The sequence below is a fragment of the Achromobacter sp. UMC71 genome, from assembly GCF_014170305.1.
Classification (GTDB): domain Bacteria; phylum Pseudomonadota; class Gammaproteobacteria; order Burkholderiales; family Burkholderiaceae_B; genus Achromobacter.
Map to the genome: position 1 here is coordinate 1 of NZ_LZZT01000005.1, position 55,737 is coordinate 55,737.

The window sequence follows — 55,737 nt, forward strand, 5'->3', positions numbered from 1 at the left end:
GTCCCGCCCCGCCCCTCGTATCGTGAAGCCGCGGCCAGCGCCCACGGCGCCCGCGCCCCCCTTCGACAACGCAAAGGTGACCCTAGATGCCGTTCCCCTTCCCACGTCCGCACATGCTGCGCGCCGCCGTCGCCCTGGCCCTGCTGGGCGGCGCCCACGCCGCCTGGGCCGCCCCCGTCGCCGCCGTGCACGAAGCGGCCCAGGGCCAGAAGCAAGGCATGCTGGACACCATGCGCGACCTGGTCGGCATCGAATCGGGCAGCAAGGACGTCGAAGGCGTGGAACGCATCGCCGCCCTCATTGCCGACCGCCTCAAGACCCTGGGCGGCAAGGTCGACATCATCAAGCCGGCCGACATCTTCCGCCTGGACGACACGCCCGAACAGGTCGGCCCCATGGTCCACGCCGAATTCAAGGGCAGCGGCCAGAAGAAGATCATGTTGATCGCCCACATGGACACCGTCTACCGCAACGGCATGCTCCGCGACCAGCCCTTCCGCATCGACGGCGACCGCGCCTACGGCCTGGGCATCGCCGACGACAAGCATGGCGTGGCCACCATCCTGCATACCCTGGCCCTGCTGCAGAAGATCGGCTTCAAGGACTACGGCACCCTCACCGTACTGATCAACGGCGACGAGGAAATCAGCTCCCCCGGCGCCCGCGACACCATCACCCGCCTGGGCGCCGACCAGGACGCCGTCTTCTCCTTCGAAGGCGGCGGCGCCGAACCCCGCCTGACTCTGGCCACCAGCGGCATCGGCGCGGCCTACCTCAACGTGCAAGGCAAGACCTCGCACGCCGGCGCCCGTCCCGAAGGCGGCGTCAACGCCCTCTACGAACTGGCCCACCAGGTCCTGCAACTGAAAGACCTGTCCAAGCCCGAGGACGGCCTGAAACTGAACTGGACCGTCGCCCAGGCCGGCACCAACCGCAACGTCATCCCCGGCCAGGCCACCGCCCAGGCCGACGCCCGCGCCCTGAAGGTCTCCGACTTCGACGCCTTGTCCCGCACCCTGCAGGAGCGCGTGCAAAAGAAACTGCTGCCCGACTCCAAAGTCACCGTCAAGTTCGAAGTCCGCCGCCCGCCCCTGGAAGCCACCCCCGCCTCGCGCGCCCTCGCCGCCCACGGCGTCGCCATCTACAAAGAACTCGACCTGTCCATGAAAGTCGTCGACCGCGCCAGCGGCGGCGGCACCGACGCCGCCTTCGCCGCCCTCAAGGCCCGCGGCCCCGTCATCGAAGGCATGGGTCTGAGTGGCTTCGGCGCCCACTCCAACGACGCCGAGTACATCCAGATCAACTCCATCGTCCCCCGCCTCTACCTGGCCGCCCGCATGATCATGGACATCTCGCAAGACAAGGCCCCGCTGAAGTAGATCGTCCGCCCCCCACTGGTGCTTGCTTGCCTCAATCTGCAAGCAAGCACCAGCCCGCCGCAAGACAAAAGCCGCACGCGTCACAAACACTGCGCTCCGCCATAATCAGCAGCCCAAGCAATCAACTCGCCCCAACCGGCGGCGGTTAATCCGCCAACGCGAGCGGCGTCGGGGCGGTGGGGCCGGGCCGGGGCGTGAAAAGAACCCATCTCCCCCCAACACCCAAGAACCCAGCCTAAAAGAAGGAGTATCCTTGCAACCTACCTAAAAGACCCAACAAGCAACAAAAGAAATGACAGCAAAACTCCCCACCTGGCCCTATTCCCGTCATATCGCCCATCGCGGCGGCGGCCGCCTGGCGCCGGAGAACACCCTGGCCGCCATGCGCGTCGGCCATGACCACGGCTTCACCATCTTCGAATACGACGTCAAGCTCAGCAGCGACAACATCCTGGTCCTGATGCACGACGACGACGTCGACCGCACCTCCAATGGCCACGGCCCGGCCGCCGCCAAGACCTTCAGCGAACTCGCCCAACTCGACTTCGGCAGCTGGCACTCCGCCGCCTACGCAGGCGAACCCCTGCCCACCTTCGCCGCCGTCGCTCGCTACACCGTCGCCAACGGCATCGCCAGCAACGTCGAGATCAAGCCCTGCCCCGGCCGCGAAGCCGAGACCGGTGCCGCCGTCGCCCTGGCCGCCCGCGAACTCTGGAAAAACGCCACCGTGCCGCCGCTGCTGTCTTCGTTCGCCGAAGAAGCCCTGCAGGCCGCACGGGAAACCGCGCCCGAACTGCCGCGCGCCCTGCTCGTCGAAAAAGTGCCGGCCGACTGGCTCGACCGCCTGGTCAAGTACGACTGCGTCGCCCTGAACATCAACCAGAAAGACGCCACGCCCGAGCTGATCGATGCCGTGCATGCCGCCGGCTACCGCATCGCCGCCTGGACCGTCAACGACCCCGCCCGCGCCAAGCTGCTGCTGGACTGGGGCATCGACGGCATCTTCACCGACGAACTGGCCGCCATACCGCCGGCCGCTTCCGCTTAAGGCGCACGCCCCGTGTTCAGCTACCGTCACGCCTTCCACGCCGGCAACCACGCCGACGTGCTCAAGCACGCCATCCTGATCCACACCCTGGACTACTTCAACCGCAAGGACGCGCCCTACTGGGTCGTCGACACCCACGCCGGCGCCGGGCTCTACAGCCTGGACAGCGACTGGGCCGCCAAGACGTCCGAATTCGCCGACGGCATCGGCCGTCTGTGGGAACGCGACGACCTGCCGCCCCTCCTGGCCGACTACGTGGCCCGCATCCGCGCGTTCAACACCAACGGCCGCCTCAAGCGCTACCCCGGCTCGCCGTGGCTGACCCTGGACGCGCTGCGCCCGTCCGATCGCCTGCGCCTGTTCGAAATGCACCCCACCGAAATCGACGCGCTGGTGGTCAACCTGGAGCATCAGGGCCGCACCGCCCAGCGCCAGACCACCATCTACGGCGACGACGGCTTCGAAGGCGTCAAGGCCTTGTTGCCGCCGCCCACGCGCCGCGGCATGGTCCTGATCGACCCCTCGTACGAAGACAAGAACGACTACCGCCGCACGCTCGTCACCGTCAAGGAATGCATCAAGCGCTTCGCCACCGGCACCTTCGCCGTCTGGTACCCGCTGGTGCAGCGGCGCGAAGCCAGCGAAATGGCGCGCCACTTCGAGAACCTGAAGGTCAAGAGCTGGCTGCACGCCACCTTGACGGTCAAGAAGGCCACCATCGACGGCTACGGCCTGCACGGCAGCGGCATGTTCCTGGTCAACCCGCCCTGGACGCTGCACGATGCCCTGAAGCAGGCCATGCCCTACCTGGCCCGCGAACTGGGCCAGGACGACCGCGCCAGCTTCACGCTGCAATACCGCGAAAATCCGTTCCCCGTGCCCAAGAAGCAATCGGACGACTGACGCCTGCCTGCCCGCGCCGGTCCAACGGCCGGCTCCAGTGAATGAAAAAAGGGCTGCCTTGCGGGCAGCCCTTCTCGCTTTGAGCCGACGGCGATTACGCCGCGGCGTCTTCCGTTTCGACCTGGCGCAGCGCGTCCCGGGCGCGGACCAGCTTGGCCGCGGCGTCGCGCAGCGCCGTGCGCAGGCCTTCCTCGATCACCGGATGGTAGAACGGCATTTCCAGCATGCGCGCCACCGTCAGCTCCTGCTGCACGGCCCAGGCCAGCAGGTGGCCGATATGCTCGGCGCTCGGCCCCACCATTTCGGCGCCCAGAAAGCGGCCCGTCGCGATGTCCGCATATACGTGCAGCATGCCGCGGTTCTTCAGCATGACGCGCGAACGGCCCTGATCGCCGAAGTCCACCTCGCCCGTCACGAACGTGCCCGGCGTCAGGCGGCCGTGGCCCTGGCCCGCCAACGCGATCTGCGGATCCGAAAACACCACCGCCAACGGCGCGCGGCGCAAGCCTTGGCGCACCTCGGGGTAGCGGGCCGCGTTCTCGCCCGCGATGCGGCCTTCGTCGGCGGCCTCGTGCAACAGCGGCGCGTCGGCGTTGGCATCGCCGGCGATGAAGATGGCCGAATCGCCCGCCTGCATCGTTTCACGGTCAAACAGCGGCACGCCCTGCGCATTCAATTGCAGCGAGGTGTTCTCCAGCCCCAGGCCATCCACATTCGGACGGCGGCCGGTGGCCACCAGCGCGTAGTCGAAACGCTCGGTGCGCTCGCTGTTGTCCAGCGCCACGTAGCGCACTTCCACCTCGTCGCCCACACGCTGGGTTTCCAGCACCCGCGCGTCCGGATCCAGATAGAACTCGCGCTGGAAGATCTTGCGGGCGCTCAGGCGCACCTGCGGATCGCTGATGCCGCCCAGACTGCCGCTGACACCGAACACGCGCACGTCCACACCCAGCCGCGCCAGCGCCTGGCCCAGTTCCAGGCCGATCACGCCCGGGCCGAACACGGCCACGCGACGCGGCAGGTCGTTCCAGGCGAACACGTCGTCATTCAGCACCAGGCGATCACCCAGGCCACGGAACGGCGGCGGCACCGCCGGCCGGGAACCCGTTGCGATCACCACGCGCGAGGCGTGGATCTCGGTATGGTCGTCCACCCGCAGCACCGTGTCGGACACGAAGCGGGCGTAGCCACGGATCTTGTCCTCGGCCGGAATGTTCTCCACCCCGTCGAGCACAAAGCCCACAAAACGGTCACGTTCGCGCTTGACGCGATCCATCACTTCCACGCCATCCACGGTGATCTCGCCCTGCACGTGCACGCCGAAGGGCTCGGTATGCGCGGCGTTGTGGGCCGCTTCCGCGGCGGCGATCAGCAGCTTGGACGGCATGCAGCCGACGCGGGCGCAGGTGGTGCCGTAGGGGCCGCCTTCGATCAGCAGCGCGCGCTTGCCCGCGGCCTTCGCGGCGCGGTAGGCGGCCAGGCCGGCGGTGCCGGCGCCCAGAACGGCGATATCGGTGTGCAGAGTCTTCATCAATCAGGTCCCCCGGTTGTCACGTGGAGCAAAGGTTCAAAGGCGGATTCCGCCTTGTTGCGCACCCTCGGGACGAACGCCGTCCCGCCGCCTCGCAAAGAGGCCGCCAGAAGATGCGGAATAAGGGAAACCGGCACGCCGGAGCGCAAGGGCGGCCCGGCGGCGGGAAGCGGTGTCGGACCGCTACCCTGCCACCTATCAGGCGAAGTGCGCCTTCAGATCTTCCAGGCCACCGATCAACGCACCGTTGATGAACACCTGGGGAGCCGTGCCCTTGCCGGACACGGCGCCGATCACACGGCCGCGGACCTTGTTTTCCAGCGGGATTTCGATCGGGGCATAGCCCTTGCTATCCAGCAGCGCCTTGGCTTCCACGCAGAACGGGCAGCCCGGCTTGGAGAATACGACCACCTGGTCGGGCTTCTTGGCCGACGGGGCGAAGTGAGCCAGCATGGTATCGGCGTCCGACACTTCAAACGGGTCGCCTTCCTTTTCGGGCTCGATGAACATCTTCTGGACCACGCCGTCCTTGACCAGCATGGAATAGCGCCAGCTGCGCTTGCCGAAGCCCAGGTCGCTCTTGTCGACCAGCATGCCCATGCCTTCGGTGAATTCGCCGTTGCCGTCGGGCAGCAGCGTGATGTTGGCCGATTCCTGGTCCTTAGCCCATTCGTTCATGACGAAGGTGTCGTTCACGGACACGCAGACGATGCTGTCGACGCCGGCTTCGAAGAAGGCCGGGGCCAGTTCGTTGTAGCGCGGCAGATGAGTGGACGAGCAGGTCGGCGTGAACGCGCCAGGAAGCGAAAAAACCACGACCGTCTTGTTCTTGAACAGGTCGTCGGACGTGAGCTTTTTCCAGGTGTTGCCCTCGCGGACGGGGAACGTTACGTTGGGAACACGTTGGCCTTCACGGTTTTGCAGCATTCAATCTCTCCTTGGGTAGCGGGGTTTGTTTAACCACCATGGAAAGAATGATAAACGGCAGCTATCAATTATTCAAATTTAATAAATTTACTTGATTGATAGTTTTTGGCAATTACGAAATAACTGCCGCCAGATGTTATCTATCATACGCCTGGCGGCCATGTGGGCTCAGACCCGTTGCGGCTCGTAGCCGGCGTCGCGGATGGCGGCCTCGACCTTGTCGGCCTGATCGGTGCCGCTGATGGTGACGCGGTGGGTCGGCAGGTCCACGGCTACGGTGGCGCCCGGTGCCGCCGCATTGACCGCGCCGGTGATGGTCTTGACGCAGTGGCCGCAGGTCATGTCGAGGACTTGGAATTCGATGCTCATGCTGTTCTCCGTTGGAATCGGGGGTTGCCGCAACGCTTGTCGGTTGCGAGCTTGAACCCAGCTTAAACCTTCCCATTATAGGAAGGTCAAGCGTAGAATAATCCTTGACCTTCCCATTATGGGAAGGATGACACTGGGGCTTCCCTCCCAAAACGAGACTGCCATGAGCGTTGCCACCCCTGCCCCCTCCATCGAGCTGGAACTTGCCATCGGCGGCATGACTTGCGCGTCTTGCGTCAAGCGCGTGGAAAAGGCCCTGGCCCGCGTGCCGGGCGTGGCCCAGGCCCAGGTCAACCTGGCCACCGAGCGCGCCCTGGTCGCCTACGACCCGCAGGCCGCCCAACCGGACGCGCTGGTCGCAGCCGTGGTCAAGATGGGCTATGAGGCCCGTCCCATCGTGGCCCAGGACGACCACGCCGAACGCCAGTCCGAAGCCCGCGACGCCGAAGCGCGGCGCCTGCAGTATGCCTTTATCGCCGCGCTGGTGCTGACGCTGCCCGTCTTCGCGCTGGAAATGGGCTCGCACCTGATTCCCGCCATGCACCACTGGGTACTGGGCACCATCGGCCAGCAGAACAGTTGGCTACTGCAGTTCGTGCTGACCACGGCCGTGCTGGCCTGGCCGGGCCGCCATTTCTTCAGCAAGGGCCTGGTCGCCTTGTGGCGCCGCGCGCCGGAGATGAACTCGTTGGTGGCATTGGGTGCCGGCGCGGCCTGGGGCTATTCGGCGGTGGCGACCTTTGCGCCGCAGTGGCTGCCCGAGGCCGCGCGCAACGTCTATTTCGAAGCGGCGGCCGTCATCGTGACGCTGATCCTGCTGGGCCGCACGCTGGAAGCCCGCGCCAAGGGCAAGACCGGCGCCGCCATCAAGCGCCTGATCGGCCTGCAACCGCGTACCGCCCGCGTGATGCGCGACGGCCAGCCGCAGGACGTCGAGATCGAACAAGTCCGCCCGGGCGACATGGTGCTGGTGCGTCCCGGTGAAAAGATTCCCCTGGACGGAGAGATCATCGAAGGCAGCTCGTATGTCGACGAATCAATGCTGACGGGCGAGCCGGTGCCGGTCGAAAAGCAGCCCGGCATGCAAGCCACGGGCGGCACCCTGAACACGTCGGGCAGCTTCACGCTGCGCGTCACCCACACCGGCGCGGACACCATGCTGGCTCGCATCATCCGCATGGTCGAAGCCGCCCAGGGCGCGCGGCTGCCGATCCAGGCGCTGGTGGACCAGGTCACCGCATGGTTCGTGCCGGCCGTGATGGCGATGGCCCTGCTGACCTTCCTGACCTGGTTCTTCCTGGGACCGACGCCGGCCCTGTCGCACGCGCTGGTCAACGCCGTGGCCGTGCTGATCATCGCCTGCCCTTGCGCGATGGGCCTGGCCACGCCCACGTCCATCATGGTGGGCACGGGCCGGGCCGCCGAAATGGGCGTGCTGTTCCGCCAGGGCGACGCGCTGCAGACGCTGCGCGACGTCAATGTCGTCGCGTTCGACAAGACCGGCACGCTGACCCTGGGCAAGCCCACCTTGACCGAGCTTGAAGCCGCCGCCGGGTTCCGCGGCGAAGACGTGCTGCAATGGGTCGCGTCGGTGCAGGCCCGCTCCGAACACCCCATCGCGCTGGCCATCGTCGCCGCCGCCGCCGAGCGCAAGCTGGCGCTGCTGCCGGCGGAAGGCTTTGCGGCCATCACCGGCGCGGGCGTCGAGGCCTCGGTAGCCGGCAAGCGCGTGCTGGCTGGCGCCGACCGGCTGATGCGCGAGCGCGGCGTGAACGTCAGCGCCTTTGGCCAACGCGCCGAAAGCTGGGGCAACGAGGGCAAGACGCCCATCTATGTCGCCATCGACGGCCAGGCCGCCGCCATGATCGCCGTGACCGACCCCATCAAGCCGTCAGCCGTGGACGCCATTGCCGCGCTGCACGCGCAAGGCCTGAAGACCGCCATGATCACCGGCGACAACCGCCACACGGCCCAGGCCGTGGCGCGTCAGCTGGGCATCGATGAAGTGCGCGCCGAGGTCTTGCCCGACGGCAAGGTCGAGGCGATCACCGCGCTGCGCGCCGGCGGCCGCAAGGTGGCCTTCGTGGGCGACGGCATCAACGACGCCCCCGCGCTTGCGGCGGCCGATACCGGCATCGCCATCGGCACGGGCACCGACGTCGCCATCGAAGCCGCCTCGGTGGTGCTGATGGCCGACGATCTGCACGGCGTGCCCAACGCGATTGCGCTCAGCCGCGCCACGCTGGCCAACATCCGCCAGAACCTGTTCTGGGCCTTTGCCTACAACGCGGCGCTGATCCCGTTGGCGGCCGGGGCCCTGTACCCGTCGTTCGGCCTGTCGCTGTCGCCGATTTTCGCGGCCGGCGCCATGGCGCTGTCCAGCGTGTTCGTGCTGGGCAACGCGCTGCGACTGAAGACCTTCCGGCCGCGCGCCGCGCATTGAGCCCGCGCGCCCAACCATCCAGGAGACCCTGACATGAACATTGGACAAGCCGCGCAAGCCTCGGGCATCTCGGCCAAGATGATCCGCTACTACGAGAGCATCGGCCTGATCGGCCCGGCGCTGCGCAAGGACTCGGGCTACCGCGTCTACAGCGAGAACGACCTGCACACGCTGCGCTTCGTGCGCCGCGCGCGCGACCTGGGGTTCTCAGTAGAACAGATGAACGGGCTGCTGGCGCTATGGAAAGACCGCAGCCGCGCCAGCGCCGACGTCAAGCGCATCGCGCTGGAACACGTCGAGGAGTTGGAGCGCAAGGCCTGCGCCCTGCGCGACATGGCCGCCACGCTCAAGCACCTGGCCCAGCATTGCCACGGGGATGACCGGCCCGACTGTCCGATCCTGGAAAACCTGGGCGGCCCGCAGCAGGACGCGCGGGCGATACTGGCGGCGACGCACCAGGCCTGACCGCGGGACGCCGCAAAAGCGGACAAGGCGGCCTCGGGATCAATCCCGGGGCCGCCTTGTTGCATCAGTCCTGATTCTGCCCAGCAGCCTCGGCCTCGGCCGCAACCCGCGCATGGTAGGCGTCGGTGGCGGCCTGCTTGGCCACCTTCTTCTCGGCCGCGGCGGCGGCCTTTGCAGCTTCGGCCGCCATTGTCTCGGCGGCTTGCTGGATGGCGCGCAGACGCGCGTTTTCCTGCACTTGCAGGACCCCGGCGGCGTCCAGCGACTCGAACACGGCGATGGATTCCACGTGCCCGGTGTGCGGGAACATGTTGATGACGCCAGCGCTCTTGAGCAGGTAACCGCCCTCGTGCACCAGGATCGACGCGTCGCGCGCCAGCGTGGCCGGGTTACAGGACACGTAGACGATGCGGCGCGGCCGCTCTTCGGGCGTCAACTGCGCCAGCGCCTGCGACACGGCATGGGCGCCTTCGCGCGGCGGATCGATCAGCATGCGGTCGAAAAAGCCCAGGCTGCGCAGCCAGTGCGCGTCGACCTCGAACAGGTTCAGGGTCGAGAAACGGGTGCGATCACCCAGTCCGTGGCGGGCAGCCGCCTCGAACGCGCGGTCGGTCAGCGCCTTGCTGCCTTCCACGCCCACGGCTTCGCGAGCCTGCGTGGCCAGCGGCAGCGTGAAGTTGCCCAGGCCACAGAACAGGTCGGCGACGCGGTCGGTCGGCTGCACTTCCAGCAGCTTGAGCGCGCGCGACACCATCGCGCGGTTGATGGCGTGGTTGACCTGCGTGAAATCGGTGGGCCGATACGGCATGCGCAGGCCGAATTCAGGCATCGTGTAGGTCAGCGCGTCGCGGTGTTCGGGCACCAGCGGATGCACCGTCTCGGGCCCCTTGGGCTGCAGCCACCATTGCACGGCGTGCTTGTCGGCAAAGGCCCGCAGCACGGCGATATCGTTGTCGTTCAGCGGCACCAGGTGGCGCAGCACCAGCGCGGTGACGCCGTCGCCCAGCGACACTTCGATCTGCGGCAGGCGGTCGGGCGCGGACATCGACGCGACCATGGCGCGCAGCGGCATCAGCAGGTCGCTGACGTGGCGCGGCAGCACATGGCATTCGCGCATGTCGGCCACGTAGCTACTCTTGCGCTCGTGAAAGCCCACCAGCACGCCGCCTTTTTTCGGCACCACGCGCACCGACAGGCGCGCGCGATAGCGGTAGCCCCAGGTCGGGCCTTGCAGCGGCGGCAGGATGCGCGACGGACGCAGCTTGCCAACGTGCCAGAAGGTGTCTTCGAGCGAGCGTTGCTTGATCGCCACCTGGGTGCTGGGCTCCAGGTGCTGCATGGCACAGCCGCCACAGACGCCGAAGTGGGGGCAACGCGGCACGACCCGCTGCGACGAAGGCCGCAGCACTTCGTCGACGCGCGCGATCTCATAGGACGGCTTGCGGCGCACGGTGACGGTCGTGACCCGCTCGCCCGGCAAGGCGCCTTCCACGAATATGACTTTGCCATCGCGGCGGGCAATGCCCCGGGCTTCCAGATCCAGGGATTCGATACTCAAAACGTCAGACATCTCACGCAGTCCAGATTTACACGCAACCCGGCATTGTAAAAGGATTCAGGCCGTCTGCCGAAGCGGAGTCCGGGCAGCCTGCCCACGCAACGCCGCAGCCGCGGCCAGCGCCGCCGCTGCCCCGGCCAGCGGCAGGTAGGCCAGCCCCCCGGCGGCGATCACCAGGCTGCCCAGCGCCCCGCCCAGGGCGGTGCCCAGATTGAACGAGGCGATGTTCAACCCCGCCGCGGCGGCCGTGGATGCGGGCACGTAGCGCTGCGCCAGTTTCAGCAGCCTCAGGGTCAGCAGCGTGACGATGGCGAAAAAGCACAACCCCAGCGCGCCGGCCAGCAGCGCCACGGCGGCCGGGGAATGCCCCAGCGCGTATAGCGCGACCAGGTTCAGCGCCAGCGCGGCCAGCGCCCACTGTGCGCTGCGATCGGGCGCGGCGGCATCGGCCAGCCAGCCGCCCAGCAGGTTGCCGCCGATCGTGCACACGCCGAACAACAGCATGGCCAGGCTGAGCCAGCGGATATCCGCCCCCGCCCCTTGCAGCAGAAAGGGCGAGATGAACGTGAAAAACGAAAAGGTCGCCACGCTGACCAGCGCGCCGACACCGGCCGTCATCAGCAGTTGCGGATGGGCCAGCGCCCGCAAGGCCGCACGCGCCCCGGCGCCGTGTCCAGCGGCGGGATGCGCCGGCATCAATGCCAGCAGCCCGCCCGCGCCCAGCAGGCCCAATGCCCCCATCGCCAGGAACACCGCGCGCCACGACCAGACGCTGCCTAGATAAGTGCCCAGGGGCACGCCGACGGCCAGCGCCAGCGTCAAGCCCAGCCACACCACCGACAGCGCCCTGCCCGCCCGCGCCGGCCCGGCCAGACGGGTGGCGGCGTCCGAGGCCACCGCCATGAACACGCCGTGCGCCAGGCCGACCGCGAAGCGCATCGCCAGCAGGCCGGCCAGCGTGGACGACAGGCTGATGACGACGCTGCCCGCCGTCAGCGCGGCCATGGCCAGGCTCAACGTGCGGCGGTCTTGCCAGCGGGCGGCCAGCGCGGTCAGGAAAGGCGCGCCCAGGGCCGCGCCGAAGGCATAGGCGGCGATGGCCGTGCCCACGGCCTCGACGCGGGCATGCAGATCGTCCGCCATGGCCGACACCAGGCCGGCGACGACGAATTCGGACAGGCCGAACGCGAAGGTGCAAAGAGAGAAAACATAGACGGCGACAGGCATGGCGGATCCAGGGTGCAAACCCGGTGATGAACAATGCCTGCCAGCTTAGGGAGCGTGGCAATATCCGTAAAATATCTTATTTATCATCGAATAAGACCTCACATGTCTTATTCATGACCTGGCGCCGGAATGCGGCCCACGGCCTGCCCGTGGCACGGCATGGCATCGCGGATCGCCTCGATGAAGCGATCCCGCACCGGCGAGGCGCGGGCATGGTTCCAACCCATCAACAGATCCACGTGCAGCAGGTTCGCCGGCGCATCGGCCGCGAGGGGCCGGAACACGATGTCGTCCCGCCCGGGCTGCGCCAACGAGGCCGGCAGCAATGCGATGCCGAAACCCGCGGCGACCAGGGCCACCAGCGTCTGCAACTGGCGGCCCTGCTGCACCACCCGCGGCGCAAATCCCGCCGTCTGGCAAAGCTGCACCAGCTGATCGTGAAAGCCTTGCCCCAGCGCCCGGGGCGATGCCACGAAGGCCTCGCCGGCCAGGGCGGTCAGCGCGACCTCGGACTGCGCGGCCATAGGATGCCCGGCCGGCAAGGCCACCGCGATGGGTTCCCGCAGAATCGTCTGCAAGCTGAGGTCCAGCGTGGTGGTGCCCGGGGTGCGCAGGAAACCGACATCGGCCGCGCCGCGCTCCAGCGCCGCGACCTGCTCGCGCGTGGAAGCCTCGCGCAAGGTGAACGCCACCGCCGGCGCGGCCGCGCGAAAGTCTCGCAAGGCCCGCAGCAATGCCTGGTACGGCGTAACGTTGATGAAGGTCAGTGTCAGATGACCTTCCATGCCCTGGGACACTCGACGCGTATGCGCCACGCCCTCTTCCAGCGACACCAGTGTGCGCCGCGCCGTGTCCAGGAAGGCGGCGCCGGCGGGCGTCAACGCCACGCTGCGGTTGTTGCGTTCAAACAGGGGCGCCCCCACTTCGGCTTCCAGCCGGCGGATCGCCTGGCTCAACGGCGGCTGGGCCATGTGCAGCCGTTCGGCCGCGCGGTTGAAGTGCAGTTCTTCGGCCACCGCGATGAATTGGCGCAGCAAGCGGGTTTCGATCATTGAGATGGCCGGCGTCTTATTGGGAGTCTGACAGTATATTTTTTATCCGCCCGCCATAAAAAAAGGGGACTTGCCGGAGACAGCCCAGCAGGCAGTCTCCATCAAGCCCCCCAAAGCCGGCGCCGGTCAGGGCGCCGCCACGGATAGCGTAGAAATCAGAACGAGCGCGAGACCGAGAACACCGCGCCCAGGCGGCCCGACGGATGGCCGTACTTGGTGGGCAGCCAGTTGTCCTTACTGGCGCCGACCGCGGCCAGGCCCAGCACCCAGCCCTTCAGGTCCTTGGTGACGCCCACCTTGTAGTCGACGTAGCCGCTAATGGAATCACCGTCCATGTTCACCTGGTTCTTCAGCTTCTGATAGCCGACGTGGCCCACCAGGCCCCAGCCGTCGCCCAGGTCGAAATTGGCGGTGCCGTCCAGGTACCAGGTGCCCTTGCTGTCGGGCGTGCTGAAAAAGTCGCTGGGCGTGTACGAGTACTTGAGGGTGTAGTTGCCGTAGGTGCCGGCCAGATACAGGTCGGTGTTGTTGTAGTTGCCGCCCTTGGGCGAACTGGAGCCCGGATAGTAGTAATGCAGCACGCCGGCATCCAGCGTGAAGCCGCCGCCCACGTCGCCCTTCCAACCGCCGTAAAAGTCCATTTCCAGGTTGCCGTCGGTGAAGACGAAGTTGGAAACGTTCGAGTTCCAGTTGCCCAGGTAGAAGCCGGAGCTGTGGGTCAGGTCGATGCCCAGTTGCGCGGCGGGCCGGAAGTCGGTTTGCGAGTAACCGCGGAAACGGTAGTCGCTGGCGATCGTGGCATTGCCGCTAAGGGAGAAACCGCCGCCCAGGTCAGTGGGTTCGGCCTGCGTCGTCGCAGCGAAACAAGCGGCAAGCACAGCGGGCAAGGCTAGCAACGTCTTCTTCATGGTGCGGTGTCCTGATCGGATTTAACGAGGAGGAGGACGGCCGGAGGCGCATCCGTCGGACCGGTCTTGCAACGGCGAGTAACCGGCTCCCTTTCCATCAAGCAAGGTCCGTGCCAGGTTTCAATCGCGTGTCGGAGGGCTGGCGGCCCGCTGAATGCGCACGCCGGCCGCACCATGGCGGTGCGTGGCGCCGTGGACGCAGGCGGCGGCGCATCAAAATGGGGATTGCGCACCAGTACGGGTCAGCCACGCCCTGGCGCGCAAACGAAAAACCCCAGCCTGCGCAAGCGGGCTGGGGTTGGAGCCACCGCGCGGCATCCGCGCGGGGTTGAAGGGGCGTGGCTGACCGCGCTTAATTGGCGGCAGGCGGCGCCGGCGGGGGCACCGCACCCGGAGCAGCGGGTGCACCCGGGCCCTTGCCATGGCGGCCTTCCATCTTGGCGTGACGCTCCTGCATCTTCGCCTGGCGTTCCTTGACCAGTTGGGTCACCTGGGCGCGCTGGGCATCGTTCAGGCTGTCCCACACGGCCAGCCATTGGCCGCGCACCTGCTTGGCTTGCGAACCGAACTGGTCGCGGGACTTATCGGATTGGTCGACCAGCGCATGCGGGTCCAGCTTGCCGGCGTCCAGTTGCGCCTTCAGCAGATCGTGGCGTTGACCGCCGGAAGCGCGCATGGCGTCGCGCAGGCCGCGTTGGCCTTCCTGCGCGGTCTTGAGCAGGGCTTGTTGCTTGTCGTCCAGCTTTAGCTGATCGACCTGCGCCTTGGACACGGGACCCAGGCCAGGGATCCACAGGCCGTCGCGCATGCCTTTGTGGAAACCGCCGCCATGCTGGCCGTCGTGCATCGCGGCGGGGCCGCCGTCGGCGGTGGGAGCCGCCATGGCAGTGCCGGCCAGCAAACCGCCGGAAGCGGCGACCATGGCCAGGGCAGCCAAGTTGGAGCGGATAGCGAATCGGGACATGTAGGTCTCCTGAAAGTGAAGAAAGCGAGGCCATTGTGCGATTCGCCCGGTTTCATCCGGGTTTCGCCTGCGCAAGCTATGTTTCAGTCGATTGCGGCTGTCCAGACGTGCAAACGGAGCCCGAGGGCTCCGCACTTTGCATTCCATGCCACGCGTGGTTCAGCTGGCGTCCCACGCAGTCAGGTATTCCTTCCAATGGGGCGCATCGCTGGCCGACAGCGTGTCGCGCACCAGCGCGATTTCGGCGTCGTAGGCGGTACGGTCGAGCTCGCCGCGCAGAAAACGAAAGCGGCAATACACCAGCCAGGTGTTGACCACGTCGGTCTCGCAATAGGCGCGGACCTCGTCGGCGCGGCCCGTGCTCCAGGCTTCCCAGACCTTGCTGCCGTCCATGCCCAGCTTGCCGGGAAAGCCGCAGAGCTTGGCCAATTCGTCCAGCGGCGCATTGGCGCGGCCGTTGTACTTGGCCAGCACGTCCATCAGGTCCAGGTGGCGATTGTGATAGCGCGAGATGTAGTTGTTGAACTTGAAATCGCGGTCTTCTTCGCCCATGTCCCAATAGCGTGGCGCGGGCACGCCCTGGATCAGGCTGCGGTAGTGCAGCACCGGCAGGTCAAAGCCCGAACCGTTCCAGCTGACCAGCTTGGGCGTGTAGCGTTCGATGGTCTTGAAAAAGCCCGCCAGCAAGGCGGCTTCGGGATCGTCCGGCTGGCCCAGCGTCTTGACGCGAAAGCCCTGGTCGTCGCGAAACACGCAGCCCACCACCGCGACCTTGTGCAGGTGCAGCGGCAGGAAGTCGTGGCCGACGGCTTCGCGGCGGGCCGTCAGCGCGCGTTCGACGACTTCGTGGTCGGGCACGTCGGCGCCCCAGCCATTGAGCTTGCGCAGGCCATCCGCGTCGGGGATGGTCTCGAGGTCGAAAACCAGGGTGGGCGTCATTTGGCGGGCAGGTACTGCATCGGATCCACGGGCGTGCCTTGGCGGCGGATCTCGAAATGCAGACGCGGCGACGTGGTGTCGCTTTGGCCGATTTCGGCGATCTTGGCACCGCGCTTGACGTCCTGGCCGGTCTTCACAAGCAGCGTGCGGTTGTGCGCATACGCCGTGATGAAACCGTTCTGGTGGTTCACGATGATCAGGTTGCCCAGGCCACGCACGCCATTGCCGCTATACATGACCTTGCCGTCTGCCGCGGCGTTGACCGGGTCGCCCAACGCGCCGGCGATGTCGATGCCCTTGCTGTTGTTGTTGAAGCCTTGCATGATCTGGCCGCCGGCCGGCCACGCCCAGTTGATGACGCCGGCATCAGCCGCGCGCGTGGCGGGCTTGGTGTCTACCGGCGGGGGCGTGGTGGTCGGCGGCGGCAACGATGCCACGGCCGTGCCCGATGTGTCGGCCGGCTGGTCCAGCGGGCGCGGCTGCGCCTTGGCGCTGGCGATGGGCGCGGGTTGCGTCACGCCGCCCGAACCGCCGGACATCTTCAGTACCTGTCCCACCGAAATCTGGTTGGGGTCGCTGAGGTTGTTCCAGCGCTTGACGTTCTCGACATCCACGTTGTTGGCGCGGGCGATCTTGTAGAGCGTGTCACCCGGCTTGACGACATAGCTGCCGCCGGGTTGCGCCGAAGCCGATGGCTGTCCGCCGGTCATGTCGACCACCGGGGCGCGAGTGCCTTTTGATGCGCAGCCGGCCAGGATGGCCAGGCTGAGGACGCCGGCCACGAAAACCGGGCGGCGCAGGCGCGTCATGGACACGCCCATGGTCAGATCGGTCAGTTGCAACTGCCCGTTGAGCATACGTTTCTCCTGTTTGCTCAAGATTGTATTCCGGCCCGTAGCGGCACAAAGCGCACGGCCTCTAATTCAGTACGTTTCCAGCTGGCCGCGCCGGTGCGCTCGATGAGCACCAGGCGCTGATTCGAGCCCCCTTCGGGAGCGATCAGACGGCCACCCGGGGCGAGCTGCGAAAGCAGCGCTTGCGGGATGGCCAGGCCGGCGGCAGCCACAACGATAGCATCGAACGGCGCCACGCCGGGCAGGCCCAGCATGCCATCGCCGTAGATCAGGCGAATGCGCGTGGTCAGCCGCAAGGCGCGCAGATGCTCGCGCGCCAGCTCGTACAGTCCGCGGATGCGTTCGATCGAATGCACCTCGCGCACGAACTGCGCCAGCACCGCGGCCTGGTAGCCGCAACCGGCGCCGACTTCCAGCACGCGGGTGGGCGTGCGGTCTTCGCAGACGGCGGCGATCATGCGCGCCACCACCCAAGGTTGCGAAATGGTTTGCGAATGGCCGATGGGCAGCGCCGCGTCTTCGTAGGCGCGGCTGGCCAGCGCCTCGTCGACGAACAGGTGGCGGGGCACCGCGGCCATGGCATTGAGCACGCGCTCGTCGGTCGCGCCCTGGCTGCGCAGGCGTTGCACCATGGCCTGGCGCAGGCGGTCGGAGTTCAGGCCCAGGTTGCCGCCGGCGGCGGGCGCGGGCGTCTTGGCCTGGCTCTGCAAGGTAGCGGCAGAAATGCGGGTATTGCTGTTGGCCGGCGTGACGCCGGGGCTCAGCCGGCCAGAGTCGTAGCGGGCCGGGCTGGGCCGCCCGGGCACCGCCTGCGAGACGTCCGGCTGGCTTATGCGTCGACGCATAGCGGCTCCGCCCAAGTCCGGATCTCGTCGAGCTGGCTGTGCTGGGTCAGGTCCAGCCGCAGCGGTGTGACCGACACCATGCCCTGCGCGACCGCATGGAAATCGGTGCCGGGCGCGGCGTCGGCCGCCTGCCCCACCGGCCCGATCCAGTAGACCGGATCGCCGTAAGGAGTGGTGGTGCGCACCACCGGCTGCGACGGATGGCGCTTGCCCAGCCGCGTGACCTGGAAGCCATGCATGTCGTCGAAGCGGCGGCTGGGAATGTTGACGTTGAGAAGCACCGGCGCGGCCAGCGGCTGGGCCAGGTGGCGCTCGACCACCAGGCGCGCGGCGCGGGCGGCCGATTCGAGGTGCTCCCAGCCCTTTTCGGCCAGCGAGAAGGCGATGGACGGGATGCCGAACAGATAGCCTTCGCTGGCCGCGGCCACGGTGCCCGAATAGAGCGTGTCGTCGCCCATGTTGGCGCCGTTGTTGATGCCGGACACAACCAGGTCGGGACGCGTGTCCATCAGCCCGGTCAGGGCGACGTGGACGCAGTCGGAGGGGGTGCCGTTGACGGCGATGAAGCCGTTGGACGCGGTGCGCACTGACAGCGGGCGGTTCAACGTCAGGGAGTTGGACGCGCCGCTGTGGTTGGTCTCGGGCGCGACGACGGTCAGCTCGCCCAGGCCCTGCAGCGCCGCGACGAGCGCCTCGAGGCCGGGGGCCGAATAACCATCATCGTTCGAAACCAGAATTCGCATTGTGCATCCGAAAGAAAGAAAAACGCGGGTGAACCGGCTGGATTGTACCGTCCGCCGGGGTCTCCCGGATGGCCGCGCGCCAATCTGTCCCGGATTGGCCACTCGATAACCCGTAGCCGGTCCGACTTGCCGCCGAGGTAGAATCCGCAGCCATCAAGATCCACAACAACACAACGACAACGGACCTCCTACCCCTATGGCGATCACCGAACCCTCCCTGGCGTTCACCGCGGCGCTCACCCTGCTGGCCTACCTGATCGGCTCCGTGCCGTTCGCCGTGGTAGTCAGCAAGCTCATGGGGCTGCAGGACCCCCGCAGCTACGGGTCGAAGAACCCCGGCGCCACCAATGTGCTGCGCACCGGCAACAAGACGGCCGCCGCGCTGACCTTGCTGGGCGACGCCGCCAAGGGATGGTTCGCGGTGTGGCTGGCCGAGCAACTGGCGCCCGGCATCGCCTCGTGGTCGCTGGCGGCGGTGGTGGTGGCGGCCTTCCTGGGCCATCTGTACCCGATTTTCCTAGGCTTCAAGGGCGGCAAGGGCGTGGCCACCGCGCTGGGCGTGCTGGTGGCGATCCAGCCCTGGCTGGCGGTCGCCACCGCCGCCACATGGCTCATCATCGCAGTGTTTTTCCGCTATTCGTCCCTGGCTTCGCTGGTGGCCGCCTTTTTTGCCCCGGTCTATTACGTGTTCGGCTCGGGCATGGCCTGGTATGCCCAGCCCGCCCTGGGCGTGGCGCTGGCGGTCATTGGCGTGATGCTGTTCTACCGCCATCGCGCCAACATCACGCGCCTGGTGCAAGGCACGGAAAGCCGCATCGGCGGCGGCAAGAAGAAGTAATTCCCTGCCGGCAGTCATTCCCGGCCGGCCGGCGGCCGGGCGCCCCTCGCCCGGCCGGAGCCTCAGGCGATATCGGCCAGGTCCCAGCGCGGCCGGATGGTGAAGCCGTGCGCATCCGGATCCAGCGTCACCAGCCCCGCCTTGACCCGCTCGGCCGCCGCGAAGGCGATCATGGCGCCGTTGTCGGTGCACAACGCCAGCGGCGGAAAATAGGCCTGCGCCTTCAGGGGCTTGAGGGCCGCGGCCAGCTTGGCCCGCAGCAACTGATTGGCGCCTACGCCACCCGCGACCACCAGCCGGCGCAGGCCGGTCTGCTTGAGCGCGCGGATGGACTTGGCGGCCAATACTTCCACGATCGCGGCCTGGGTGGCCGCCGCCAGGTCGGCGCGGGTCTGCGCGTCCAGGCCCCCGGCCTGCTGTTCGGCCGCCTTGACGCGGGTCAGCACGGCGGTTTTCAGGCCGCTGAAGCTGAAATCCAGGTCGCCGCTGTGCAGCATGGGCCGCGGCAGGTCAAAACGCGTCGCGTCGCCGCTGTCGGCCAGCCGCGCCAGCGCGGGGCCGCCCGGGTAGCCCAGGCCCATCAGCTTGGCGGACTTGTCGAAGGCCTCGCCGGCGGCATCGTCCAGGGTTTCGCCCAGCAATTCGTAACGCCCCACTCCGTCGACCCGCATCAGCTGCGTATGGCCGCCGGACACCAGCAGCGCCACGAAGGGGAAATCGGGCCGCGGGTCCGCCAGCATCGGCGACAGCAGGTGGCCTTCCAGGTGATGAATGGGGATGGCGGGCAGATGCCGCGACCAGGCGAACGACTGCGCGACGCTGGCGCCCACCAGCAATGCGCCGGCCAGGCCAGGGCCTGCCGTATAGGCGACCGCATCGATGTCGGACATCGCCAGACCGGCCTCTTCGAGCACCTGGCGGGTCAGCGGCACCACGCGGCGGATGTGGTCGCGCGAAGCGAGTTCAGGTACCACGCCCCCGTATTCCTGGTGCATGGCGATCTGGGTGTGCAGGGCATGCGCGAGCAGGCCGCGTTCCGTACAGACGGCTGCGACGCCCGTTTCATCGCAGGAGCTTTCAAAGCCGAGAATAATCATGGCGGCAGAGTTTACAACTGATGCGAAAATACGCCCGTTTACAAAATCGTCGAGGGCAACAAGGCCCTCGCCCGACAACCTGAGCCTGCAAGCACCCTGGGGATAAGAATGCTGGAGAAGCTATTCAACCTGCGTGAACACGGCACGACCGCGAGAACCGAAATCGTGGCCGGCCTGACGACATTCCTGACCATGTCGTACATCATCTTCGTGAACCCGGACATCCTGTCGTCCACCGGCATGGACCGCAACGCCGTGTTCGTGGCCACCTGCCTGGCCGCCGCGCTGGGCTCGCTGGTGATGGCGCTGATCGCCAACTGGCCGATCGGCATGGCGCCCGGCATGGGCCTGAACGCGTTTTTCGCGTTCACCGTGGTCAAGACCATGGGCTACACCTGGGAGCAGGCGCTGGGCGCCGTGTTCATTTCGGGCGTGATCTTCCTGATTCTGACCATCTCCGGCATCCGGGTCTGGCTGGTCAAGGGCATCCCGCATTCGCTGCGCAGCGCCATCGCCGCGGGGATCGGCCTGTTCCTGGCCATTATCGCGCTGTCCAGCGCCGGCATCGTGGTTGCCCATCCCGCCACCAAGGTTACGCTGGGCGACCTGACCGCGCCGGGCCCGCTGTTCGCCATCCTGGGCTTTTTCATCATCGCCTCGCTGGACGCACTGCGCGTGCGCGGCGCGATCCTGATCGGCATCCTGGTGGTCACCGTGCTGTCCATGGCGCTGGGCTACAACGAATTCAAGGGCGTCTTCGCCGCGCCGCCCAGCCTGTCGCCGACGCTGTTCAAGATGGACATCCTGGGCGCGCTGCACACCGGCTTCGTGCACGTCATCCTGGTATTCGTGCTGGTCGAGGTGTTCGACGCCACCGGCACCCTGGTTGGCGTGGCCAAGCGCGCCGGCCTGATGCCTGAAGGCCGCCCCAACCGCCTGGGCCGCGCGCTGTTCGCCGACAGCACGGCCATCGTGGCCGGCTCGATGCTGGGCACCAGCAGCACCACCGCCTATGTGGAAAGCGCCTCGGGCGTGCAGGCCGGCGGCCGCACCGGCCTGACCGCCCTGGTCGTGGCCCTGCTGTTCCTGGCCGCGCTGTTCATTTCGCCGCTGGCCGGCGCCGTGCCGGCCTACGCCACCGCGCCCGCCCTGCTCTACGTGGCCGGCCTGATGATGCGCGAACTGATCGACATCGACTGGAACGACGTCTGCGAAGCCACCCCGGCCGCGCTGACGGCCCTGGTCATGCCGTTCACCTACTCCATCGCCAACGGCATCGCCTTCGGCTTCATCAGCTACGTGGTGCTCAAGACCGCCACGGGCCGCGTGCGCGACGTGCATCCGGCCACCTGGCTGGTGGCGATCCTGTTCGTGATCCGCTACGCGTTCTTCCCGGAATAAGCCGATGCGGCGGGCCCCCGCCCGCTTGCGACCCGCCGCCGCAGGCCGCCACCGGCCGCGGCGGTTTTTCTTTGGCAACGCCAGGTCACCATGCCTGCCACAGCACGCCGGCCAGGTACATGCCCAGCCCAAATACGGCATGCGTGGCCGCGCTGCGCAGGCAACTCTTCAGCGGCGTCGGCGTGCGCGATGCCGCAAATCCCGCCCCCATCGCCGGCTGCATCACGAACAGCGGCACCACGACGGTGGCGACACCGACGGCCAGCGCCGGCAGCAGGCGGGGCTCGTGCAGCCACCCCGTCCCCCACATCGCAACCAGCAAAGCCGCGAACGCGATCCCGACAGCGTAGTGAATCGCCCAGCCCAATGCCGCCTCGCCGCGTATCGGTGCCGACCGCCCGATGCCCGCGTGCGCGAACCGGCCCCGGGCCAGATGGCCGGCCCAGCGCCCCACCAAGGCATAGTCCAGCGTCGGCACACCCAGGCCCTTCAATATCCACGACCACCCGTCCATCACGACCGTCGCGCCGACCCCCACCCACACCACCCCTGCCGCCTCGTTCATGCCCAGTCCTTTGCGATTGATGAATACTGCGATGGCAGGCATGATAGAAGTTGAAGTCAACTTCAAGTCAACAGGGGTTTCATGGACATTTCCGAAGTGGCCCGGCGCACCGGCATGGCAGCGTCCACGCTGCGATACTACGAAAAGCAGGGCCTGATCGCGGCAACCAGTCCGGCCGGCCAGCGGCGCCGCTTCGCACCGGACGTGCTGGATCAACTGGCGCTGATTGCGCTGGGCCAGGCCGGCGGCCTGTCGCTGGATGACATCCGCGCCATGCTGCGCGCCGATGGCGCGGTACAGGTCGACCGGCAGGTGCTGCTGGCCAAGGCCGACGACATCGACGCCACCATCAAACGCCTGCGTGCCATGAGCCAGGGGCTGCGCCATGCCGCGCAATGCCCGGCCGCCAACCATGCGCAATGCCCGACCTTCCAGCGCTTGCTGAAGGCGGCCGCGGCGGGTCGGTTAAAGCGCAGCACGGCCGGGCTTGGCGAGCCGCGCCGCAACGCCGCGGGCCGCTGAGGCGTCAACGCCGCATCACACCGCCCCGCCGCTGGCACCGACCGCCTACGCCGCCGCCGTCCACACCGCCAGCTCGTAGCCGTCAGGATCGATGAAATGGAACCGCCGCCCACCGGGAAAACCGAACGCTGCGCGGCTGATGCGCCCGCCCGCGGCTTGCACGCGTTGCTGCGCGCCCGCCAGGTCGTCGGCGTACAGAATCACCAGCGGGCCACCCGGCCGCACCGGTTCGCCAGTGGTCAAGCCGCCGGCCAGCCGACCGTCGGTGAATTCGGTGTACGTGGGACCGTAGTCGGTAAAGGTCCAGCCGAACGCGGCGCCGTAGAACGCCTTGCTGCGGGCGATATCGGCCACATTGAATTCGATGTTGTCGATCTGGTGGTTCTTGCCTCTGGCGCCCATGGGGATCTCCCGCGAAATGGAAAATGAACCCGGATGATCGCTGAAACCAGACCGCGCGTCTTGAACAAAACGGCCAAGGCTGCGCAGGCGCTCATCCCCGCCACAGGCGCGCGCCGGTCCGCCTTACACCGCCGCCTGGGCCCGCAGTTGCGATGGCGTCATGCCGCAAAGCACTTTCACTTCGCGGCTCAGATGCGCCTGGTCGGCATAGTGGGCCTGGATCGCCAGGCCAGCCAGGCCCGCCTGAGGCGCGTGCCGCAACAGGCCCACGAAACGTTGCAACCGCAGGATGCGCTCAAGCATCTTGGCCCATAACCGAAGTGATCAAGGCAGAGACGGCGCAGGCTGCGCGCGCTCAGGCCCAGGGCCTCGCCCGTACCCAGGCCGGCAAGGTCGGACGCCGCCAGGCTGCTGAACAGGAGCGCGGCGCGCCGCGATGACGCCGCCGGCGCCAGCGCGTCGTACTCGCGCACAGCCTGCCGCGCCAAGGCGTCTTGCAGCACGCGCATCTGGCCGTCCGGCGTGGCGCAATGGCGCAGGCGCTGGGCGACCTGGCCCGCCCGGCGGTCGCCCCACAGGTCGTCCAGGCCCACCCTGCGCCCGACCAGCTCGGACAGGGGCACACCCAACCAGCTGCGCGCCGCGCCCGGCTGGAACCGAAGGCCCAGCACGCGGGCGCCAGACGCCAGTTGCGGGCGCGCGGCCACGACATCGGGGCCCACCACGCACAGACGCCCATCCACCCACAGAATGTCCACGCAGCCGTCGGGCAGGACGGCCACGTCGCCGCTCTGTCCGGGCGCCAGTTCGCTTGACCAGGCGCACAGGAAATGGGCGCGCAGCGGTGCAAGCGGCGCGGTTTCGCGATAGGCCCCGGTCATGCCGGCGATAGCCGGCAACTCGTCGGGACGGGAAGCAGCGGTGTGCGAACGGGCGATCATGGGGCGAGCGGAAGAATCGACATGACCACTATACCGGTACGGCTGGCCTGCCTCGCCAGCCCGATGGCCAATGGCCGCCATTGACCGGCGCTATCAACCCGGCGGCCCTCATGGTTGCTGGCGGACATGGTTGAATTCGCCGATACACTCCCCATGTATATAGGACTATGGAGTCAATCTTGCGCCGCTACCCGATGGTTTCTTCCTGTTCCGCCTTCTGCGCCGAGCGTCGCGCATGAGCGCCCTGGCCCGCATTCCCTTTTCGGTGCTGGACCTGGCCCCGATCGTGCAAGGCCGCGATGCCGCCGACGCGTTCCGCAACAGCGTCGCGGTGGCGCAGCACGTCGAACGCCTTGGCTACAAGCGCTTCTGGCTGGCCGAGCACCACAATATCAACGGCGTGGCCAGCAGCGCCACGGCGGTGCTGATCGGCCATATCGCCTCGCACACCACCACGCTGCGCGTGGGCTCGGGCGGCGTGATGCTGCCCAACCACGCGCCGCTGATCATCGCCGAACAATTCGGCACGCTCGAAACCCTGTACCCCGGCCGCATGGACCTGGGCCTGGGCCGCGCGCCCGGCAGCGACGGCGCCACGCAGCACGCGCTGCGCCGCGGTCCGCGCAGCGGTCTGGAGTTTCCGGCGCTGGTCGAGGAGTTGCGCGGCTTTCTCGCGCCCTCACGCCCCGGACAGCCCGTGCGCGCCATTCCCGGCGAAGGCCTGGACATCCCGATCTGGCTGCTGGGCTCCAGCGATTTCAGCGCCCGCCTGGCGGCCGAGCTTGGCCTGCCCTTCTCGTTCGCGGGCCACTTCTCGCCTGAAGGCATGGCCGCGATGCGGCTGTACCGGCACCTGTTCAAGCCGTCGGAAACGCTGGCCCGCCCCTACGCCATGATCGGCGTGCCGGTGGTGGCCGCCGAAACCGACGAGGCCGCCCGCCGCCAAGCCACCACGCAGCAGCTCAAGTTCCTGTCGCTGGTGCGCGGCAACCGCCTGCAATTGCAGCCGCCCGTGGACAGCATGGACGGACTGTGGAACGAATGGGAACGCGAGGCCGTCAATCAAAGACTGGGCGCGGCCATCGTGGGCGGCCCCGAAACCGTCAAGCGCAGGCTGGAAGCCCTGGTCGCCGAAACCGAAGCCGATGAAGTCATGATCGTCTCCGACTTCTACGACATCGCCGATCGCCTGCGTTCATTCGAGATCGTCGCATCGCTGAAGTGACGCCAACCATTGCGACGCGGCACGTCCCCGCTCTACTATGGACTGCGGGCACCGGCGATCCCGCGTCGCCAAATCAGGTCCGGGGCAGGCCCCCCTGGACCTCTGACATCGACTTTTTTGCGCCGCGCCAGCGGCAAGGACCCCAAAATGAGTATTGTTGAACTCACCAAAGACAGCTTCCAGGAAGCCATTACGCCCGACGGCACCCTGATCGTCGACTTCTGGGCGCCGTGGTGCGGCCCCTGCCGTGGGTTTGCCCCCGTGTTCGAGCAGGCCGCCACCGAGCATCCCGACGTCACGTTCGCCAAGGTGAACACCGACGTCGAACAGGAACTGGCCGGCGCGCTGGGCATCCGTTCGATCCCCACGTTGATGGTGTTCCGCGAAAAGGTCCTGCTGTTCTCGCAGCCCGGCGCCTTGTCCGGTGGCCAGCTCAACGAGCTGCTCGCCAAGATCAAGGAAGTGGACATGGAAAAGGTCCACCAGGAAATCGCCGCGGCCCAGGATAGCCAGGACGCGTAAATCACAAGGGCCCCACGGGGCCCTTGTTGCATTGCGCGGCGCGGCATTCAGCCCAGCCGTGTTCAGCCCAACACCTCCCAGGCCGCGCGGCCGCGCGTGATGTTGGCGGCCGTGCGCTCCAGTTCGGCCACGGCCGCGCGCGGCACCGTGAAGCGCAACGTCACCCCGTCGTGGGTAAAGTCTTCCTGCTGGATCGATGCACCGGCTTGCGCCAGCCGCGACTTCAGGAGCGGCAGTTCCGCAAAGCCGCAATGGCACGCGATGGTGGCCAGGTCCACCACTTCGGTACGCGGCCCGTTGCGCAGGCAGTTGGCGGCGCAACCGCCATAGGCGCGCACCAGACCGCCCGCCCCCAGCTTGACGCCGCCGAACCAACGCACCACCAGCACCGCCACGCGGTCCATGTCCTGCCCCTCGATGGCTTGCAGGATCGGCCGGCCCGCGGTGCCACCGGGCTCGCCATCATCATTGAAGCGGTATTCCTGCCCGATGCGGTAGGCCCAGCAGTTGTGGGTAGCCTCGGGATCGTTGTGGGCCGCGAAAAAGCGCAGGGCCTCGTCGACGCTGGCGACGGGTGCGGCGTGCGCGGCAAAGCGGCTTTTCTTGATGTCTTCCTGGTGGGAGCAGGCAGCGGTCAGCGTGTACGTCATAGCCCGGCATTGTAAGTGCTGGCGCGGGCTGGCCTGGACCCACTGACCCGCGCCAGGCCGGTATCAGCCGTGGCAGTCGGCCACTTCCTGGTCCAGGTAGACGTCAAACGCCACATCGCGCGCCCACTTGGCGGGCAGCGCCTTCCAGGCACCCGCGCGCGACCACTCACGCATGCGTTCGCCCAGCCAGGCCTGGGTGGCCGTGTCCTTGGCCGGCAACAGCCAGACGCGTTCGTGGCGGGCGCCATCCGCGGCCACGGTGGCCGAGAACTTCTTCCATTCGGGAAAGCGCATCAGCGGCTCCCACACGGCGTCATCGATCAGGCCGATGTCGCAACTGCCTTCGCGCACGGCCACCAGGGCATCGGACGGCACGCGGTAGGTGCGCACGACGGCGCCCCAGCTTTGCGCCAGCGCCTGTGCGCCCACCGCCGCCTCGGCCATGCAGACGCTGCGCCCGCGCGCATCCGCCGGCCGGCGCATCGCGGTATCGCTGCGGATGACGGCCTTGGGGCGGGCGGCGTAGCCCGTGGACAGCGCGGCGACGTCCGCGGGCAAGGGTTGCGCCGCCGGCAGGCTGCGGTCAGCCAGCACCACGTCGACCTCGCCTGCGGCCAGCAAGCGCGCCGCATCGGCGGCCGCCACTTGGCGCAAGCTGAACGGCAGGCCCAGTTCTTGCGCCAGCTTTTCCGCCATGGCGGCGTCCAGGCCTTCCGGTGTGCGGATCTTGGCGCCGGCCACGGGCGCGGGCGCCAGGTACGGCACCCCCACCACCAGCTCGCCGCGCTGGCGCGCCGCCGCCAGGCCGTCCGCCGGCACGGGGCCGGCGGCGGCGGTCAGACCGGCGGCCATGGTGGCCACCAAGGCGGTAGCGAGCATGGTCCGTGGAGCACGGCGCGTCATCGCAAGCCTCACACGTATTGGTAACGCAGCAGGCGGTGCTTCAACCGCTCGAGCACGAACTGGTCGATCACGGCCGCCAGCACGGCGATGACCAGGATGTTCGTCATCACCCCGGTCATGTCGGCGATCTCGCCCGAATACGCCAGCGAGCGGCCCAGGCCCTTGCCGAAACCGATCAGCATTTCCGCCGAGATCAGCGCGCGCCAGGCATTGCCGAACGCCAGTTGGGCGCCGGTGATCAGTTCCGGCATCACGGCCGGCAGGTAGACCCGCTTGACCAGGCCCCAGGGCGTGGCGCCCATGACGCGGGCGGCCGACACGTGCACGCGCTGCACCGACTCGGTGGCGTTCATCACACTGAGCGCCGCCGGGAAAAAGGCCGACAGCGCCACCACCACGATGATGGGCGTGTTGCCAAAGCCCATCACGATCAGGAACAGCGGCACCCAGGCGATCGACGGAATCGATTGCAGGATGACGATGGCGCTGCGCAGCACTTCGCGAAAGAAGAACAGCACTGCCGCCACCAGGCCAAAGCCGATGCCGGCGGCCAGCGCCAGGCCGTAGCCCGCGCCCAGCCGGCCCAGGGTGCCCATCAGGCTCTGGTGGAACGACGTCTTGCCCAGGTCTTCGATCAGGCGCTGCACCACCGCCGGCACACCGGGCATCAGGAAATCGGGCAAGGCGAACGCGGCCAGCTGCCACAGCGCCAGGATGAAGACAACGCCCAGCACGCCCGCCAGGTGTTTGCGGGCGCCGGTGACTCGGGTGGAAGCGCTCAAAGCTTGCGAGCCTCTTGCCAGGACAGGTCGACGATGCTGGACACGTCGTACGGCTTGCCGTCACGCGTCTTGAGCGAACCCTGGGCTTGCAGGATGTCGGCGATCTCCTGCATGCGGCGCGTGTCCTTGTCGGTCAGCTTGGGCGTGAACACCTGCGTGCTGATGGCTTCGGCAATGACCGTCTCGCGCGGCAGTTCGCCGCGATGCAGCGTCTTGAGCGTAGGCTCGGCGATGAAGTACGAGGCGATCAGCTTGGAGGCCTGCGCGGGTTCCTTCTGCAACAGCGTGATGGCCTGGTTCTGCGCGTCCAGCGCCTTCCAGACATCGCCCTTGCGCTTGGCCAGCGTTTCGCCGGAGGTGATCACCACCATGCACGGGAACGGCCAGGCCTGGCCCACTTCGTAGATCTGCTTGACCGGCGCCACCAACTGCGCGATGCGGTCATAGGGCTCGAACAGGAACGCGGCGTCGACGCGCTTGCCGACCAGCGACTGCACCGCCACGGCCGGACTGACGCCCATCACGTTGACGTCGTCGGCGCTGAGGTTGCCCTGCTTGAGCACCACACCCTTGAGCACCACGTCGGCGGTGCTGCCTTCGGCTTGCGAAGCCAGCGTCTTGCCCTTCAGGCCGGCGATGTCCTTGATGCCCGAGTCATCGCGCACGATCAGCGAGTGGTAACCCTGCTGCGCGCCGCCCACCACCTTCAGGTCCGCGCCCTTGGAGGCCCAGGCCACCGCATTGGTGAAGCCCAGCACGCCAATGTCCAGCTGGCCGCCGACGATGGCCTTGATCAGGTCGGTGCCCGACTTGAATTCGATCAGCTCCGAGTCCAGGCCGGCCTTCTTGTAGTAGCCGCCCTCTTGCGCCACGATCGCCTGCGCATCGTCCATCACGCGCAGATAGCCTACGCGGAATTTCTCGGCGGCCATGGCGGGTGCCGAAGCCAAGAGCGCCGCGGCCAGCGGCAGTACAAGCCATTGCTTGAATTTCATGGGAAAAGCTCCAAGGAATCAGGGATGGCCAGCGCCTCCGGGCGCCGTCCGCAAATCGGAAAATCGAATCGGGTCAGGCGGCCAGGGCCAGGTCGGTGTGGGCCACCGATCCGTCGACCGCAATGCCAAGCAGCCGCAGGATTTCGCGCTTCTCGGCGGCCAGGTCGGACAAGTCGTGCGTCTTGGTGCGATGCGCCAGGTTGAACTCGCGCAGCACCCGCGCCGGACGCGGGCTGAACACCACGATGCGGTCGGCCAGGAACAAGGCTTCGTCCACGTCGTGGGTCACCAGCAGCACGGTGGGTTTTTCCTGGGCGATCAGCTGTCGCAGCACATCCTGCAGCGACAGGCGCGTCAGCGCGTCGAGCGCGCCGAAGGGTTCGTCCATCAGCATGGTCTGGGGCTGCGCGATGAAGGCGCGCGCCAACGCCGCGCGCTGGCGCATGCCGCCGGAAACCTGGTGGGGATAGTAGTGTTCGAAACCCGCCAGGCTGACGCGCGCCAGCCATTCGCGTGCCGCTTGCCGGGCGCGCTTCTTGGGGGTGTTCTGGAATTCCAGCGCCAGGGCCACGTTGTCTTCCAGCGTCAGCCACGGGTACAGCGCGTGTTCCTGGAATACCAACGTGCGACTGGGATGCGGGCCGGCCACCGGCTTGCCATCGGCCAGCACCTGCCCTTGCGTCGGCTGTTCCAGACCGGCGGCCAGATGCAGCAAGGTCGACTTGCCGCAGCCCGACGGGCCGACCAGTGCGACCAGCTCGCCGGTCTTGAATTCGCTGGAAAAGCCATCCACGACCGGCAGGTCGCCGAAATGCTTGTGGACGTGATCGAAGGTCAGGTTCATGGAACGAATCGTGGGCGCGCGTGGGGAACGGGCCTAATCTAACAATTCGTTATATGAATTCAAACGATCAATATTGAATGTCTTTAATGCTTTTGATTATATAGGACGCGCCATTGCCGCTTACGCGGCCGCCTCGGCCCGTGAGGCATGGCGTTGCAGGCCGTAGGCGATCACAAAGCCCAGCAACACCGCCACGGCTGCTGCCAGGAAGATGGCCGGATAGCCGAAGCCCCCCGAGATGTAGCCGGCCACCGGCCCGGTGGCGCCCAGGGCCAGGTCCAGAAAGGCCGAATAGGCGCCCAGCGCCGCCCCGCGGCTGCCGGCCGGCACGCGCGCCACCGCCTCGACCCCGATGGCGGGAAACACCAAGGCGAAGCCGCAACCGGTGAGGGCCGCGCCCAGCAGCGCGGCCGTGGGATTCGGCGCCAGCCACAGCAACGCCAGGCCAGCCGCTTCGACCAGGAACGACACCTGGGCCACCCGGAAGCCGCCGAATCGCGTGATGGTGCCGGCGAACAGCAGGCGCACGCCGATGAACGCGCAGCCGAACGCGCTGAGCGCATGGGCCGCGCCCTCCCACGAAAAGCTGGCGTAATACAACGCCACGAAGGCGGCCAGCGTGCCGAAGCCCACCGAACCCAGCCCCAGCGCCATGCCGTGCGGGAACACCCGCAGCACCACACTCTTGAACGCCATGCGGTGGCCGCCCACGATCGCCACCGCGGCGCGCGCCAGCGCCAGCCCCAGGCCCGCCAGGCCCAGCAGCAACACAGTGCCGCCCAAGGCGCCCATGCTCCATTCGGTTTCCAGGTAGACGCCCAACGGCGCGCCCAGCGCCAGTCCGCCGTAGGTGCAGATGCCGTTCCAGGAAATGACCCGCGCCGTGTGCAGCGGCCCCACCCGCGCGATCGCCCAAGTGGCCGACCCCGTACCCACCCAGCTTTCGCCGAACCCCAGCGCCAGACGGCTGACGATGATGGCGGTCAGACTGAGCCAGGCACTGCGTTCAAAGGCATAGGCCAGCAGCAGGAACACGCCGCTGGCGGCGCAGGCCGCCATGCCGATCACCACGGTCTGCTTCGGGCCCACCGTGTCGGCCATGCGGCCCGCGTGCGAACGGCTTAGCAGCGTGGCCACGTACTGCACGCTGATCGCCAGCCCCGCCAGCACCGAGCCGTAACCCAGCTGGTTATGGACGTAGCCCGGCAGAACGGCCAGCGGCAGGCCGATGGCCAGATAGCAGATGAAGGTGAAAAAGGCGATCGCGACGATGCGCGCGGTCAATGCGACCGTCCCGATCGGCGCGCCGTCGGGCGTGGTGTGGGGTGTGGGAGACATGGCTACCGGGGTGGAACCTGGTGTCACCGAGACACCAGGGTTTACCCGGATGATAGCCCAGCAGGATTTCGGCTAGCTGAAATCAGGCCTCGATACCGCGCGAGGACAGGTAGTCTTCGTAGCCGCCACGGTAGTCGACGATCTCGCCCGAGGGCAGGATTTCGATCACGCGAGTGGCCAGGCCCGAGACGAATTCGCGGTCGTGCGACACGAAAACCAGGGTGCCTTCGTACTTTTCCAGCGCGAACTGCAGCGACTCGATCGATTCCATGTCCAGGTGGTTGGTGGGCTCGTCGAGCAGCATGACGTTGTGCCGGCCCAGCATCAGGCGGCCGAAGGTCATGCGGTTCTTTTCGCCGCCGGACAGCACCTTGGGCGCCTTGGGCAGGTCGTCGGCCGAGAATAGCAGGCGGCCCAGCACCGAGCGGATCGACTGGTCGTCATCGCCCGGCTGGCGATGGTCGCCCATCCAGTCCAGCAGGTTGATGTCGGTTTGCAGGAACTGATCGGATACGTCCTGGGCCATGTAGCCCAGGTCGGCATTATCGGACCACTTCACGCTGCCCGAATCCGGCGCCAGTTCGGTGGCCAGCAGGCGCAGCAAGGTGGTCTTGCCCACGCCGTTGGCGCCGATGATGGCGATCTTTTCGCCTGCATCGACCATGGCCGAGAAGTTGCGGATCACCGGCGCGTCGTAGGCCTTGGTCAGGTTTTCGACCGTGACGGCCAGGCGGTGCATGACCTTGTTCTGCTCGAAGCGGATGTACGGGTTCTGGCGCGACGACGGCTTGACCACGACTTGTTCGGCCTTGATGCGGTCGATCTGCTTCAGGCGCGAGGTGGCCTGGCGCGACTTGGACTTGTTGGCCGCGAAGCGGCGCACGAAGTCCTGCAGTTCGGCCACGCGTTCCTTGGCCTTGGCATTGTTGGACACCAGGCGCTCGCGGGCCTGGGTCGAGGCCAGCATGTAGTCGTCGTAGTTGCCCGGATAAATGCGGATTTCACCGTAGTCCAGGTCAGCCATGTGGGTGCAGACCTGGTTCAGGAAGTGACGATCGTGGCTGATGATGATCATCGTGCTCTGGTAGCTGTTGAGCACGTTTTCCAGCCAGCGGATCGTGTTGATATCCAGGTTGTTGGTCGGTTCGTCCAGCAGCAGCACGTCCGGATTCGAGAACAGCGCCTGCGCCAGCAGCACCCGCAGCTTCCAGCCCGGCGCCACTTCGCGCATCGGCAGGTTGTGCTGATCGACGGCGATTTCCAGGCCCAGCAGCAGTTCGCCGGCGCGGGCTTCGGCGGTGTAGCCGTCGTATTCGGCGAACTTGGCCTCGAGGTCGGCCGCGCGCATGTAGTCGTCTTCCGTGGCTTCCGGATTCGCGTAGATGGCGTCACGCTCGGACATCGCGGCCCACATCTCGGTGTGGCCCATCATGACCACGTCCAGCACGCGCAGGTCTTCGAACGCGAACTGGTCCTGGCGCAGCTTGCCCAGGCGCACGCCGGGTTCCAGCGAGACGTTGCCGGCCGAGGACTCCAGGTCGCCGCCGATGATCTTCATGAACGTCGACTTGCCGGACCCGTTGGCCCCGATCAGCCCGTAGCGGTTGCCTTCCCCGAACTTGACGCTGACGTTCTCGAAAAGGGGCTTGGGACCGAACTGGATGGTGAGATTGGCGGTGGATATCACGGTGTTTTTGGCTGCGGATGGGAATGAGTTGCGCCCGGACGGCGCACGGGCACGCGTCTGGCGAAACCCGATAGTGTACCAAGCCTGGACGGCAAACCGCCCGGCGCGGGCCGGGCGGCAGGAAATCCGTGACGGATCGTTGGCTTAGTGGTGGTGTTCGTCCAGTACCAGATGGGCCAGGCCCGCCTCGGTGGCGATGCCGACCTTCTGGCCGATCGGCAAGGTTGCCTTGGTCGCTACGTGGCCATAAGGCAGGCCGGTCACGACCGGCACCTTGACCGTCTTGCGCAGCCAGGCCACCACTTCGTGCAGGTCGTAACCCTTGTCGTGCGGCGCCAGCTTGTAGTCCGAGAAACGGCCCAGCACGATGGCCTTCTGCTTGGCCAGGATGCCCGCCTGCCACAGCTGGATCAGCATGCGTTCGACGCGGTACGGGTGCTCGGCCACGTCTTCCAGGAACAGGATGCCGCCGCGGATCTTGGGCATGTAGGGCGTGCCCAGCAGCGAGGTCAGCATGGCCAGGTTGCCGCCCCACAGGATGCCACGGCAATCGACCGGGTCGGCGTCCTGGGTTTCGAAGCTGAGGATTTCGAGCTCGCCGCGCATCACTTCGCCGAACAGCGCTTCAGTCAGATCGTCGACCTTTTTTCCGCCGAAGTCATAGATGGCGGTGGCGCCGGTGTAGCTGACCGCGCCGGTCTGCGCCAGCAACGCCAGGTTGAAGGCGGTGAAGTCGCTCATGCCGACAAAGCGCTTGCCGCTGTCGGCCATGGCCTTCCAGTCGACCGCGTGCAGCAGCCGGCCCATGCCGTAGCCGCCGCGCGTCACCATGACGATCGGCAGCTTCTGCTTGGCCGCGCGCGTCAGGCTGGCCAGGCGCTGGGCATCGGTGCCGGCGAAACGCTGGTGTTCGGCGTACGCCGTGCGGTCCAGCGCGGTCTTGAAGCCCTGCCCGGCCAGGCGTTCGCGCGCCAGCTCGACGGTCTGGGGATCGCGCACCGCGGACGACGGCGAGATCAGGTAGATGCCGCGGGCGTCCGGGAAGCTGTGGACGTGGCCGGGCTGGTGATCATGGCTGTGGTCGTGGCCGCAGGCCTCGCCGCACGCGTGATCATGGTTGTGATCGTGGCCGGCGTGGACGTCGGCCCTGGGCTTGGCTGCCTTGGAGGCCTTGCTGGCCGGAGCCGACGCGGCCTGACTCTTTTTCGCGCCGCGCGCCTTGGCGCCTGGGGTGTTGCTCATGCGATGGATTCCTTGGCGCGGCGTTCGCGGAAGAACCGGCGCAGCAGCTCGCCGCAAGGTTCGGCCAGCACGCCGCCGGTGACTGAAGTGTGATGATTGAGTTTGGGCACCGAGCCCACGTCCAGCACGCTGCCGCAGGCGCCGGTCTTGGGGTCGTAGGCCCCGAACACCACCCGGGCCAGCCGGGCGTGCAGCATGGCGCCGATGCACATGACGCAGGGCTCCAGCGTGACGTAGACGGTGATGCCAGGCAGGCGGTAGTTTGCCAGCGCTTTGGCGGCGCTGCGCAACGCGACGATTTCGGCGTGGGCGGTGGGATCGTGGTCGATGATGGTGCGGTTGTAGCCGCGCCCCAGGATGTCGCCCTGGGCCGAGACCACCAGCGCGCCCACCGGCACTTCGCCGATGTCGTAGGCGCCCTGCGCCTGTTCGAGCGCCAGCGCCATGTAGCGGGCGTCCTGCGCAGTCCAGGGCGGCTCGGCCGCCATGGCAACCGGATCAACCACGGTACACCCGCGACTTGAGCGCAATACGGCCAGCCAGGCTGGTGACCGCCTCTTCCAGCCATTGGTAGAGTTCGGCGTTTTCGTCGTAGCGAGCCTGGTTCAGGTTCGAGACCCGCCCTTCTTCGATGAAGCCCCAGGCGCGGCTGCGCTTGTCGCGGTGCTTCGGGTCCCACACGCCAAAGGCGAAACCGCCGGCGCGCCGGATCAGCGAGAAGCACGGAATGTCGGTGTAGCCGTCGCCGACGAACACCATCTGGTCGAACGGCACCCGCAGCCGGTCTTCGGGCACCTTTCGGTTGACCTCGAACGGCTTGTTGCGGAAATCGCGGCCGATGATGCCTTTTTGGATATGGAACAGGTAGCGCGTCTTGTCGGTGAAGCTGACGATGCGGCGCGGAAACGTAATGCCGCCGTCTTCGCCGTAGACGAATTCCGAGGCCCAGATTTCGGTGAATTCGTGGGCGATGGGCGTAGCGCGGACCACGTCGCCGATGCCGCTGGAGATCAGGTAGAACTCAAGCTGCACTTGCGGCTGCTCGGCCCGCACGGCCGCGCGCAGGCGCTGGAACAGCGTGGTGACCCCGTCGTGCAATTCCAGCCGCGCGCCCCACTCCTGCAGCCGCTGCTGCGTGATCAGGCCATGCTTGCCCTCGCGGGACAGCTGGATCATCTGGTACAGGTAGGCGGGTACGGGGTCCCAGTCCTGCTTGGATAGCAGCGGATCGACCTCGTCTTTCCAGAACGACGCCGTGTCCACGCCGATGCTGTCCAGGAAACCGGACGTGCTGTCCGAGGCCAGCGTGTCGTCGAAATCGAAAATCAGGGCGATAACGTCGGACATGAATATACGTAAGTAAGGGCGACAGCCGCCATTTTGCCTGAATGTGGCGGCTGTCGCCCTTGAAGGGACGCGGTCAGGCCGTCAAAGGCGATCTGGCCGCCTTTTATCGGCGCATTTACGGGCGCATCGCCGGCGGCGGCGGGGCCATGCCCGGGGCGGGCGCCATGCCCGGGGCCGGGGGCGGCGGCGGCACGGTGCCGGCCGGCACCTGGATCACGGTTTCACGCAGCACGCCTCCGCCCTGCACGCTACCGCGCACCTGGGTGGGCGAGCTCATTTGCGTAATGCAGTCCTGGCGCGAATCGGCAGGCAAACGGTTGCAGCGGTCAAGCATGTTCTGCTGGTGCTGCTCGGTGGTGCCGTCGCTGAGCTGCTTGCGGTTGGCTTCCTGGCGCGCCGCGCCCGCTTCACGCAGGCAAGCGGTGCGTTCCTGGCCGGTGCTGCCGTTCTTGCAAGCCGCCACATCCTGTTCGTATTGCGCCTGGATGCCGGCGCGGCCGATCGGGTCGGCCGCGTGGACCGCTCCGGCAGCCAGCATCAGGCCAGCCGCGCAGAGGGAGGCCGCGAGGCGTTTGGTATGCATGGGACGTACATTCATGGTCAGCTCCTTAAAGAGATTGAACCCGAACGGTGCGGCCCCGAAAGACCTGACACCGTTTGCTTGATACAACTACCCCACGATGCCTCAAAGGGGACATGTCAGGCAAGCCATAAACGTAAGCCTAAGTATCAGATGGTGCGACGCAAAATCAGCGCGCGTCCAGATCGGCATCCGCCTTTGTCAGGCGATTACGGTACGTAGCCGCGCGCATCAGCAGCATCGCCGTCACCGGCGAGGACACCACCAGCAGCAACGTAATGATCACTTCGTGAAACACCGGCCGCGCCGCCAGCGACGAAAACACCAGGATGGACGCGGCCAGCACGCTGCCGCAACCCAGGGTATTGCCTAGCGTCGGCGCATGGATGCGGGCATAGAACGAGCGGAACCGCAGCAGGCCGGCCGAGCCGGTCAGCGCCAGCAGGCCGCCCAGTACCAGCAGGATGCTGGCGGGGATGCCGGCCCACAGGGGGATGGGGGTTTCGATCATGGCTCGATCACCTCGCCGCGCAGCAGGAAGCGGGCCATGGCGGTGGAGCCGACAAAGCCGAACAACGCGATCAGCAGCGCAATGTCGAAATACACGGACGTACCCGAGCGGATGCCGAACACCAGCATGGTCAGCATGCCGTTGATGTACAGCGTGTCCAGCGCCAGCACGCGGTCTTGCGCGGTGGGTCCGCGCAGCAGGCGGATAGCGGCGAACACCATGCCCAGCGCGAAGCACACCAGGGCAAAGGACGCCGCCCAATACAGTATGGCGTTCATTCGAAGATCTCCATCAAGGGGCGCTCGTAGCGGTCTTGCACCAGGCGGATCCAGTCGTCCTCGTTCTGCAGGTCCAGCACGTGCAGCTTGAGACGATGGTCGTCGGTCAGGTCGACCCAGACGGTGCCCGGCGTGTAGGTGACGATGCAGGCCAGCATGGCCAGGCCGTGGGGTTCGCGCATGGTCAGCGGAATCATGATGAAACCGGGCGAAAAATCATTGCGCCGCGGGTTCAGGATGAGTTTGGCCACCGCGATGTTGGACTTGATAATGTCCAGCGTGACGTGCAGGAACAGCGGAATCACCTTCCAGAGGCGCCGTGGCTTGGCGCGCAAGGGGCGCAGGCGCGAGGCGGCCCAGGTGAACCACAGCGCCAGGGCGATGCCCAGGGCGATCTGTCCGGCCGACAGGCTTTCGTTCAGCACCAGCCACAGGACGAACAGGAAGACGGGCAGGAAAAGGAAGTAAAGGCGGCGCATCAGCTTCCTCCCGGGGTGGCGCGTACCGTCTGCGCGGACATGACGGCTTCGATGTAGCGGGTGGGTTGGTCCAGCGAGCGGGCGGCGTCGTCCAGGTAGGCCGACACCGGGCCCGCGCCGGCCGCCAGACCCACGCAGAGCAGCAGCAAGATGGCAACCGGCCCCGCTTCGATCACGCGCAGGCGCGGCGTGCTGCGGTCGTCGCTGGCCCAGAACACGCGGATGCCGGTACGGCCCAGGCCGATCAGCCCGGCCAGGCCGGACACCAGCACGGCCGCCACCAGGATCCAGGCGTCCATGGGCGGCGCCGATTCGTTGGCCGCCGACACCGCGGCCGACAACAGCGAGAACTTGGCCACGAAGCCCGACAGCGGTGGCAGGCCGGTCACGAGCAAGGCGCAACAGATGAAGGCCAGCCCCAGGAACGCCATGGCAGCCGGAATGGCCACGCCCACGACGTCGTCGGACCGGTTGACCGAGGTGGGGTCATCCAGGTCGAAGGCGTCGAGCGTGACCGCCAGCACGTTGGCGCCGAAGCTGCGCGTGCGTTCGATCAGTTCGGCCAAGAGGAAGAACGCGCCCGTGGTCAGCACCGAGCTGATCAGGTAGAACAGCGCCGGCCCCGTCAGTGTCACGCCGGGCATGCCCAGCGCGGTCAGCAGCGTGCCGGCCGAGACGATGACGCAGTACCCCACCATTTTCTCCAACTGCTGGGTGGCGAGCAGGCCCAGGCCGCCGAACAGCAGCGTGGCCAGGCCGGCGGCGAACATCCAGTCCAGGCTGAAGGCGGCCGGTGCACCGGTAGGCAGCAGCAGCGAGCCGATGCGCAGCAGCGCATAGATGCCGACCTTGGTCATGATCGAGAACATGGCGGCGATCGGCGCGCTGGCCGAGCCATAGCCCTTGACCAGCCAGAAGTTCAGCGGCCACGCCCCGGCCTTGACCAGGAAGGCCACGCCCAGGATGGCGGCGCCGGCCTCGAACAGCATGCGGTCCGAGCCGGTCAGGTTGCCCGCGCGCAGTGCCAGGTCGGCCATGTTGAGCGTGCCGGTCACGCCGTAGATCAGCGCAATGCTGATCAGCAACAGGAACGACGCGACCAGATTGACCGCGATGTACTGCAGGCCGGCGCTGACGCGCGCCACGCCCGAGCCATGCAGCAGCAGGCCGTAGGACGCCGCCAGCAGGACCTCGAAGAACACGAACAGATTGAACAGGTCGCCGGTCAGGAAGGCGCCGTTCAAGCCCATCAGGAGGAACTGGAACAGCGAATGGAAATGCACGCCCGCGCGGTCCCAGCGGGCCAGCGAATACGTGAGCGTCGCCAGGCCCAGCACCGCGGTCAGCGTCAGCATGACGGCGGCCAGGCGGTCGACCACCAGCACGATGCCGAACGGCGCGGGCCAGTCGCCCACCAGGTAGACGCCCACGCCGTCGGGCCAGACGCCCGGCACCGCGCCGCCGGCCACGGCCAGCAGCGCGATGGCCCAGACCAGTTGGGCCAGCGTCGAGACCGTGGCGATGGCGCCGCGCGTGTAGCGGCTGGTATCGGCCAGCAGCAGCATCACGGCGCCGGCCAGCAGCGGCGTGATGATGGGCAATACAGGAAGATGTTGAAGCCAGAAACTCAAGATTGGGACTCCCGTCCATCGACGTGGTCGGTGCCCGTCAAGCCGCGCGAGGCCAGCAGCACCACCAGGAACAGCGCGGTGGTGGCAAAGCCGATCACGATCGCCGTCAGCACCAGCGCTTGCGGCAGCGGATCGGCGTACCAGGAAGGATCATGGGCCATGGCCGGGTCGATCACCGGCGGGCGGCCGGAGGTCAGCCGGCCCATGCCGAAAATGAACAGGTTGACCGCGTAGGAGACCAGCGACAGGCCCATGATGAACTGGAACGTCCGTGGCCGCAGCAGCAGCCAGACGCCCGAGCCCGCCAAGACGCCGATCGCGACGGCGTAAATCAATTCCATCAGGCTTCCCCCGTTTGAGCAGCGGCTGCCTGGCTTTCGGCGGCCGCCTTGCGTTGCGCGCGCAGCGATTGGTGAGCCAGCGCCACCAGCACCAGCACCGTGGACCCGACCACCAGCATGTAGACGCCCAGGTCGAACAGCAGCACGCTGGACAGGTGCACGTGACCCACCAGCGGCAAGGCGATGTCCCAGGACAGCGCGGCCAGGAACGGCTTGTAGGCCAGCCAGGCCGTAACCGCCGCGGCGCCGGCAAACAGCAGGCCGATGCCGATCCAGTTCTGCGGATTCAGGCGGCTGCGCGATTCCACCCAGTACACCCCGCCCACCATGTATTGCAGGATGACGGCGGTGGCAAAGATCAGCCCGCCGACGAAACCGCCGCCCGGCTGGTTGTGGCCGCGCAGCAGGAAGTACACCGAAATCAGCGCGGCCGTGGGCAACAGCAGGCGTACCAGCACCGTCGGCACCATTGTGGAACCCGTGGGCACGACGGACTTGATGTCGGGCGCGGCGGGCACGGGGCCGTCCTGGTCGATCTGCTGGCGCGGCAGGTCGGCGCTTTCCGCGGCGGGCCGGAAACGGCGCAGCAGCGCATAGACCGTCAGCGCCACGATGCCCAGTACCGTGATTTCACCGAAGGTATCAAAGCCGCGGAAATCCACCAGGATCACGTTGACCACATTGGTGCCCCCGCCGTCCGGCAGCGCCCGGTCGACGAAATAAGAGGAAATGGTGTCGCCTTGCGGGCGCACCAGCACCGCGTAGGCCAGCGCGGCCATGCCGGTGCCGGCGGCGGTGGCCATCAGCAAGTCGCGCAAGCGACGGCCGCGTGCCCGCAGCGTGGCGCCCAGGCCTTCGTCTTCGTCCTGCTCAATACGGCGCGGCAGCCAGCGCAGGCCCAGCAGCAACAGCACCAGGGTGACGACTTCCACCGACAGCTGCGTCAGCGCCAGGTCGGGCGCGGAGAACCAGACGAAGGTCAGGCAGGTGATCAGGCCCGCGCCCCCGGCCAGGGCCAGCGACGCCAGCCGGTGGTACTTGGCCTGGTATGCGGCGGCCACCGCGCAGACGCCCCCCACCAGCCACAGCAGCGCGAACGCCGGATCCACCGCCGCCATGCGGCCGGTACCGTCCAGCCAGCCCCCGGCCCTGAGCGGCAGCCAGGCCACGAATAGCGTGCCCAGCACGATCAGCAGCATCTGCACCTGCAGGCGCGACGAGGCCAGCCAGCGCAGCAGCCAGGCGGCCGCGACGCTGGAGCCGTCCAGCAGCGTTTCGAACGACCGGCGGCCGTCCAGGCGGTAAATGAACGGCACGCGGCCCGGATTGGCGCGCTGGTGGGCGCGCAGCGCCAGGTACAGCAGCACGCCCGAGGTCATGGCGACGAAGCTCATGACCAGCGGCAGGTTCACGCCGTGCCAGACCGACAGGCTGTATTCGGGCATGTCCTTGCCCAGGATGCTTTGCGCGGCGGTGGCCAGGAACGGGCCCAGGGTCACGCTCGGCAGGATGCCGACGAGCAGGCAGATCAGCACCAGCAGCGCGCTGGGGAACAGCATCCAGCGCGGCGGCTCGTGCGGGGCGCGCGGCAGGTCGGTGGCCGGCGGGCCGAAGAACACCTGCAGGATGAAGCGCAGCGAATACGCCACGCTGAAGGCCCCCGCCACGGTGGCCGCCAGCGGCAGCCCCATGCGCGTGATCCAGTCGCCGCTGACGAAGGTGGTCTCGGCGAAGAACATTTCCTTGGAGATGAAGCCGTTGAGCAGCGGCACCCCGGCCATGGACGCCGCCGCCACCATGGCCAGCGTGGCCGTGATCGGCATGGCCTTGTACAGGCCGGACAGCCGGCTCAGGTCGCGGGTGCCGGTTTCGTGGTCGACGATGCCCGCCGCCATGAAGAGCGAGGCCTTGAAGGTGGCGTGGTTGACCATGTGGAACACGGCCGCCACCAGCGCCAGCGAACTGTTCAGGCCCAGGAGCAGCGTGATCAGGCCCAGGTGGCTGATGGTGGAATACGCCAGCACCCCTTTCATGTCCTGCTGGAAGATGGCGGCATAGCCGCCCAGCACCAGCGTGATCAGGCCCGCGCCGCCGATGATCCAGAACCATTCATCCGTGCCGGCCAGCACCGGCCAGAAGCGCGCCAGCAGGAATACGCCCGCCTTGACCATGGTGGCCGAGTGCAGATAGGCCGACACCGGCGTGGGCGCGGCCATGGCATTGGGCAGCCAGAAGTGGAATGGGAACTGCGCGCTTTTGGTCAGCGCGCCCAGCGCCACCAGCACCAGCACGGCCGGGTACCAGGGGTCGGCGCGCACCAGGTCGCCGGCGGCCAGGACGCGGTCCATGTCGTAGCTGCCGACAATGTGGCCCAGGATCAGCACGCCGGCCAGCAGACAGAGCCCGCCGGCGCCGGTCACCGTCAACGCCATGCGCGCGCCGCGGCGGGCATCCAGCCGGTGGTGCCAGTAGGCAATCAGCATGAACGAAGCCAGGCTGGTCATTTCCCAGAACATGACCAGCTGGATCAGGTTGCCCGACAGCACCACGCCGAGCATGGCGGCCATGAAGGCCTGGAAAAACGAGAAGAAGCGCGGCACCGGGTCTTCCGGCGACATGTAATAGCGGGCGTACAGCACCACCAGCGCCCCCATGCCCGAGACGATCAGCGCGAACAACCACGCGTAGCCGTCCATGCGCAACGAGAACTGGAGCCCCAGCGCGGGCGCCCAGGGCATGTCCACGCGGATTACGCCGCCATTGGCAACTTGGGGATAGAGGCTGCCGACAAGAACTGCGCAGGTCAGGGCGATGATGCCCGCCAACCAGGCCTCGGCATTGCGGGCGTTGGAAGGCAGCAGCGCGGCGCACAGGCTGCCGGCAAACGGCAGAGCGAGGATCAGTATCAGCGACATGGCGTTCCGAGAATGTCCGGGCCCCCTCCCGCCAGCGTGGTGAGCGAGAGACGAAACAGACCGGGGATTGAAAAACGGACGGAACCCTGGCCCGGTGCGTCGCTGCACTACACGTTGCCCCGCGGGGACTTCAACCAACGCCCATTGAACGGCGCGGACAGAAACAAACGCAATAGTTTTCTTGCAAGACCGGCCAAGAATCTCATCCGAAAAATATCAGATTCTTGTAAGTTATGCAGAGATTTATGCGCGTACCGAGCTAAAGACAGCACGATCGCTGCGCAATGATTGCGCATCCGTATCCTCGCCGAGTGCGTTCAAGTTCTTGTCAGCATACGTTTTTTCCGGCTTCGACCCTTATTTTCAACATACGCCGGGCCGGCAAAAATACCCCCACGGCAGCAGGGGGAATCCCGATTGACCGGCTACCCGGAAGTGTGTGGAATGGCGCCCACGAAGCGCTGGCCAAGCCAGCATCCGAGCAAGGCGCGCTTCACCGACGCTGGCCATCGAAGCCGGCCGGGTCGGAATTCAAAAAATATGGAGAAGACTCTTGACCGTGCTGTCCCAAGCCAAGGCCGTCCTGGCCGCCGCCATCGCAGGCGTCTGCTTTAGTTCCGCCGTCCAGGCCGCCGACGCCTACCCCAACCGGCCCATCCGCCTGATCGTTCCGTTCGCGGCCGGTGGCACCACCGACATCGTCGCGCGCGTGGTGGCCGAAGGCCTGGGCCGCGAGCTCGGCCAGGCCGTGGTGGTGGAAAACCGCGGCGGTGGCGGCGGCTCGATCGGCGCCGACGCCCTGGTGCGCTCCGCCCCTGATGGCTACACGCTGGGCGTGGCCACCGTCAGCACCATGGCCACCAACCCGGCCACCAACCCCAAGAACCCCTACAACCCGCTCAAGGACTTCGCGCCCATCACCAATATGGTGAACGTGCCCAACGTGCTGACGGTGAACCCGTCGGTGCCGGCCAAGTCGCTGGCCGAGTTCGTCACCCTGCTCAAGGCCAACCCGGGCAAATACAGCTACGCCTCGTCGGGCGCCGGCGGCATCGGCCACCTGGACGGCGAACTGTTCAAGTCGCTGACCAAGACCGACATGGTCCACGTCCCCTACCGCGGTTCGGGTCCGGCCCTGAACGACGTGATCGCCGGCCAGGTCAACGCGCAGTTCGACAACCTGCCCTCGTCCATGCCCCACATCCAGGCCGGCAAGCTGCGCGCCCTGGCCGTGGCCGCGCCCAGCCGCCTGCCCACCCTGCCCGACGTGCCCACGTTCAAGGAAGGCGGCCTGCCGGAAATGGACAACATGGCCTGGTACGGCCTCGTCGCGCCCGCCGGCACGCCCCAAGCCGTGATCGACCGCATCCACGACGCCACCGTCAAGGCGCTGAAGGACCCCAAGATCATCCAGCGCCTGGCCGATGGCGGTTCGCTGGTGGACGGCAACACGCCGGCCGAGTACGCGGCGCAGATCAAGCGTGAATTGGAGCTGCGCCAGCGCATTGCCAAGGAACGCAACATCCAGTCCACGAATTAGTACCCCCACGCCGCGCGCGCGTTGCGCGCTTGCTGCCCCCCGAGGGGGCTGTCCGGCCTTCGGGCGGCCGGGCGGCCGGACGGCTATTCTTGCGACGCGCCGTTGCAGGCTCCGATTCCGCACGGCTTCATTTGCTGGCCGGATGGGGCTGGCCGGCCTTCGGGCGGCCGGACGGCTATTCTTGCCTCGCTCCTCTGGGGCGGGGCAGGTCTTGCCCCCTCTGCTACCATTCGCCCCGTGCGAACCGAATTCTCTCTTCTCTCATCCGCTGCCTGCGCCCTCTGCGCCCTGCGCTCGACCTTGTTGAGCTCGCAGGAAGTCGCCGCGCGTTCCGCCTACGCGCGCTCCAAGCCCGGCTGATCGCCCGGCCTCTCCCCTCCCGCTCTCTCCGCCACCGGCCTGTCGCCGGCCCTGGGTACGCCTGACCGTTTGACGGCCCGCGCGCCGAGGCCGAACGCCATCCGGCATGACTGCCCTGCCGTACGGCCGGGCGTCTGGCCACGTTTCCGCTCCGCCTGCCGGCCTTGTCCGGCGGCGGCGTCACGCCTTGATCGCCGATTAGCGCCATGCAACTCACCAAGAAATTCGTCAAAGCCAAGAACCCCTGCGCCGGGGGCTACAAATGGTTCCTGAGGGACCACAACGGACAGGGGGACTATCAGGCCGTCCTGGATGCCCTGGTGGCCGACGGGCGCGTCGGCGACGCCTGCTGGCTGCTGGACCAGTTCGGCCCGACCGACGCCGTGCTCAAGCTGGACACGCTGGATGCCAACGCCATCGTCTTTGCCGGCACGCTGGAAGTGCGCATGGGCATCACCGTGGATAGCGTGGTGCGCGCCGGACGCAGCATCATCACCGGAGGCGGCATCCGCGCCGGGGAATCGATCGTGGCGGGCGAGAACATTGTGGCCGGCGGCAACCTCGCCAGCGCCGGCGATCTGCGCGCGGGGGGTGACGTGTCGGCCGAATGGGGCATCGAGGTCGCGACAGCGCTGGACTGCCGCGGCAACCTGCGCGCCAAGTGGGACATCTGCGCCGGGCAAGACCTGGCCGTGACCGGCCATCTGCGGGCCGGTCAGGACATCCAGGTTCAAGGCGCCATCAAATGCGGTCAGGGCATCAAGGCCGGCGGCAAGGTGCAGGCCGGCAAGGACATCGACGCCGCCAGCGGCATCCAGGCGGGCGCCACGATCCGCTGCGGCGGCCATCTGGCCACGGGCTGGGGCTTGATCGCGGGTGAGGATATCTGCGCGGAAGGATCGATCCGGGCCGGCGAAGGCGTGCGCGCCGAGGGCCGCATCGAAGCCGGGGCCGGCCATGGCGTGTATGCCGGACTGAACGTGCGGCTGGATGCGTGGCCGGTGTGCGCGCGCGTCGAGGCCCGCGAACGACCAGCCCAACTGGTCAGCGGCCACTGGGCCGGCCAGGAACAGGCGGCGCACGCGTAGCGCGCCCTCTCTCGAACTGCCATCCGGCCCTGCCGGGTCCGGCCTGAAGCAGCCACGCCAGGCAGGACCCGGCGCAACGTTGTCCAACGACATCGCGCCATACACTGCTTCAGCCCGTAGACCGGGAGGCCGCCGGCGTACGCAACACCAGCATCAACCCGAGCAGGATCGCCGCCATGCCGGCCAGGCTCAGCGCGGACAGGCGGTTGCCCAGCACCACGTAGTCCAGCGCCGCCGTACCGGCCGGCACCAGATAGAACAGGCTGGTGACGTTGACGAGGTTGCCCGCCTGGATCATGCGGTAGAACAGCAGCGTGGCGCCCACCGAAATCACCAGTCCCATCCACAGCAGGGGCACGATGAAGCCCACGTTCCACTCCACGCGGATAGGCTGGAACGGCACGAACAGCAGGCACAGCGCCAGGCTGACGGCGTACTGCAGCGGCATCACGTCCATGGGTGCCTGCCGCACGCGTTTCTGCAGGATCGCGCCCGCGGTCATGCTGCCCAACGCGGCAAACGCGAATACCATGCCGGCTACGGAAAAGCGCGCCATGCCGATGCTCTGGTAGACCACCATCACCAAGCCGCACAGGGCCAGGAACAAGCCCGCCAGCCGCGCGGGCGGATAGCGCCGTTCCATCAGCGCCAGGGTCAGGATGGGTTGCGCGCCCAGCAGCGTGGCCAGCACCCCGGGCGTGATGCCGTGGTCCAGCGCCAGCAGATAGCAGATGGAATAGCTGCCAATCAGCAGCAGGCCCGTCAGCGCCACGATGCCGCGCGTGCCCGGCGCCGGCAGCCAGCGCCCGCGCCGCAGCCAGACCAGCGCCAGCAGCACGGACAGAGCCAGGATGAAGCGCGTGAGCAGAAAGCCAAAGGCCGAGGCGTGTGCCAGGCCCCATTTGGCGAAGATCGCGCCGCCGCTCCACAGCAGCACGAACAAGGTGGTGGAGCCGTAGGCGGTCCACGCATTGCGATTGAAAGACATAGGAATTTCTACCTGTCGGGGTATGAACAGGCTCCCGCGGCCAGCCGGCGCCAAGGGGTGCGCGGAAAGGCCAAGCACGGACATGCGGCTGGCGGACGCGTAGGCGTCAGCGCATCAGCGCGGATGACTCGGGCAACAAGGCGGGAGCGGGAAGTTTGGGGCGGTCAGCCGACGACGGCCGTGACGGGCGGATAAGCGCCCGAAACACCGACGACGACGGCGTGCGGCGGCGCGACCGGTGGCGATGCCACGGGGCGCACGACCGGCCGGACGACCATCGGCGGCGACTGCGGCGGCGAGACGACCGCGCAAACGACAGGAGCAACAACAGGAGGCGATGCGGCATACGGACGCCCCGCGCGCGCGCCGGCACCCGCTGCATGGGCAGCGAAGGCGGAACCGGCGTAAGGCGTGAGGTCGGGCATGCGGATCGGAAGAGGTTCGGAAATGAGCCTGTGTAGGCTACCGGCGACGCCGTCCGCCGTCAAGCCGAACCGGCGTGGTCCGCGGGCGTATCGACAAACGGAAAGGCACGCGTGACGTCGACATGCCGGTACGGCAGCTGGCGCAGGTCGGCCACGCCGTAGTCGGGCGTATCGACGATCAGGATCTCGCGCGCCAAGGGTTCGTAGAACGCGCGGAAGTGGGTTTTGGAGCGCAGCACGATGATGTCGAAATCCTCGGGCCGCAGGCCGAACTGCGTGAAGGCATCGCCGTCCACCGCGAAGGCGAAATGGCTGACGACGCTGACCGAGATGCCGTTCACGTCCAGCAAGGCGCTAAGACCCAGGTCCACGGGCATGCCGCGCATGTAGGCGCCCGATACCCGGTACTGCTTGGGTCCGGCCCAGACAACGCGCGCCTCGACCTCGAGCTTGGGCCCGGCCTTGTCGGAACTGTGCGCACCCAGCCGCAGCCGGATGCGTTGGCCCGCGCCCGCCGCGGCCGCCCGGCGGGCCGCCGCGGCGTCCCAGATGAACGGCACCGCCGCGCGCGTCACCCCACGCTGCAGCAACGCCTCCAGCAGGTAGGTCGAATCATTCATCCTGTCGGCATGTTCCAGCAGCACATAGGGCCGCCCCGCCGCGGGCTCCTGCGCCAGCCGCCCCAGCACATGGTCCACCGCGGCGCCGATCTCGTGCACCGGCAACGGCCGGTACAGGGCATGGCGCTGCGCCCGGATCTGGCCGGCCAGCGCGTCGGCCGCGGCCTGCGCGCCAGCATGGTCCCCATCGCGCACGCACAGCACCGAAAAACCCGTGTTGTGCGCATCGGCGTACGAGAAACCCGCCATGACGGACGTATCGCTGTAGCCCTCGCAGGCCGCGTCCAGGCGATGCCCCGCGTCAATGATGCCAGCCAGCGGCTGCAAGGCGGTGGCGCTGAAGATGCTGGGCACCAGCACATCGGGCTTGGCGATGGCCCAGACCGGCGCAATCTCGCCGCGCAGCGTGCGCATCAGGCAGTCGGCCGCCCGCGCGCCGGTTGCGCCGGTATCGGTGTGCGGCGATTGGCGGTAGGAGAACGCCGCCGTGACGTGCTCCAGCGTGTCCGCGTCCAGGTTGCCGTGGTAGTCGAACGCCACCATCAGCGGCTTATCCGGCCCCAGGGCCTGGCGCGCCAGGCGCAGGAAATGGCGTTCGGGATCCGGGTATGACGGCGCCCAGCAGCCGCCGTGCAGAAACAGCAACACGCCGTCCAGCGTGCCGGCATGCTGGCGTATGCCTTGGGCGATCTCTTCGGCATAGCAGGCCACCGCCTCGTCGGAGGCCGGCCCCACCGCGCCCAGCGCGGTATGCACCAGCGGCACCATGTCGACGCCCTGTGCCTCGCAGACCTGGATGAAACCGCCGGCGACGGTGTTGGTGCCGCGCAGCTCGGTCAGGATGCGCTCGCCGCGCAGCGCAACCGCGTCGAAATCGGCGCGGGTAGCCTCGATCGGCAGGAAGCTGACCGATTCGATATGGAACCCCGCGATGGCGACGCGCCAGGGCTTGTTCATTGTCCGTGTCCTTTGCGGCCGTGTGTGGAAACGAACGAATCTCTATTTATTTATAAGAAACGTTTGTTTCATAGCACCTTAACAAAGGGACTCACCCGGCGCAATCCCGGGTTTGCACGGCTGGAAATCAGTATCGGGAGCCCACGGGCAGGTAGGCGCCGGATTCGACCAGGTCGCGTTCGTTGCGCTGCAGGCGCGCCGCCACGTCGTCGCCGCCTTCGGCGACCAGCAGCCCCAGCAGCGCTTCGGTCACGCCCATCGCGGCAGTCACCGACGGAAAGAACGAGGCGCCCGCCACGGAATACAGCACGGCCACCTGTGCGGCGCGGGCCAATGGCGAGGCGTCGCTGTCGGTCAGCGCGATCAGCGGCGCGCCGGCCGCCTGGGCCGCCTGCGCCACCACCAGGCTTTCGCTGGAGTACGGCGCGAAACTGATGGCCACCACTACGTCCTTGGGTTCAATGGCGCGTAATTGCATCTGCAGATTGCCGCCGAGCCCGTCGACCAGTTGCACGCTGTTGCGGAACAGCCGGTAGCCGTAGACCAGCGAATAGGCGATGGGAAAGCTGGCGCGAAAACCCGCCACGTGCACCTGGCGCGCCTGCTTGAGCAGCTTGGCGGCAGCCTTGAGCGCCGGCAGGCATTGCTCGGCGGTGGCAGCCAGGGCCGTTTGCTGCGCCAGGAACAGATCGTCCAGCAGATCCGGCCGGCGGCTGCGCCGCGCCAGGCTGCGGGCGCGTTCGCCGTAGCCCTTGCCGTTCAGCCCCAGGTCGTCGGCGAACGCCGATTTCAAGTCGGGCCAGCCACCGTAGCCCAATTGCTGCGCCAACCGCACCAGCGTGGCCGGCGGCACGCCGGCGCGTTCGGCCAGCGTGCGCATCGAGGCGATGACGACTTCGTTCGGATGGTCGATGACAAAGCGTGCCGCCACTTGCAGCCGCGGGCTCAGGGCATCGAAACCGTCAATGATCTGCTGTCGGGCTTTCACGGAATCTCCGGGGTTGCGCTGCCGGTATGCATCGATTCGCCGATGCGGCGTTGCTCCACGCCCAGGTCGCGCCATGCGTCGCCGTGGCAGGTGAACATCAGGACCTGATGGCGCGTTGCCGCGTCGAATAGCGCGCGCTTCATCAGGTCGCGGCGGCCATCGTCGGTATGTACCAATGCGTCGTCCAGCACCAGCAGGGTCGGCCGTCCGGCTTCGCGCAGCAGGTCGGCGTAGGCAAAGCGCGCCAGGATGCCGAGCTGTTCGCGCGTGCCGAAGCTGAGCGCATCCAGCGGGTCTTCCGCGCCTGCGCGCTGCAAGGCCGCGGGCAGCAGCGCGTCATCGAGCCGCAGCGCGGAATCCGGGAACAGCAGCCCCAGGTAATGGCTCAGGCGGCGCGCCAGCGGCGCTTGCAAGCGTTGGGTGGCGGCGTCGCGCTTGCCGGCCAGCAGCGTGGACAGCAGGTCAAGTGCTTGCGCGCGGCGCTGGAATTCGTCGCGGCGGCGTTGCAGGCGCTCGCAGGCCGCCTGCGCCTCGGACAACCGTTCACCCAGGCCTTGTGCGCCGGCCTGTTCCAGCTTGCCTAGCAGTTGCTGGATATCGCTATGGCGCTTGTGCTGGGCGTCGCGTTCGATCGCCGCGGACTTTTCAAACCGCACCGCATCCTGTTCCAGCAGCTCGGGACGCAGTGCGGCCAGCGCGGCCTGGGCCGCTTGCAGGCGCTGTTCGAGCAGGTCATGGCCGCTGCGCGCCTCGGCCAGCCGGGCGGCGCGGGCCTGCCGCTGCGCCGCGCGCTCGGGCGATTGCAGGTCCGCGCCGCGCGCGGCTGCCTGCGTTTCCAGCAATTGGGCACGGGCGCTGTCCGCATCCAGTGCGCGCTGGGCCGCGCTGCTTTCGGCGTCGCGCAGCGCCTGGCGGGCGGCAGGCAGTCCATCGTCTGTATCGGTGGCGGGCGGCAAGGCCGCCAGCCGCTCGCGCAAGGCGCTGCGGCGCGCCAGCGCTTCGTCGCGCTGGCCGCGCAGCACATCGATGCCCTTGGGGGCATGAATGGCCAGGGTCTTGCGCATGGCGTCCAGCTCGCGCTGCAAGGCAGCGGCGCGGGCGTGGCGTTCTTCGGCATCAGCGGCATTGGCCACTCCCAGGCGCGACAGCAGCGCGGCGCTGGCGGCGCGCGCCTCGCTCAGCTCGCGCATCAGCGCCGGCAGGTCCTTGCCGCCCGGTTCGATACGCAGGCGGCCCATGCCGGGCAAATCGAGCTCGGCGGCGGCGGTCAGCAGCACTTCACCGTTGCCGCTCAGCGCAGCGCCGTCCAGCCGCGCCTCGCGGCCGTGTTCGAACGCATAGGACACACGCGTAGCGATGGCCTGCTGCTGCAATTGCAGGTCACCCAAGGCGCGCTCGCTCTTGCGCAGCGCCTGGATGTCGGCGTCGGCAATCTCGATGCGCACGGCCTCGGCCTTCAGGGCCGAGCCTTGTTCGATGAGGTGGGCGGCCTCTTTCAGCGCCCCGTCCAGGCGTTCGACGTCGCGGTCCAGCTGATGCAGCTGGTGTTCCAGGTCGCGCCGGTCGGCCACGGCCTGGACCGCCGCGACGCGCTGGCGGGCCTGTTCGGCAGCGGCGGCATGCGTGTCCCGCTGCTTGCGGGCGCGGGCCAAGGGTTCCTGCGCCGCTTGCACGCGGGCGCGCGCGGCGGCGGCCTCATCCGTCAGGGCTCGCAGGTCGGCCTCGTCCTGCTGGTCGCGGCGCACCTGCTCTTGCAGCACCGCCAGTGTCTGCGCGGCCTGGCGCTGTTCGCGTTGCAGTCCTTCGAACGCCTCGCGCTCTTTGGCGACCGCGGCCAGGCGGGCCCGGGCGTCGGCCGCGCGCGCCTCGAAGTCTTTCCACGGCTGGCTCGCCTCGGCACGCGCATGCTCGAAACGCAGGCTGGCCAGCCGGTCGACGTCGGCGTCCAGCTGGGCTTTGGCCGCAGCGCAGGCGTCGCGTTCGGCCAGCGCGCTGGCCAAGGCGTCTTCGGCGTCCTTGTAGATGCCCTTGGGGCGCCCGTTACGCGCATCCAGCAGCGCGGCGCGTTCGGCGCTCACGCGTTCGTAGAGCCGGTCGCCATCCCCCGATGCCAGCTCGCCCGACAGTTGCGTCAAGGCGTCGCGCACATGGCCGCCGGCATGGCCCGCGGCCGCTTGCAGGTTCTGGCCGTCACCCTGCTGGATCCACAGCAAACCGGGCACGCCGGCCAAGTCGGGCTTGCTTTGCCCGCGCGTGGCCAGCTCGAACCCCAGCAATGCAGCCAGCGCGTTCTCGGCTTCTTCGCCTTCCAGGCGCTGGGCGCCGTTATCGATCAGCAATTCACAGCGGGCGCGCGACAGGAACTGCTTTTTCAGCAGGTAGTCGTGGCCGGCATGGGTGAACGCCAGCTCAACGCCAGGACGCGCGCCGGACTCGCCGCGAGGCGCCAGGTCGGACACGGTGCGGGTGCTGTAGCGTTCCAGGAATGCGGCACGGATGGCGGCCGCCACCGTGCTCTTGCCGGCCTCGTTGGGGCCGACGAACAGATTCAGGCCGTCTTGCAGGTTGTCCAGCACCAAAGGCTGGCGGAACTTGCGGAATTCTTCCAGGGCGATGCGCGACAGCTTCATTGCGCGCCCCCTTGGGCGGCGTCGCGCCCCGCCCCATCGCGCTGGAACCGCAACAGTAGCCGCAGCGCCTCGCTGGCCACGGCCGCCTGCTCGGGATCGGCCTGCAACGCCTGCAATTGCGCCGCCACTTCGCCCACATAGCCGCTGGTACCCAACTGAGCCAGATCGGCCTCGTCGGGTTCGAGCAATAGCCCGGAAAAGTCGGCCAATACCGCCCTTGCCTGCGCCGCGGCCTGGTCCACCGCCCGTTGCAGGGCCTCCCAGGTAGGCACGTTGGCGTGGCCTTGCACCTCGAGACGCAGCACGTCTTCGGCTCGCAGCACGGCCAGGCGTTGCGCCAGGGCCTGGGCGTCGGTCGGCAGGCTCAGCGTTTCGGTCCAGGCGGACCAGCGGTACTTGCCGGTCGCCACGCGTTCCACCACTGGCACCGCCCCCGGCGCGGCGATGCGCACGTCCAGTGTGTAGCCGGGCTCGTTGCCGCGGAAACGGTCTTGCTCGGGCGTGCCGGCATACCAGGTGCGCTCGTCGATGGACAGACAGCCATGCCAGTCGCCCAGCGCCAGGTAGTCGAGCCGCGCTCGGACGGCGCGGTCGGGCGCGATGGGGTTGGTAGCATCGATGGTGTCGGGCAACCGGCCCGCAACGCTGCCATGCGCCAGGCCGATGCGCAGGCGGCCGGGCTCGGTATCCAGGGCGTCAAAGGCCTGCGTCACGTCGTCATAGGTATGGCGCTGGGTCAGCGGCGCGGCCAGCACGGCCAGGTTCTGCGCCGCCAGGTCCACCACGCCGGTGCGCAGCGGCACATGCACGTTGGCTGGAATGCAGTCCAGTTGCGCCGCGCGGCTCCAGACGCTGTCGGCCAGCGCGGCGTCGTGGTTGCCGGCGATCATGACCCAAGGCCCGCCGTAGGCCGCCAGCGCGGCGAACAGGCGGCGGATCGTGCGGTCGGACACGCCCTGCGTATCGAACACGTCGCCGGCCACCAGCACCGCGTCCACCTGGCGCTCGGCGGCCAGCGCCGCGATGCGCGCCACGACGTCGAAACGGGCCTCGGCCAGCAAGGCGGCGTCGTCGGTTTCAAACTGGCCGTATTGACGGCCGATCTGCCAATCGGCGGTGTGCAGGAAATGAGTCATGCCCGGATTGTAGAGGCCGCCGGGGCGCGAAAGAACAATGGCCCGGCCGGCATCTTGCGCCGGGCGGGCCATCGAGGCGCCGGCTGATGGCCGGCGCCCGGGGAAGACGATGCGCGCGTGCGGTTCAGGCGCCCTTGCTGTCCAGCACCAGCGGCCGGTGGGCGGCCTTGTGGCGGTCGTAGCGCGACAGGTCCAGGCCGTCGGTGCGGATCTGCGGACGCTGGCCCATGACCTGGTCGGCCACCAGCTTGCCCGAGCCGCAAGCCATGGTCCAACCCAGGGTGCCGTGGCCAGTGTTCAGGAACAGGTTGCCGTAGCGCGTAGGGCCGACGACCGGCGTGCTGTCCGGCGTCATGGGGCGCAGGCCGGTCCAGAATTCGGCGCGGGCCACGTCGCCGCTGTCGGGGAACAGGTCGTTCACGACCAGTTCCAGCGTCTTGCGGCGCGCGTCTTTCAGGCGCAGGTCGAAGCCCGACAATTCGGCCATGCCGCCCACGCGGATGCGGTCGTCGAAACGCGTGACGGCGATCTTGTAGGTTTCGTCCAGGATGGTGGACACCGGCGCGGCGGCCTCGTCCTTCATGGGGATGGTCAGCGAGTACCCCTTGACCGGGTACACCGGCAGGTCCAGGCCCAGCGGCTCCAGGAAGCCACGGGTGTAGCTGCCGAAGGCAGCCACATAGCGGTCGGCGGTAAGCACCTGGCCGCCGACGCGCACGCCAGTGATCTGGCCGCCGGCCGTGTTCAGGCCGGCCACCTGCTGGTTGTAGCGGAAGTCCACCCCCAGCGCCGCGGCCATCTCGGCCAGGCGGGTGGTGAACAGGCGGCAGTCGCCGGTTTCGTCGTTGGGCAGGCGCAGGCCGCCAGCCAGCTTGTGCAGCGAGCGGGCCAGCGCGGGTTCGGCGCCGACCAGGCGGTTGCGGTCCAGCAATTCGTAGGGCACGCCGACTTCCTCGAGCACGGCGATGTCGCGGCGCGCGGCTTCCATCTGGGCGTCGGTGCGGAACAGCTGCAGCGTGCCGCGGGTACGCTCTTCGTAGTGGATGCCGGTGTCGATGCGCAATTCGCGCAGGCAGTCGCGGCTGTATTCAGCCAGGCGCAGCATGCGTTCCTTGTTGACGGCGTAGCGCTCGGCCGAACAGTTGGCCAGCATCGCCGCCATCCATTTCAGCTGGTACAGGCTGCCGTCCAGGCGGATCGCCAGCGGTGCATGCTTCTTGAACAGCCACTTGATCGCCTTGAGCGGAATGCCGGGCGCGGCCCAGGGTGTGGAATACCCCGGCGACACCTGGCCGGCGTTGGCGTAGCTGGTTTCCTGGGCGGCGCCGGGCTGGCGGTCCAGCACCGTGACTTTGGCGCCCTGGCGGGCCAGATAATAGGCGGTCGTGGTGCCGATGACGCCGCTGCCGAGGACGATCACATGCATGATTCTTTCCGAAGTTTGGTTTTGGTCAGGAATTTCGGTAGTCTATGAGCCTCATCACAGTGAAAAACACTGATTATTTTTCTTTGGCAGTGCTTTTTCTCGGACACCCCTTCTTTTTTGCCCGGCAAAAGTGAAATGCGCGACCTGGACCGTATCGACCTGAAAATCCTCGACATCCTGCAGCGCGAGGGCCGCATTTCCGTCACTGAATTGGCCGAGCGGGTCAGCCTGTCGGCCACCCCCTGCTCGGACCGGGTCAAGCGCATGGAGCGCGAGGGCGTCATCACCGGTTACCATGCGCGCGTCAATCCGGCCGCGCTGGGCAAGAACCTGCTGGTGTTCCTGGAAATCAAGCTGTCGGCCAAGTCGGGCGATGTGTTCGACAAGGTGAAAAAAGAATTGCTGTATGTGCCCGAGGTCATGGAATGCCACCTGGTGTCGGGCGACTTCGACTACCTGGTCAAGGCTCGCCTGACCGAAATGAACGAATACCGGCGTCTGCTTGGTGAAATCCTCAAGCGACTGCCCGCCTCGGCGGAATCGCGCAGTTATGTGGTGATGGAGGAAATCAAGGAGACCCTGTACCTGCCCGTCGACCGGTAACGCTTCCCGCGCCTTGTTACCAGACCGGATGCCGCCGGCTGCTATGCTGGCGGCCGTTCCGGACCGCGCCCCGCGCCTGCCGACCCTGATTTTCTTGGCTTTTCGACTATGACCCGTCTTTACAAATACTTCTTCCGCGGCCTGATCACCGTCCTGCCGCTGGCGCTGACGATCTACCTGCTCTATATCTTCCTGGCCTGGACGGAAGCCGTGGCGCTGACCTTCCTGCGCCCGTTCATCGGCGGCTTCTACTTCCCCGGGCTGGGCCTGTTGCTGGGCATCCTGGGCATCCTGGCCATCGGCTACCTGGTGTCCAAAGAGCGCGTGCAGCGCGTGCTGCTGCTGGTGGAAATGCCCTTCACCAACCTGCCCGTGGTCAAGAGCATCTATTCGTCGCTCAAGAGCTTTGCCGATTACTTCTCGCCCAGTTCCAAGAGCACGGCCCAGCAGGTCGTGGTGCTGCGCATCCCGGGCCAGCAGCTGGAACTGGTGGGCCTGGTCACCCGCCGCAACCTGGACGGCCTGCCCGAGGGCTTTACCCAGGGCGACCGCGTGGCGGTGTACCTGCCCATGGGCTATATGATCGGCGGCTACACCGTCTTCGTGCCGCAGGAATGGGTGCAACCGATCCAGATGTCGGTCGAGGAAGCCATGCGCTCGTCGCTGATTGCCTGGATGGCGCGCTCCGAGTCCGGCGCCGCGCGTCCGGTCACCGGTGACATGCCCGTAGGCGACCTGCCCGCCGGCGCGCCGGGTGTTCCCCCTGGCCCCCCCCCCACGGGCAC

General features: G+C 67.5%; 53 protein-coding genes. 14 read left to right on the plus strand and 39 right to left on the minus strand.

What is annotated here, in order from left to right:
• The first annotated feature begins 86 nt into the window (after nt 1-86).
• From A9974_RS01360 to A9974_RS01370, 3 genes are all read left to right on the plus strand, one after another.
• The gene (locus tag A9974_RS01360) at nt 87-1,379 is read left to right on the plus strand and encodes a M20/M25/M40 family metallo-hydrolase (protein WP_183002403.1); all 1,293 of its coding nucleotides are present in this window, start codon (nt 87-89) and stop codon (nt 1,377-1,379) included.
• Between the two features lie 292 nt (nt 1,380-1,671).
• Nucleotides 1,672-2,427, plus strand: coding sequence for a glycerophosphodiester phosphodiesterase (gene ugpQ, locus A9974_RS01365; RefSeq protein ID WP_183002404.1), 756 nt, complete (start codon nt 1,672-1,674; stop codon nt 2,425-2,427).
• A 12-nt stretch (nt 2,428-2,439) separates the two neighbouring features.
• Nucleotides 2,440-3,330 (plus strand): 23S rRNA (adenine(2030)-N(6))-methyltransferase RlmJ, encoded by an 891-nt coding sequence (locus A9974_RS01370; RefSeq protein ID WP_183002405.1) that lies wholly within the window; start codon nt 2,440-2,442, stop codon nt 3,328-3,330.
• A gap of 94 nt (nt 3,331-3,424) precedes the next feature.
• On the opposite strand, the gene A9974_RS01375 is transcribed toward A9974_RS01370, so the two are convergent.
• From A9974_RS01375 to A9974_RS01385, 3 genes are all read right to left on the minus strand, one after another.
• Nucleotides 3,425-4,861, minus strand: coding sequence for a dihydrolipoyl dehydrogenase (locus A9974_RS01375; RefSeq protein WP_183002406.1), 1,437 nt, complete (start codon nt 4,859-4,861; stop codon nt 3,425-3,427).
• Nucleotides 4,862-5,059: 198 nt separating this feature from the next.
• Complete coding sequence (locus A9974_RS01380) at nt 5,060-5,788, minus strand: glutathione peroxidase (protein ID WP_025136439.1); 729 nt, start codon at nt 5,786-5,788, stop codon at nt 5,060-5,062.
• 168 nt (nt 5,789-5,956) lie between these two features.
• Nucleotides 5,957-6,157 (minus strand): heavy-metal-associated domain-containing protein, encoded by a 201-nt coding sequence (locus A9974_RS01385; protein ID WP_183002407.1) that lies wholly within the window; start codon nt 6,155-6,157, stop codon nt 5,957-5,959.
• Between the two features lie 163 nt (nt 6,158-6,320).
• On the opposite strand from A9974_RS01385, the gene A9974_RS01390 reads away from it, so the two are divergent.
• Together A9974_RS01390 and cueR are read left to right on the plus strand one after the other, a co-directional pair.
• Entirely contained in the window at nt 6,321-8,600 is a 2,280-nt protein-coding gene (locus A9974_RS01390; protein ID WP_183002408.1) for a heavy metal translocating P-type ATPase, read from the plus strand.
• A 33-nt stretch (nt 8,601-8,633) separates the two neighbouring features.
• The gene (gene cueR, locus A9974_RS01395; RefSeq protein ID WP_183002409.1) at nt 8,634-9,065 is read left to right on the plus strand and encodes a Cu(I)-responsive transcriptional regulator; all 432 of its coding nucleotides are present in this window, start codon (nt 8,634-8,636) and stop codon (nt 9,063-9,065) included.
• 64 nt (nt 9,066-9,129) lie between these two features.
• Here the strand turns inward: cueR and rlmD are convergent, their stop codons facing one another.
• The 9 genes from rlmD to surE form a co-directional block, all read right to left on the minus strand.
• The gene (gene rlmD, locus A9974_RS01400) at nt 9,130-10,635 is read right to left on the minus strand and encodes a 23S rRNA (uracil(1939)-C(5))-methyltransferase RlmD (protein WP_183002410.1); all 1,506 of its coding nucleotides are present in this window, start codon (nt 10,633-10,635) and stop codon (nt 9,130-9,132) included.
• A 45-nt stretch (nt 10,636-10,680) separates the two neighbouring features.
• Nucleotides 10,681-11,850 (minus strand): MFS transporter, encoded by a 1,170-nt coding sequence (locus A9974_RS01405; RefSeq protein ID WP_183002411.1) that lies wholly within the window; start codon nt 11,848-11,850, stop codon nt 10,681-10,683.
• Nucleotides 11,851-11,957: 107 nt separating this feature from the next.
• Nucleotides 11,958-12,902 carry a LysR substrate-binding domain-containing protein gene (locus A9974_RS01410; RefSeq protein ID WP_183002412.1) on the minus strand — a complete coding sequence of 315 codons (945 nt, stop codon included), beginning with the start codon at nt 12,900-12,902 and terminating at the stop codon, nt 11,958-11,960.
• 155 nt (nt 12,903-13,057) lie between these two features.
• Nucleotides 13,058-13,810, minus strand: coding sequence for a TorF family putative porin (locus A9974_RS01415; RefSeq protein ID WP_183002413.1), 753 nt, complete (start codon nt 13,808-13,810; stop codon nt 13,058-13,060).
• 352 nt (nt 13,811-14,162) lie between these two features.
• On the minus strand, nt 14,163-14,774 hold the full coding sequence (locus tag A9974_RS01420; protein WP_183002414.1) for a hypothetical protein: 612 nt from the start codon (nt 14,772-14,774) through the stop codon (nt 14,163-14,165).
• A 159-nt stretch (nt 14,775-14,933) separates the two neighbouring features.
• On the minus strand, nt 14,934-15,713 hold the full coding sequence (locus tag A9974_RS01425) for a 3'-5' exonuclease (protein WP_183002415.1): 780 nt from the start codon (nt 15,711-15,713) through the stop codon (nt 14,934-14,936).
• Nucleotides 15,710-16,570, minus strand: a complete 861-nt coding sequence (locus A9974_RS01430; protein WP_183002416.1) for a peptidoglycan DD-metalloendopeptidase family protein — start codon at nt 16,568-16,570, stop codon at nt 15,710-15,712. The genes A9974_RS01425 and A9974_RS01430 overlap by 4 nt, the downstream gene beginning before the upstream one ends.
• A gap of 17 nt (nt 16,571-16,587) precedes the next feature.
• Nucleotides 16,588-17,412: a protein-L-isoaspartate(D-aspartate) O-methyltransferase gene (locus A9974_RS01435; RefSeq protein WP_255467961.1), complete on the minus strand. Its 825-nt coding sequence runs from the start codon at nt 17,410-17,412 to the stop codon at nt 16,588-16,590.
• Nucleotides 17,397-18,155, minus strand: a complete 759-nt coding sequence (gene surE / locus A9974_RS01440; RefSeq protein ID WP_183002417.1) for a 5'/3'-nucleotidase SurE — start codon at nt 18,153-18,155, stop codon at nt 17,397-17,399. Before surE ends, A9974_RS01435 begins: the two co-directional genes overlap by 16 nt.
• 196 nt (nt 18,156-18,351) lie before the next feature.
• Between surE and plsY the strand changes: the two genes are divergently transcribed.
• Nucleotides 18,352-18,993, plus strand: a complete 642-nt coding sequence (plsY, locus tag A9974_RS01445; protein WP_183002418.1) for a glycerol-3-phosphate 1-O-acyltransferase PlsY — start codon at nt 18,352-18,354, stop codon at nt 18,991-18,993.
• Between the two features lie 62 nt (nt 18,994-19,055).
• Here plsY and tsaD read toward each other — a convergent pair whose 3' ends face one another.
• Entirely contained in the window at nt 19,056-20,090 is a 1,035-nt protein-coding gene (gene tsaD / locus A9974_RS01450) for a tRNA (adenosine(37)-N6)-threonylcarbamoyltransferase complex transferase subunit TsaD (protein ID WP_183002419.1), read from the minus strand.
• Between the two features lie 108 nt (nt 20,091-20,198).
• Here tsaD and A9974_RS01455 point away from each other — a divergent pair, with 108 nt between their 5' ends.
• Entirely contained in the window at nt 20,199-21,491 is a 1,293-nt protein-coding gene (locus A9974_RS01455) for an NCS2 family permease (protein WP_183002420.1), read from the plus strand.
• A gap of 85 nt (nt 21,492-21,576) precedes the next feature.
• Here the strand turns inward: A9974_RS01455 and A9974_RS01460 are convergent, their stop codons facing one another.
• Nucleotides 21,577-22,098 carry a DUF2938 domain-containing protein gene (locus A9974_RS01460; protein ID WP_255467962.1) on the minus strand — a complete coding sequence of 174 codons (522 nt, stop codon included), beginning with the start codon at nt 22,096-22,098 and terminating at the stop codon, nt 21,577-21,579.
• Between the two features lie 39 nt (nt 22,099-22,137).
• On the opposite strand from A9974_RS01460, the gene A9974_RS01465 reads away from it, so the two are divergent.
• Nucleotides 22,138-22,578, plus strand: a complete 441-nt coding sequence (locus tag A9974_RS01465; RefSeq protein ID WP_183002421.1) for a helix-turn-helix domain-containing protein — start codon at nt 22,138-22,140, stop codon at nt 22,576-22,578.
• Nucleotides 22,579-22,623: 45 nt separating this feature from the next.
• On the opposite strand, the gene A9974_RS01470 is transcribed toward A9974_RS01465, so the two are convergent.
• Nucleotides 22,624-22,980 (minus strand): VOC family protein, encoded by a 357-nt coding sequence (locus A9974_RS01470; protein WP_183002422.1) that lies wholly within the window; start codon nt 22,978-22,980, stop codon nt 22,624-22,626.
• Nucleotides 22,981-23,168: 188 nt separating this feature from the next.
• On the minus strand, nt 23,169-23,921 hold the full coding sequence (locus tag A9974_RS01475) for a DUF6597 domain-containing transcriptional factor (protein ID WP_255467963.1): 753 nt from the start codon (nt 23,919-23,921) through the stop codon (nt 23,169-23,171).
• A gap of 235 nt (nt 23,922-24,156) precedes the next feature.
• Here A9974_RS01475 and A9974_RS01480 point away from each other — a divergent pair, with 235 nt between their 5' ends.
• The gene (locus tag A9974_RS01480) at nt 24,157-25,146 is read left to right on the plus strand and encodes an LLM class flavin-dependent oxidoreductase (protein WP_183002423.1); all 990 of its coding nucleotides are present in this window, start codon (nt 24,157-24,159) and stop codon (nt 25,144-25,146) included.
• A 147-nt stretch (nt 25,147-25,293) separates the two neighbouring features.
• Nucleotides 25,294-25,668, plus strand: a complete 375-nt coding sequence (locus A9974_RS01485; protein WP_006388150.1) for a co-chaperone YbbN — start codon at nt 25,294-25,296, stop codon at nt 25,666-25,668.
• A 62-nt stretch (nt 25,669-25,730) separates the two neighbouring features.
• Here A9974_RS01485 and A9974_RS01490 read toward each other — a convergent pair whose 3' ends face one another.
• From A9974_RS01490 to A9974_RS01570, 17 genes are all read right to left on the minus strand, one after another.
• Nucleotides 25,731-26,318, minus strand: coding sequence for a YigZ family protein (locus A9974_RS01490; protein ID WP_183002424.1), 588 nt, complete (start codon nt 26,316-26,318; stop codon nt 25,731-25,733).
• Between the two features lie 63 nt (nt 26,319-26,381).
• The gene (locus tag A9974_RS01495; RefSeq protein WP_183002425.1) at nt 26,382-27,197 is read right to left on the minus strand and encodes a transporter substrate-binding domain-containing protein; all 816 of its coding nucleotides are present in this window, start codon (nt 27,195-27,197) and stop codon (nt 26,382-26,384) included.
• Between the two features lie 32 nt (nt 27,198-27,229).
• Nucleotides 27,230-28,003, minus strand: a complete 774-nt coding sequence (locus A9974_RS01500; protein ID WP_183002426.1) for an ABC transporter permease — start codon at nt 28,001-28,003, stop codon at nt 27,230-27,232.
• Nucleotides 28,000-28,998 carry an ABC transporter substrate-binding protein gene (locus tag A9974_RS01505; RefSeq protein WP_183002427.1) on the minus strand — a complete coding sequence of 333 codons (999 nt, stop codon included), beginning with the start codon at nt 28,996-28,998 and terminating at the stop codon, nt 28,000-28,002. Before A9974_RS01505 ends, A9974_RS01500 begins: the two co-directional genes overlap by 4 nt.
• Nucleotides 28,999-29,071: 73 nt before the next feature.
• Nucleotides 29,072-29,842 carry an ABC transporter ATP-binding protein gene (locus A9974_RS01510; RefSeq protein ID WP_183002428.1) on the minus strand — a complete coding sequence of 257 codons (771 nt, stop codon included), beginning with the start codon at nt 29,840-29,842 and terminating at the stop codon, nt 29,072-29,074.
• Nucleotides 29,843-29,962: 120 nt separating this feature from the next.
• Nucleotides 29,963-31,180 carry an MFS transporter gene (locus A9974_RS01515; RefSeq protein ID WP_183002429.1) on the minus strand — a complete coding sequence of 406 codons (1,218 nt, stop codon included), beginning with the start codon at nt 31,178-31,180 and terminating at the stop codon, nt 29,963-29,965.
• Between the two features lie 82 nt (nt 31,181-31,262).
• On the minus strand, nt 31,263-32,867 hold the full coding sequence (locus A9974_RS01520) for an ABC-F family ATPase (RefSeq protein ID WP_183002430.1): 1,605 nt from the start codon (nt 32,865-32,867) through the stop codon (nt 31,263-31,265).
• A gap of 144 nt (nt 32,868-33,011) precedes the next feature.
• Nucleotides 33,012-34,109: an LD-carboxypeptidase gene (locus A9974_RS01525; RefSeq protein ID WP_183002431.1), complete on the minus strand. Its 1,098-nt coding sequence runs from the start codon at nt 34,107-34,109 to the stop codon at nt 33,012-33,014.
• On the minus strand, nt 34,106-34,597 hold the full coding sequence (gene tadA, locus A9974_RS01530; RefSeq protein ID WP_183002447.1) for a tRNA adenosine(34) deaminase TadA: 492 nt from the start codon (nt 34,595-34,597) through the stop codon (nt 34,106-34,108). Before tadA ends, A9974_RS01525 begins: the two co-directional genes overlap by 4 nt.
• 10 nt (nt 34,598-34,607) lie before the next feature.
• Nucleotides 34,608-35,456, minus strand: a complete 849-nt coding sequence (locus A9974_RS01535) for an HAD family hydrolase (RefSeq protein WP_183002432.1) — start codon at nt 35,454-35,456, stop codon at nt 34,608-34,610.
• Between the two features lie 115 nt (nt 35,457-35,571).
• A complete protein-coding gene (locus A9974_RS01540) occupies nt 35,572-36,054 on the minus strand; it encodes a hypothetical protein (RefSeq protein WP_255467965.1) in 483 nt (160 codons plus the stop codon).
• A gap of 151 nt (nt 36,055-36,205) precedes the next feature.
• Complete coding sequence (mnhG, locus tag A9974_RS01545) at nt 36,206-36,547, minus strand: monovalent cation/H(+) antiporter subunit G (RefSeq protein WP_183002433.1); 342 nt, start codon at nt 36,545-36,547, stop codon at nt 36,206-36,208.
• A complete protein-coding gene (locus tag A9974_RS01550) occupies nt 36,544-36,825 on the minus strand; it encodes a K+/H+ antiporter subunit F (RefSeq protein ID WP_006394683.1) in 282 nt (93 codons plus the stop codon). Before A9974_RS01550 ends, mnhG begins: the two co-directional genes overlap by 4 nt.
• Nucleotides 36,822-37,304, minus strand: coding sequence for a Na+/H+ antiporter subunit E (locus A9974_RS01555; protein ID WP_029953604.1), 483 nt, complete (start codon nt 37,302-37,304; stop codon nt 36,822-36,824). Before A9974_RS01555 ends, A9974_RS01550 begins: the two co-directional genes overlap by 4 nt.
• Nucleotides 37,304-38,935, minus strand: a complete 1,632-nt coding sequence (locus tag A9974_RS01560; RefSeq protein ID WP_183002434.1) for a monovalent cation/H+ antiporter subunit D — start codon at nt 38,933-38,935, stop codon at nt 37,304-37,306. Before A9974_RS01560 ends, A9974_RS01555 begins: the two co-directional genes overlap by 1 nt.
• Nucleotides 38,932-39,276: a Na+/H+ antiporter subunit C gene (locus tag A9974_RS01565; RefSeq protein ID WP_183002435.1), complete on the minus strand. Its 345-nt coding sequence runs from the start codon at nt 39,274-39,276 to the stop codon at nt 38,932-38,934. Before A9974_RS01565 ends, A9974_RS01560 begins: the two co-directional genes overlap by 4 nt.
• Entirely contained in the window at nt 39,276-42,191 is a 2,916-nt protein-coding gene (locus tag A9974_RS01570; protein ID WP_183002436.1) for a monovalent cation/H+ antiporter subunit A, read from the minus strand. The genes A9974_RS01565 and A9974_RS01570 overlap by 1 nt, the downstream gene beginning before the upstream one ends.
• A gap of 553 nt (nt 42,192-42,744) precedes the next feature.
• Between A9974_RS01570 and A9974_RS01575 the strand changes: the two genes are divergently transcribed.
• Together A9974_RS01575 and A9974_RS01580 are read left to right on the plus strand one after the other, a co-directional pair.
• Nucleotides 42,745-43,731 (plus strand): tripartite tricarboxylate transporter substrate binding protein, encoded by a 987-nt coding sequence (locus tag A9974_RS01575; protein ID WP_183002437.1) that lies wholly within the window; start codon nt 42,745-42,747, stop codon nt 43,729-43,731.
• A gap of 566 nt (nt 43,732-44,297) precedes the next feature.
• Nucleotides 44,298-45,179 (plus strand): hypothetical protein, encoded by an 882-nt coding sequence (locus A9974_RS01580; protein WP_183002438.1) that lies wholly within the window; start codon nt 44,298-44,300, stop codon nt 45,177-45,179.
• A 109-nt stretch (nt 45,180-45,288) separates the two neighbouring features.
• Here the strand turns inward: A9974_RS01580 and A9974_RS01585 are convergent, their stop codons facing one another.
• From A9974_RS01585 to A9974_RS01610, 6 genes are all read right to left on the minus strand, one after another.
• On the minus strand, nt 45,289-46,167 hold the full coding sequence (locus A9974_RS01585) for a DMT family transporter (protein ID WP_183002439.1): 879 nt from the start codon (nt 46,165-46,167) through the stop codon (nt 45,289-45,291).
• Between the two features lie 484 nt (nt 46,168-46,651).
• Nucleotides 46,652-48,169, minus strand: coding sequence for a M81 family metallopeptidase (locus tag A9974_RS01590; RefSeq protein WP_183002440.1), 1,518 nt, complete (start codon nt 48,167-48,169; stop codon nt 46,652-46,654).
• 127 nt (nt 48,170-48,296) lie between these two features.
• Nucleotides 48,297-49,157, minus strand: a complete 861-nt coding sequence (locus tag A9974_RS01595) for a MurR/RpiR family transcriptional regulator (protein ID WP_183002441.1) — start codon at nt 49,155-49,157, stop codon at nt 48,297-48,299.
• The gene (locus A9974_RS01600) at nt 49,154-51,787 is read right to left on the minus strand and encodes an AAA family ATPase (protein WP_183002442.1); all 2,634 of its coding nucleotides are present in this window, start codon (nt 51,785-51,787) and stop codon (nt 49,154-49,156) included. The genes A9974_RS01595 and A9974_RS01600 overlap by 4 nt, the downstream gene beginning before the upstream one ends.
• Nucleotides 51,784-52,923, minus strand: coding sequence for a DNA repair exonuclease (locus tag A9974_RS01605; protein WP_183002443.1), 1,140 nt, complete (start codon nt 52,921-52,923; stop codon nt 51,784-51,786). Before A9974_RS01605 ends, A9974_RS01600 begins: the two co-directional genes overlap by 4 nt.
• A gap of 124 nt (nt 52,924-53,047) precedes the next feature.
• Nucleotides 53,048-54,349 (minus strand): D-amino acid dehydrogenase, encoded by a 1,302-nt coding sequence (locus A9974_RS01610; RefSeq protein ID WP_183002444.1) that lies wholly within the window; start codon nt 54,347-54,349, stop codon nt 53,048-53,050.
• Between the two features lie 135 nt (nt 54,350-54,484).
• On the opposite strand from A9974_RS01610, the gene A9974_RS01615 reads away from it, so the two are divergent.
• Together A9974_RS01615 and A9974_RS01620 are read left to right on the plus strand one after the other, a co-directional pair.
• Nucleotides 54,485-54,952 carry a winged helix-turn-helix transcriptional regulator gene (locus A9974_RS01615; RefSeq protein ID WP_054422406.1) on the plus strand — a complete coding sequence of 156 codons (468 nt, stop codon included), beginning with the start codon at nt 54,485-54,487 and terminating at the stop codon, nt 54,950-54,952.
• A 108-nt stretch (nt 54,953-55,060) separates the two neighbouring features.
• Nucleotides 55,061-55,737 (plus strand): DUF502 domain-containing protein (locus A9974_RS01620; RefSeq protein ID WP_255467967.1); only part of this gene is annotated, 677 nt, incomplete at its 3' end.

What these genes read in the sequence shown, in the direction of transcription:
- A9974_RS01360 (WP_183002403.1), top strand. Translation starts at nt 87, where the DNA reads ATGCCGTTCCCCTTCCCACGTCCGCACATGCTGCGCGCCGCCGTCGCC.
- ugpQ (WP_183002404.1), top strand. Translation starts at nt 1,672, where the DNA reads ATGACAGCAAAACTCCCCACCTGGCCCTATTCCCGTCATATCGCCCAT.
- A9974_RS01375 (WP_183002406.1), bottom strand. Translation starts at nt 4,861, where the DNA reads ATGAAGACTCTGCACACCGATATCGCCGTTCTGGGCGCCGGCACCGCC.
- A9974_RS01380 (WP_025136439.1), bottom strand. Translation starts at nt 5,788, where the DNA reads ATGCTGCAAAACCGTGAAGGCCAACGTGTTCCCAACGTAACGTTCCCC.
- A9974_RS01385 (WP_183002407.1), bottom strand. Translation starts at nt 6,157, where the DNA reads ATGAGCATCGAATTCCAAGTCCTCGACATGACCTGCGGCCACTGCGTC.
- A9974_RS01390 (WP_183002408.1), top strand. Translation starts at nt 6,321, where the DNA reads ATGAGCGTTGCCACCCCTGCCCCCTCCATCGAGCTGGAACTTGCCATC.
- cueR (WP_183002409.1), top strand. Translation starts at nt 8,634, where the DNA reads ATGAACATTGGACAAGCCGCGCAAGCCTCGGGCATCTCGGCCAAGATG.
- rlmD (WP_183002410.1), bottom strand. Translation starts at nt 10,635, where the DNA reads ATGTCTGACGTTTTGAGTATCGAATCCCTGGATCTGGAAGCCCGGGGC.
- A9974_RS01405 (WP_183002411.1), bottom strand. Translation starts at nt 11,850, where the DNA reads ATGCCTGTCGCCGTCTATGTTTTCTCTCTTTGCACCTTCGCGTTCGGC.
- A9974_RS01410 (WP_183002412.1), bottom strand. Translation starts at nt 12,902, where the DNA reads ATGATCGAAACCCGCTTGCTGCGCCAATTCATCGCGGTGGCCGAAGAA.
- A9974_RS01415 (WP_183002413.1), bottom strand. Translation starts at nt 13,810, where the DNA reads ATGAAGAAGACGTTGCTAGCCTTGCCCGCTGTGCTTGCCGCTTGTTTC.
- A9974_RS01420 (WP_183002414.1), bottom strand. Translation starts at nt 14,774, where the DNA reads ATGTCCCGATTCGCTATCCGCTCCAACTTGGCTGCCCTGGCCATGGTC.
- A9974_RS01425 (WP_183002415.1), bottom strand. Translation starts at nt 15,713, where the DNA reads ATGACGCCCACCCTGGTTTTCGACCTCGAGACCATCCCCGACGCGGAT.
- A9974_RS01430 (WP_183002416.1), bottom strand. Translation starts at nt 16,570, where the DNA reads ATGCTCAACGGGCAGTTGCAACTGACCGATCTGACCATGGGCGTGTCC.
- A9974_RS01435 (WP_255467961.1), bottom strand. Translation starts at nt 17,412, where the DNA reads ATGCGTCGACGCATAAGCCAGCCGGACGTCTCGCAGGCGGTGCCCGGG.
- surE (WP_183002417.1), bottom strand. Translation starts at nt 18,155, where the DNA reads ATGCGAATTCTGGTTTCGAACGATGATGGTTATTCGGCCCCCGGCCTC.
- plsY (WP_183002418.1), top strand. Translation starts at nt 18,352, where the DNA reads ATGGCGATCACCGAACCCTCCCTGGCGTTCACCGCGGCGCTCACCCTG.
- tsaD (WP_183002419.1), bottom strand. Translation starts at nt 20,090, where the DNA reads ATGATTATTCTCGGCTTTGAAAGCTCCTGCGATGAAACGGGCGTCGCA.
- A9974_RS01455 (WP_183002420.1), top strand. Translation starts at nt 20,199, where the DNA reads ATGCTGGAGAAGCTATTCAACCTGCGTGAACACGGCACGACCGCGAGA.
- A9974_RS01460 (WP_255467962.1), bottom strand. Translation starts at nt 22,098, where the DNA reads ATGCCTGCCATCGCAGTATTCATCAATCGCAAAGGACTGGGCATGAAC.
- A9974_RS01465 (WP_183002421.1), top strand. Translation starts at nt 22,138, where the DNA reads ATGGACATTTCCGAAGTGGCCCGGCGCACCGGCATGGCAGCGTCCACG.
- A9974_RS01470 (WP_183002422.1), bottom strand. Translation starts at nt 22,980, where the DNA reads ATGGGCGCCAGAGGCAAGAACCACCAGATCGACAACATCGAATTCAAT.
- A9974_RS01475 (WP_255467963.1), bottom strand. Translation starts at nt 23,921, where the DNA reads ATGATCGCCCGTTCGCACACCGCTGCTTCCCGTCCCGACGAGTTGCCG.
- A9974_RS01480 (WP_183002423.1), top strand. Translation starts at nt 24,157, where the DNA reads ATGAGCGCCCTGGCCCGCATTCCCTTTTCGGTGCTGGACCTGGCCCCG.
- A9974_RS01485 (WP_006388150.1), top strand. Translation starts at nt 25,294, where the DNA reads ATGAGTATTGTTGAACTCACCAAAGACAGCTTCCAGGAAGCCATTACG.
- A9974_RS01490 (WP_183002424.1), bottom strand. Translation starts at nt 26,318, where the DNA reads ATGACGTACACGCTGACCGCTGCCTGCTCCCACCAGGAAGACATCAAG.
- A9974_RS01495 (WP_183002425.1), bottom strand. Translation starts at nt 27,197, where the DNA reads ATGCTCGCTACCGCCTTGGTGGCCACCATGGCCGCCGGTCTGACCGCC.
- A9974_RS01505 (WP_183002427.1), bottom strand. Translation starts at nt 28,998, where the DNA reads ATGAAATTCAAGCAATGGCTTGTACTGCCGCTGGCCGCGGCGCTCTTG.
- A9974_RS01510 (WP_183002428.1), bottom strand. Translation starts at nt 29,842, where the DNA reads ATGAACCTGACCTTCGATCACGTCCACAAGCATTTCGGCGACCTGCCG.
- A9974_RS01515 (WP_183002429.1), bottom strand. Translation starts at nt 31,180, where the DNA reads ATGTCTCCCACACCCCACACCACGCCCGACGGCGCGCCGATCGGGACG.
- A9974_RS01525 (WP_183002431.1), bottom strand. Translation starts at nt 34,109, where the DNA reads ATGAGCAACACCCCAGGCGCCAAGGCGCGCGGCGCGAAAAAGAGTCAG.
- tadA (WP_183002447.1), bottom strand. Translation starts at nt 34,597, where the DNA reads ATGGCGGCCGAGCCGCCCTGGACTGCGCAGGACGCCCGCTACATGGCG.
- A9974_RS01535 (WP_183002432.1), bottom strand. Translation starts at nt 35,456, where the DNA reads ATGTCCGACGTTATCGCCCTGATTTTCGATTTCGACGACACGCTGGCC.
- A9974_RS01540 (WP_255467965.1), bottom strand. Translation starts at nt 36,054, where the DNA reads ATGAATGTACGTCCCATGCATACCAAACGCCTCGCGGCCTCCCTCTGC.
- mnhG (WP_183002433.1), bottom strand. Translation starts at nt 36,547, where the DNA reads ATGATCGAAACCCCCATCCCCCTGTGGGCCGGCATCCCCGCCAGCATC.
- A9974_RS01550 (WP_006394683.1), bottom strand. Translation starts at nt 36,825, where the DNA reads ATGAACGCCATACTGTATTGGGCGGCGTCCTTTGCCCTGGTGTGCTTC.
- A9974_RS01555 (WP_029953604.1), bottom strand. Translation starts at nt 37,304, where the DNA reads ATGCGCCGCCTTTACTTCCTTTTCCTGCCCGTCTTCCTGTTCGTCCTG.
- A9974_RS01565 (WP_183002435.1), bottom strand. Translation starts at nt 39,276, where the DNA reads ATGGAATTGATTTACGCCGTCGCGATCGGCGTCTTGGCGGGCTCGGGC.
- A9974_RS01570 (WP_183002436.1), bottom strand. Translation starts at nt 42,191, where the DNA reads ATGTCGCTGATACTGATCCTCGCTCTGCCGTTTGCCGGCAGCCTGTGC.
- A9974_RS01580 (WP_183002438.1), top strand. Translation starts at nt 44,298, where the DNA reads ATGCAACTCACCAAGAAATTCGTCAAAGCCAAGAACCCCTGCGCCGGG.
- A9974_RS01585 (WP_183002439.1), bottom strand. Translation starts at nt 46,167, where the DNA reads ATGTCTTTCAATCGCAATGCGTGGACCGCCTACGGCTCCACCACCTTG.
- A9974_RS01590 (WP_183002440.1), bottom strand. Translation starts at nt 48,169, where the DNA reads ATGAACAAGCCCTGGCGCGTCGCCATCGCGGGGTTCCATATCGAATCG.
- A9974_RS01600 (WP_183002442.1), bottom strand. Translation starts at nt 51,787, where the DNA reads ATGAAGCTGTCGCGCATCGCCCTGGAAGAATTCCGCAAGTTCCGCCAG.
- A9974_RS01605 (WP_183002443.1), bottom strand. Translation starts at nt 52,923, where the DNA reads ATGACTCATTTCCTGCACACCGCCGATTGGCAGATCGGCCGTCAATAC.
- A9974_RS01610 (WP_183002444.1), bottom strand. Translation starts at nt 54,349, where the DNA reads ATGCATGTGATCGTCCTCGGCAGCGGCGTCATCGGCACCACGACCGCC.
- A9974_RS01615 (WP_054422406.1), top strand. Translation starts at nt 54,485, where the DNA reads ATGCGCGACCTGGACCGTATCGACCTGAAAATCCTCGACATCCTGCAG.